This window comes from Nocardia sp. XZ_19_385 (genome assembly GCF_015355755.1).
Lineage (GTDB): Bacteria > Actinomycetota > Actinomycetes > Mycobacteriales > Mycobacteriaceae > Nocardia.
The window spans coordinates 1-43,724 of the sequence record NZ_JACVEE010000009.1; the positions used below are offsets into that span (position 1 = coordinate 1).

Annotated in this window: 42 protein-coding genes and 1 riboswitch; of the genes, 14 read left to right on the forward strand and 28 right to left on the reverse strand. The window is 67.0% G+C overall.

Features of this window, described 5'->3' with window-relative positions:
• From IBX22_RS37830 to IBX22_RS36625, 6 genes are all read right to left on the reverse strand, one after another.
• The coding region (locus IBX22_RS37830; protein WP_228540205.1) for a hypothetical protein at nucleotides 1-206 on the reverse strand (206 nt) is incomplete at its 3' end.
• 266 nt (nucleotides 207-472) lie between these two features.
• A complete protein-coding gene (hisH, locus tag IBX22_RS36605; protein WP_194820435.1) occupies nucleotides 473-1,108 on the reverse strand; it encodes an imidazole glycerol phosphate synthase subunit HisH in 636 nt (211 codons plus the stop codon).
• Complete coding sequence (hisB, locus tag IBX22_RS36610) at nucleotides 1,105-1,719, reverse strand: imidazoleglycerol-phosphate dehydratase HisB (RefSeq protein ID WP_228540206.1); 615 nt, start codon at nucleotides 1,717-1,719, stop codon at nucleotides 1,105-1,107. The genes hisH and hisB overlap by 4 nt, the downstream gene beginning before the upstream one ends.
• 29 nt (nucleotides 1,720-1,748) lie before the next feature.
• The gene (locus tag IBX22_RS36615; RefSeq protein WP_194820437.1) at nucleotides 1,749-2,882 is read right to left on the reverse strand and encodes a histidinol-phosphate transaminase; all 1,134 of its coding nucleotides are present in this window, start codon (nucleotides 2,880-2,882) and stop codon (nucleotides 1,749-1,751) included.
• The gene (gene hisD, locus IBX22_RS36620; protein WP_194820438.1) at nucleotides 2,879-4,216 is read right to left on the reverse strand and encodes a histidinol dehydrogenase; all 1,338 of its coding nucleotides are present in this window, start codon (nucleotides 4,214-4,216) and stop codon (nucleotides 2,879-2,881) included. Before hisD ends, IBX22_RS36615 begins: the two co-directional genes overlap by 4 nt.
• 132 nt (nucleotides 4,217-4,348) lie before the next feature.
• A complete protein-coding gene (locus tag IBX22_RS36625) occupies nucleotides 4,349-4,774 on the reverse strand; it encodes a hypothetical protein (protein WP_194820439.1) in 426 nt (141 codons plus the stop codon).
• A 103-nt stretch (nucleotides 4,775-4,877) separates the two neighbouring features.
• On the opposite strand from IBX22_RS36625, the gene IBX22_RS36630 reads away from it, so the two are divergent.
• Nucleotides 4,878-5,459, forward strand: a complete 582-nt coding sequence (locus tag IBX22_RS36630) for a TerD family protein (protein ID WP_194820440.1) — start codon at nucleotides 4,878-4,880, stop codon at nucleotides 5,457-5,459.
• On the opposite strand, the gene IBX22_RS36635 is transcribed toward IBX22_RS36630, so the two are convergent.
• From IBX22_RS36635 to IBX22_RS36655, 5 genes are all read right to left on the reverse strand, one after another.
• A complete protein-coding gene (locus IBX22_RS36635; protein WP_194820441.1) occupies nucleotides 5,460-6,062 on the reverse strand; it encodes a maleylpyruvate isomerase family mycothiol-dependent enzyme in 603 nt (200 codons plus the stop codon). It abuts the gene before it with no gap.
• Nucleotides 6,063-6,115: 53 nt separating this feature from the next.
• A complete protein-coding gene (locus IBX22_RS36640) occupies nucleotides 6,116-7,717 on the reverse strand; it encodes a serine/threonine-protein kinase (protein ID WP_194820471.1) in 1,602 nt (533 codons plus the stop codon).
• A 114-nt stretch (nucleotides 7,718-7,831) separates the two neighbouring features.
• Complete coding sequence (locus IBX22_RS36645; RefSeq protein ID WP_194820442.1) at nucleotides 7,832-9,580, reverse strand: penicillin-binding transpeptidase domain-containing protein; 1,749 nt, start codon at nucleotides 9,578-9,580, stop codon at nucleotides 7,832-7,834.
• Between the two features lie 55 nt (nucleotides 9,581-9,635).
• Nucleotides 9,636-10,496 (reverse strand): arylamine N-acetyltransferase, encoded by an 861-nt coding sequence (locus IBX22_RS36650; RefSeq protein ID WP_194820443.1) that lies wholly within the window; start codon nucleotides 10,494-10,496, stop codon nucleotides 9,636-9,638.
• Nucleotides 10,497-10,572: 76 nt separating this feature from the next.
• Nucleotides 10,573-11,559 carry a S9 family peptidase gene (locus IBX22_RS36655; protein WP_194820444.1) on the reverse strand — a complete coding sequence of 329 codons (987 nt, stop codon included), beginning with the start codon at nucleotides 11,557-11,559 and terminating at the stop codon, nucleotides 10,573-10,575.
• 184 nt (nucleotides 11,560-11,743) lie between these two features.
• On the opposite strand from IBX22_RS36655, the gene IBX22_RS36660 reads away from it, so the two are divergent.
• Nucleotides 11,744-12,187 carry a tellurite resistance TerB family protein gene (locus tag IBX22_RS36660; protein WP_194820472.1) on the forward strand — a complete coding sequence of 148 codons (444 nt, stop codon included), beginning with the start codon at nucleotides 11,744-11,746 and terminating at the stop codon, nucleotides 12,185-12,187.
• A gap of 17 nt (nucleotides 12,188-12,204) precedes the next feature.
• Nucleotides 12,205-13,383, forward strand: a complete 1,179-nt coding sequence (locus IBX22_RS36665) for a winged helix DNA-binding domain-containing protein (RefSeq protein WP_194820445.1) — start codon at nucleotides 12,205-12,207, stop codon at nucleotides 13,381-13,383.
• 1 nt (nucleotide 13,384) lies between these two features.
• On the opposite strand, the gene IBX22_RS36670 is transcribed toward IBX22_RS36665, so the two are convergent.
• The 6 genes from IBX22_RS36670 to nadA all read right to left on the reverse strand — a co-directional run bounded on the left by IBX22_RS36670 (nucleotide 13,385) and on the right by nadA (nucleotide 19,924).
• A complete protein-coding gene (locus IBX22_RS36670) occupies nucleotides 13,385-13,834 on the reverse strand; it encodes a hypothetical protein (RefSeq protein ID WP_194820446.1) in 450 nt (149 codons plus the stop codon).
• Between the two features lie 56 nt (nucleotides 13,835-13,890).
• Nucleotides 13,891-14,403 (reverse strand): hypothetical protein, encoded by a 513-nt coding sequence (locus IBX22_RS36675; RefSeq protein ID WP_194820447.1) that lies wholly within the window; start codon nucleotides 14,401-14,403, stop codon nucleotides 13,891-13,893.
• A gap of 388 nt (nucleotides 14,404-14,791) precedes the next feature.
• Nucleotides 14,792-15,919, reverse strand: a complete 1,128-nt coding sequence (locus IBX22_RS36680; RefSeq protein WP_194820448.1) for a hypothetical protein — start codon at nucleotides 15,917-15,919, stop codon at nucleotides 14,792-14,794.
• A gap of 273 nt (nucleotides 15,920-16,192) precedes the next feature.
• On the reverse strand, nucleotides 16,193-17,053 hold the full coding sequence (gene nadC / locus IBX22_RS36685) for a carboxylating nicotinate-nucleotide diphosphorylase (protein WP_194820449.1): 861 nt from the start codon (nucleotides 17,051-17,053) through the stop codon (nucleotides 16,193-16,195).
• A 58-nt stretch (nucleotides 17,054-17,111) separates the two neighbouring features.
• Nucleotides 17,112-18,752: an L-aspartate oxidase gene (locus tag IBX22_RS36690; RefSeq protein ID WP_194820450.1), complete on the reverse strand. Its 1,641-nt coding sequence runs from the start codon at nucleotides 18,750-18,752 to the stop codon at nucleotides 17,112-17,114.
• 128 nt (nucleotides 18,753-18,880) lie between these two features.
• Nucleotides 18,881-19,924 carry a quinolinate synthase NadA gene (gene nadA, locus IBX22_RS36695; RefSeq protein WP_194820451.1) on the reverse strand — a complete coding sequence of 348 codons (1,044 nt, stop codon included), beginning with the start codon at nucleotides 19,922-19,924 and terminating at the stop codon, nucleotides 18,881-18,883.
• Nucleotides 19,925-20,000: 76 nt separating this feature from the next.
• On the opposite strand from nadA, the gene IBX22_RS36700 reads away from it, so the two are divergent.
• The gene (locus IBX22_RS36700; protein ID WP_194820452.1) at nucleotides 20,001-20,747 is read left to right on the forward strand and encodes an NUDIX domain-containing protein; all 747 of its coding nucleotides are present in this window, start codon (nucleotides 20,001-20,003) and stop codon (nucleotides 20,745-20,747) included.
• Between the two features lie 83 nt (nucleotides 20,748-20,830).
• Here IBX22_RS36700 and IBX22_RS36705 read toward each other — a convergent pair whose 3' ends face one another.
• The 8 genes from IBX22_RS36705 to bioB all read right to left on the reverse strand — a co-directional run bounded on the left by IBX22_RS36705 (nucleotide 20,831) and on the right by bioB (nucleotide 32,161).
• Entirely contained in the window at nucleotides 20,831-24,769 is a 3,939-nt protein-coding gene (locus IBX22_RS36705) for an AAA family ATPase (RefSeq protein WP_194820453.1), read from the reverse strand.
• 45 nt (nucleotides 24,770-24,814) lie between these two features.
• Nucleotides 24,815-28,789, reverse strand: a complete 3,975-nt coding sequence (locus IBX22_RS38455; RefSeq protein WP_194820454.1) for a WD40 repeat domain-containing protein — start codon at nucleotides 28,787-28,789, stop codon at nucleotides 24,815-24,817.
• A 36-nt stretch (nucleotides 28,790-28,825) separates the two neighbouring features.
• A complete protein-coding gene (locus IBX22_RS36715; RefSeq protein ID WP_194820455.1) occupies nucleotides 28,826-29,041 on the reverse strand; it encodes a hypothetical protein in 216 nt (71 codons plus the stop codon).
• Nucleotides 29,042-29,207: 166 nt separating this feature from the next.
• Complete coding sequence (locus tag IBX22_RS36720; protein WP_194820456.1) at nucleotides 29,208-29,372, reverse strand: hypothetical protein; 165 nt, start codon at nucleotides 29,370-29,372, stop codon at nucleotides 29,208-29,210.
• 99 nt (nucleotides 29,373-29,471) lie between these two features.
• Nucleotides 29,472-30,005: a DUF1353 domain-containing protein gene (locus IBX22_RS36725; protein WP_194820457.1), complete on the reverse strand. Its 534-nt coding sequence runs from the start codon at nucleotides 30,003-30,005 to the stop codon at nucleotides 29,472-29,474.
• Between the two features lie 93 nt (nucleotides 30,006-30,098).
• Nucleotides 30,099-30,842 carry a DUF2567 domain-containing protein gene (locus IBX22_RS36730; protein WP_309234946.1) on the reverse strand — a complete coding sequence of 248 codons (744 nt, stop codon included), beginning with the start codon at nucleotides 30,840-30,842 and terminating at the stop codon, nucleotides 30,099-30,101.
• Nucleotides 30,842-31,051, reverse strand: a complete 210-nt coding sequence (locus tag IBX22_RS36735; protein WP_194820473.1) for a hypothetical protein — start codon at nucleotides 31,049-31,051, stop codon at nucleotides 30,842-30,844. The genes IBX22_RS36730 and IBX22_RS36735 overlap by 1 nt, the downstream gene beginning before the upstream one ends.
• Nucleotides 31,052-31,108: 57 nt before the next feature.
• A complete protein-coding gene (gene bioB / locus IBX22_RS36740; protein ID WP_228540208.1) occupies nucleotides 31,109-32,161 on the reverse strand; it encodes a biotin synthase BioB in 1,053 nt (350 codons plus the stop codon).
• Nucleotides 32,162-32,271: 110 nt separating this feature from the next.
• Between bioB and IBX22_RS36745 the strand changes: the two genes are divergently transcribed.
• Both IBX22_RS36745 and IBX22_RS36750 read left to right on the forward strand, forming a co-directional pair.
• Nucleotides 32,272-32,856, forward strand: coding sequence for a TetR/AcrR family transcriptional regulator C-terminal domain-containing protein (locus IBX22_RS36745; protein WP_194820459.1), 585 nt, complete (start codon nucleotides 32,272-32,274; stop codon nucleotides 32,854-32,856).
• 124 nt (nucleotides 32,857-32,980) lie between these two features.
• Nucleotides 32,981-33,625, forward strand: coding sequence for a hypothetical protein (locus IBX22_RS36750; RefSeq protein WP_194820460.1), 645 nt, complete (start codon nucleotides 32,981-32,983; stop codon nucleotides 33,623-33,625).
• Between the two features lie 6 nt (nucleotides 33,626-33,631).
• On the opposite strand, the gene IBX22_RS36755 is transcribed toward IBX22_RS36750, so the two are convergent.
• On the reverse strand, nucleotides 33,632-34,798 hold the full coding sequence (locus IBX22_RS36755; protein ID WP_194820461.1) for an alpha/beta fold hydrolase: 1,167 nt from the start codon (nucleotides 34,796-34,798) through the stop codon (nucleotides 33,632-33,634).
• Nucleotides 34,799-34,929: 131 nt separating this feature from the next.
• A riboswitch (cobalamin riboswitch) is annotated at nucleotides 34,930-35,063 on the forward strand.
• A gap of 255 nt (nucleotides 35,064-35,318) precedes the next feature.
• On the opposite strand from IBX22_RS36755, the gene IBX22_RS36760 reads away from it, so the two are divergent.
• The 8 genes from IBX22_RS36760 to IBX22_RS36795 all read left to right on the forward strand — a co-directional run bounded on the left by IBX22_RS36760 (nucleotide 35,319) and on the right by IBX22_RS36795 (nucleotide 42,210).
• Nucleotides 35,319-36,350, forward strand: coding sequence for an iron ABC transporter permease (locus IBX22_RS36760; RefSeq protein WP_194820462.1), 1,032 nt, complete (start codon nucleotides 35,319-35,321; stop codon nucleotides 36,348-36,350).
• Complete coding sequence (locus tag IBX22_RS36765; protein WP_194820463.1) at nucleotides 36,347-37,171, forward strand: ABC transporter ATP-binding protein; 825 nt, start codon at nucleotides 36,347-36,349, stop codon at nucleotides 37,169-37,171. The genes IBX22_RS36760 and IBX22_RS36765 overlap by 4 nt, the downstream gene beginning before the upstream one ends.
• Nucleotides 37,172-37,194: 23 nt before the next feature.
• The gene (locus IBX22_RS36770) at nucleotides 37,195-38,217 is read left to right on the forward strand and encodes an ABC transporter substrate-binding protein (protein ID WP_194820464.1); all 1,023 of its coding nucleotides are present in this window, start codon (nucleotides 37,195-37,197) and stop codon (nucleotides 38,215-38,217) included.
• Between the two features lie 23 nt (nucleotides 38,218-38,240).
• On the forward strand, nucleotides 38,241-38,624 hold the full coding sequence (locus IBX22_RS36775; protein ID WP_194820465.1) for a hypothetical protein: 384 nt from the start codon (nucleotides 38,241-38,243) through the stop codon (nucleotides 38,622-38,624).
• 81 nt (nucleotides 38,625-38,705) lie between these two features.
• The gene (locus IBX22_RS36780) at nucleotides 38,706-39,986 is read left to right on the forward strand and encodes a DUF2786 domain-containing protein (RefSeq protein ID WP_194820466.1); all 1,281 of its coding nucleotides are present in this window, start codon (nucleotides 38,706-38,708) and stop codon (nucleotides 39,984-39,986) included.
• 102 nt (nucleotides 39,987-40,088) lie between these two features.
• The gene (locus tag IBX22_RS36785) at nucleotides 40,089-40,808 is read left to right on the forward strand and encodes a DsbA family oxidoreductase (protein WP_194820467.1); all 720 of its coding nucleotides are present in this window, start codon (nucleotides 40,089-40,091) and stop codon (nucleotides 40,806-40,808) included.
• Nucleotides 40,809-40,917: 109 nt separating this feature from the next.
• Complete coding sequence (locus tag IBX22_RS36790) at nucleotides 40,918-41,664, forward strand: hypothetical protein (protein WP_194820468.1); 747 nt, start codon at nucleotides 40,918-40,920, stop codon at nucleotides 41,662-41,664.
• Between the two features lie 78 nt (nucleotides 41,665-41,742).
• On the forward strand, nucleotides 41,743-42,210 hold the full coding sequence (locus IBX22_RS36795) for a GNAT family N-acetyltransferase (RefSeq protein WP_309234947.1): 468 nt from the start codon (nucleotides 41,743-41,745) through the stop codon (nucleotides 42,208-42,210).
• Here IBX22_RS36795 and IBX22_RS36800 read toward each other — a convergent pair.
• Together IBX22_RS36800 and IBX22_RS36805 are read right to left on the reverse strand one after the other, a co-directional pair.
• Complete coding sequence (locus IBX22_RS36800; protein WP_194820470.1) at nucleotides 42,207-42,677, reverse strand: SRPBCC domain-containing protein; 471 nt, start codon at nucleotides 42,675-42,677, stop codon at nucleotides 42,207-42,209. The genes IBX22_RS36795 and IBX22_RS36800 overlap by 4 nt on opposite strands.
• Nucleotides 42,678-42,688: 11 nt before the next feature.
• Nucleotides 42,689-43,507 carry a DUF1206 domain-containing protein gene (locus IBX22_RS36805; protein ID WP_194820475.1) on the reverse strand — a complete coding sequence of 273 codons (819 nt, stop codon included), beginning with the start codon at nucleotides 43,505-43,507 and terminating at the stop codon, nucleotides 42,689-42,691.
• Nucleotides 43,508-43,724: the final 217 nt, after the last annotated feature.

A 43,724-nucleotide genomic window follows, 5' to 3' on the forward strand; every position in this document is an offset into this window, starting at 1 on the left:
AGCGTTCGTCCTGAGCCAGAATCAAACTCTCCGTTGAAGACTCTCAACCAACCCCCGAAAGGGCTAATCAGAAGAATAACTAGAGTCCGAAAACCTAGCAAAGCCAAACACCAGCAAAAGATTGCTGTTGTTTTCAATGTCCAACCATTCCAACCGGGGGGTATGAAATGGCTGGCACCAATAATAATATTGGCACTGACATTCATCGACACACTATTGAGTTCTCAAAGAACACACGCACACACATCCGACCGCGATTTACTCGAGGGCTTCCGTGAGGCAGGGTTCAAAGCTTAGCTGATCCAGCCGCGATCACAAAATCGGACTTTCCGAACCAACTGGATGGTCAGGCGCTCCTCGTACTACCTCGTTTCCCAGGCCGTTAGGCTCCGGGTCGGTGTCCGTGTCGCTCTGACTCGAATAAAGTTACGTAGCCGAGCGAATAATGTCAAATCGCCTGGCCAGGGCGATTTTACAGTGAATTGATCCAGTTACGCAGGAGCTGCGCGCCCGCATCGCCCGATTTCTCCGGATGGAACTGGGTCGCCGACAGCGCACCGTTCTCCACCGCGGCGAGAAACGGAACACCGTGTTCGGACCAGGTGAGTTTCGGTGCGGCGAAGTGCTCGCTCGGCGGGAGGTCCCAGGTCTGCACGGCATAGGAGTGCACGAAGTAGAAGCGGGTGCCGGCATCCATCCCCGCGAAAAGCACGCTGTCGGCCGGAGCGGACACCGTGTTCCAGCCCATGTGCGGGAGCACCGGAGCCGAGAGTCGCTCGACGACGCCGGGCCATTCGGCACAACCCTCGGTCTCGACGCCGAACTCCACGCCGCGCTCGAACAGGATCTGCATACCGACGCAGATGCCGAGCACCGGGCGACCGCCGGCCAGGCGCTGCCCGATGATGCGCTCACCCCGGACCCCGCGCAGACCAGCCATGCAGGCCTCGAACGCTCCGACGCCGGGCACTACCAAACCGTCTGCCGCCAAAGCGATTTCGGGATCAGCGGTGACTTCGACCTTGGCGCCGGCGCGAACCAGCGCACGCTCGGCCGAGTGCAGGTTGCCGGAACCGTAATCCAGCAGCGCCACGGACTTCAAAGTCACAACGACCCCTTCGTCGACGGAACGCCGCTCACCCGCGGGTCGTACTCGACGGCGGCACGCAGCGCCCGCGCCACGGCCTTGAACTCGGCTTCGGTGATGTGGTGCTGGTCGCGGCCGTAGAGCACGCGAACATGCAGCGCGATCCGCGCGTTCAGCGCGATCGACTCGAAGACGTGCCGGTTGATGACCGTCGAATACGACGCTCCCGCACCGACACTCGGAATGATCGCGTGCAGCATGTGCTCCGGCTCCCCGGTGTGCACGCAGTACGGGCGACCCGACACGTCCACCACCGCCTGGGCGAGGGTTTCGTCCATCGGAATGTAGGAGTCGCCGAAGCGGCGGATGCCCTTCTTGTCGCCGAGGGCCTGCGCGAGCGCCTGGCCGATGACGATGGCGGTGTCCTCCACCGTGTGGTGGGCTTCGATCTCGATATCGCCCTTGGCCTGCACGGTGAGGTCGAAGCTGCCGTGCTGACCGAACGCGGTGAGCATGTGGTCGTAGAACGGCACTCCGGTGGAGATGTCGGTCTTGCCGCTGCCGTCGAGGTTGAGTTCGACGACGATGCTGGATTCCCGGGTGGTGCGTTCCACCCGTGCGATTCGGTCCATTCTCGCTTCCTGAGTATTTGCGGCCTGGGTCATCGGGAGGTCAGCTCCTCATGCACCAGCTTCGCGCTGACCCGGAGGAACTCGTCGTTCTCGGCGGCCAGGCCGATGGTGGTGCGCAGGTATCCGGGGATGCCGACGTCGCGGATGAGCACGCCGTCGTCCAGGTAGCGCTGCCAGGCGCGGGCCGCGTCGGCGAAGCGGCCGAAGAGGATGAAGTTGGCGTCGCTGGGCAGCACCTCGAAGCCCAGCTCGCGCAATGCCGCCGCGACTCGATCGCGCTGGGCCGCGAGTTCGGCGACGCTGGCGAGGGTTTCGTCGGCGTGCCGCAGGGCCGCGCGCGCGGCGGCCTGGGTGACGACCGACAGGTGGTACGGCAGCCGGACCAGTAGCAGTGCGTCGATCACGGCGGGAGCGGCGGCCAGATAACCCAGCCGCCCGCCCGCGAACGCGAACGCCTTCGACATGGTGCGGGTGACCACGACCTTCGCCGGGTGGCGGTCGATCAACGTGATCGCGCTCGGCTCGGCGGAGAACTCACCGTAGGCCTCGTCCACCACCACGATGCCGGGCGCCGCCTCGAGGATGCGCTCCAGGTCGGCGAGCGGAATGCTGTGCCCCGTCGGGTTGTTCGGGCTGGTCACGAACACAACGTCGGGCCGGCGCTCGGTGATGCAGGCCAGCGCGTAGTCGATGTCGAGGGAGAAGTCGCCGCTGCGCTTGGCTTCGATCCACTCGGTGTCGATGCCCTCGGAGATGATCGGGTGCATCGAGTAGGACGGCACGAAACCCAGTGCGGTGCGGCCGGGCCCGCCGAAAGCCTGGAGCAACTGCTGCAGGATCTCGTTGGAACCGTTGGCCGCCCACAGGTTCGCGACGTCTAGGGCGACGCCCGTCTGCCGGGTCAGGTACGCCGCCAGGTCGGCGCGCAACGCGACGGCGTCGCGATCCGGATAGCGGTGCAGATCGACGGCGGCCGCGCGCACGGCGTCGGCGACGTCGTCGACCAGCGCCTTGCTCGGCGGGTGCGGGTTCTCGTTCGTATTGAGCTGCACCGGAACGGTCAATTGCGGTGCGCCGTAAGGCTTCTTGCCGCGTAGGTTGTCGCGCAGCGGCAGGTCGTCCAGGGTCGCGCGCGAGCCCGGGACCACGATCTCCGGCGTCATGACAGCGCCTCGAAACGCGCGGTGACGGCCTGGCCGTGGGCGGGCAGGTCTTCGGCGTTGGCCAGTGCGACCACGTGCCCGGCAACGTCTTTGAGCGCCGCTTCGGTGTACTCCACGACGTGGATGCCGCGCAGGAAGGTCTGCACGCTCAGCCCCGAGGAGTGCCGGGCGCAACCGGCGGTCGGGAGGACGTGGTTGGAACCCGCGCAGTAGTCGCCGAGGCTGACCGGCGCGTAGGCGCCGACGAAAATCGCGCCCGCACTACGGACTCGGGCCGCGACGGCCGCGGCGTCGACGGTCTGGATTTCCAGGTGTTCGGCCGCGTAGGCGTTGACCACGCGGAGGCCCTGGTCGATGTCGTCGACCAGAACGGTGCCGGACTGCTTGCCGGACAACGCTTCCCGGACCCGGTCGGCGTGCTTGACCACCGGCATCTGCGCGGTCAGCGCGGCATCGACCGCGTCGGCGAATTCAGCGCTGTCGGTGACCAGCACGCTGGCGGCGAGCACGTCGTGTTCGGCTTGACTGATCAGATCGGCCGCGACGTGCACCGGATCGGCGGTGGCGTCGGCGAGGATCGCGATCTCGGTGGGACCGGCTTCGGCATCGATGCCGACCAGCCCGCGGCACAGCCGTTTGGCGGCGGTGACATAGATATTGCCGGGGCCGGTGATCAGGTCGACCGGCTCCAGCTGCGCGCCATCGGTGTCGACACCGCCGTAGGACAGCAGCGCCACGGCCTGCGCACCGCCGACCGCCCACACCTCTTCGACGCCGAGCAACTGCGCGGCGGCCAGGATGGTGGGGTGCGGGAGCCCGCCGAACTGGGCCTGCGGCGGCGAGGCGACGACCAGGGACTCCACCCCGGCGGCCTGCGCGGGCACCACGTTCATCACGACGCTCGACGGATAGACGGCATTGCCACCTGGCACGTACAGGCCGACCCGCTCGACCGGCACCCAGCGCTCGGTGACGGTGCCACCGGGCACCACCTGCGTGGTCTTGTCGGTACGGCGCTGATCGTCATGCACTTTGCGGGTGCGTTCGATGGCGACTTCCAGCGCCGCGCGCACGGCGGAATCGAGTTCGGCCAGGGCCCGCTCCAGCTCAGCGGCCGGAACGCGCACGGTGGCCGGCTTGATGCCGTCGAACTTCTCGCTGTATTCCTGCGCCGCCTCGACGCCCCGGTCGCGGATCGCCTCCACCACCGGGCGCACATGATGCAGCACCGAGTCGACGTCGACTCCTCCGCGCGGCAGCGCGGTGCGCAGCTCGGCAGCGGAAGGAGTGCGACCGCGCAGATCAACGCGGGCGAGCTCGATGCGGGGTGTCATATCGGTGTGCGGTCCTGTCTGGAGCGGGATACTTTCCAGCCACCAGCCTAGTGGGCCGCACCACCGGATATCCGCACCGGTCAGCCGTGGCACCATTGGCGGTGCCACGGCTGTGACCTGGATCTCGAGCGGTCAGGTCAGGCGGGTATAGATCAGATCGAAGTCGTGCTCCCACTCCACGCCGTCCTCGGACTTCTCCCAGGTGCCCTGGATCAGCTTTCCGTCCGGCTGCACGACGGCGTGGTACCGCTGGTGGAATCCGGGGGCTTCGCGCCAGACCCGCCAGGATCCGGCGGCGTCGAACGTCATCTGATAGACGCGTGAGACTCCGCGCACATCGTGATGCAGGACCGTGAGGACGAGATCGTCATCGTCGACGCCGATGATCCAGGTGCCGCTCGGGCCCGGGTCCGGCACGGAGTCGCGCAGCATCAGGTAGCCGCCCTCCTCCAGCCACTCGATGCGGGCGTGGCCCTTCGGGCCGGGGAACTGCGGGCTGTCGACCTCCCACTCGCCGACCAGAATGTTCAGTGGTGCGAGTGCTGCATTTGGTGCCATGGGCCCCATTGTCGGCCGGAAAGCCTTGCGACACGCGCAGATCGGCCGCGCGGCATGTTCGAGCCGCCCTTTTCGGTTTCCGAATCCCCGCTAGTCTGGACGCATGATCACGCTCAAGAAAGAAGACGGCGCCGCCGACCTCGCCGGCATCACCAAGCTGAGTGTCGGGGTGAGCTGGGATCCGTCCGCAGGTGCCAGTGGCGGCATCCTCGGCCTCGCCAAGCGTAAGAAGGGCGTCGACCTCGATCTGATCGCCATCCTCATGCAGGGCACCGAGCCGGTGCGGTTCGCCGGACTGGACTCGCTGGACCCGCTGGGCAACGGCTCGGTCCTGCACTCCGGTGACGAGCAGACCGGCGCCGCCGCGGGCGACGACGAAACCGTGCACGTCACCTTCGCCGATGTTCCCGCCGCCATCGACGGCATCATCTTCGTGGCCGCCGCGTTCAAGAAGGGCACCTCGTTCGAGAAGGCGAACAACGTGTCGTTCAAGATCTACGACGCCTCCGGTGGCGGCACCCAGCAGGTCGCCGACATCTGGCCCTCGCTGCTCGGTTCGGACAACGCCAACGCCATCGCCCGCGCCTTCCGCAACGGCAATGTCTGGCAGCTCGAGGTTCTCGATCGCAAGGGCAAGATCAAGCAGGGCGACAAGCAGGCCCTGTTGCGCTTCGCCCTGCAGTAATCAGGCGCAGCGACGGCGGAGTTCGGCGACGCCGTCGCCCGCCAGTTCGTCGAGTACGACCGGGCGGCCGCCGACGGCGAGCACCAAGGCCTCGCCCGGTCCACGGACTTCCGGACCGCGGCCCTTGGCCCAGTCCAGGTCGGTAGCGACGAAGCGCAAGCCTTTCGTGCGCTTCCAGGGGAACGCGAACGGGTCCGGATGGTCGAGCACGAGCTTCAGGCGATCCGCCGAAATCGTCCGGGGGCGGCCCAGCGGGCGACGGATATCTTGCTGGTGCACAAGGGTATCGGCGAGCGCCAGCGTCGGGCTGTACTTCGACAGGGTGCCGTCGGCAGCTTCGAACTTGTCCACCAGCTGCGTGGTCGAGAGGGCGCGCGCCTTCCGGACCAGATACGCGTTGGCCTTGTCGATGGAGAATCCGTTGCGGGCGATGACGGCCCCGTAGGCCAGTGCCCCGACATCGTCGTACAGCAGGTGCCCGATTACATCGCGCACTTTCCAGCCCGCGCACAGCGACGGCGTTTCCCATTCCTCGTCGGTCAGAGTGCGTAGCAGCGTGACCAGCTCGAGGCGCTCGGACGCCAGCAGTTCTCGGATACCCATGCCGAAACCATAACCATCCCAAGGGTTTCAGGGATCAGACCGAGGTAGGAGACCTACGAGGCGTCGACGCGGGTCTCACCGTCGATGAGCAACCGGCCGCCGCTTTCCACGACGTGCACGACCACCGGCTGGGTCTGCCCCGCCACCGTGACCCTGGCGATCCGCATGTCCACCGAACCATCCGGGTAGCTGGTGCGGTTGTCGCCCTTGATGTCGGCGAAGGACTCGACGATGCGGGTGCTCCAGTACTGCCGGAAGGCCGGCTCACCCCCGTAGCCCTTCTGTGCCGCCGGCGTGAGCAACGACCAGGACCCGCCCGGATTGTCGTAGAAGTTCTCCAGCAGCTGCCCTGCTTCGCCGATGTCGACCGTGCCCGAGCTGGGCGTCTTGCCGAGCTCCGGCACCGCCGCCGAGGTGGTGCCGCTGCGGGTGCTGGTCGTCGGCGAATTCGCTTGGGCCGAAGGCGTATTCCCATCCGACGCGTTGAACGCGCCGATGGATAGGCCGATCACCGCGACGATCGCGCCGACGGTGGCGCCGATCACGATCGCGCGCCGCTTTCCGCCGGACTTGCGCGGTGCGGGGCGCTGATGGGCCGCGGTGCGCGGGTGCGCCGCGGTGTCGGGGTGGCTGTTGCGCGGCGGCGGGGGCAGCGGGCGCGAGTGCCGTTCGGTCCGGTGCTGGGCCGGAGGGGCGACCGGGCGCAGCGAACGGGTCGCGGAGTCGGGCGCGCCCATCTGACGACGTGCGTAGGCCTCAGTGGCGGGCACGAAACCGGCGGGCACCGCGTTCGATCCGTTGTCGGCCAGCGCGGAGAGTTCGTCGTAGGCCTCGCGCATGGTCGGCCGATCCCGCGGGTCCGGGCTGAGCAGATCGAGCAGCAGGTCGGTCGCGGGGCCCGCGTTGCGCGGTTCGCTGACCTGGCCGTTGGCCGCGGCGTACAGCACCGCGAGCGGGTTCGCGTTGGCGCCGTAGGGCGGTTCGGCTTCCAGTGCGTGGAAGAGCGTGGCGCCCAAGGCGAAAACATCGGAGGCGGGGGTCGGATCGGCGCCGCGCGCCATTTCGGGCGCGAGATAGGCGGCGGTACCGCAGATCAGGCCGGTCTCGGTGAGAGTCGCGTCGCCGGCGGCGCGGGAGATGCCGAAGTCGGTGATCTTGACCGTGCCGAGGTCGTCGAGCAGCACATTGCCCGGCTTCACGTCGCGGTGCACGATGCCGACCTGGTGCGCGACGATCAGCGCCGAGGAAACCTGCTCGCCGATCCGCGCCACCTGCTGCAACGGCAGCGGACCCTGCGCGGCGATGACCGCGGCCAGGCTGTTGGACTTCATGTACTCCATGACCAGGCACGGGTCGCCGTTGTGCTCGGTGATGTCGAACACCACGATCGCATTGGGGTGCTGGAATCGGGCGGCGTTGCGGGCCTCACGGAAGGCGCGCTGGCGCACCACATCACGTTCGGCCTCGGGCAGGCTCGGCTTGATGTGGATCTGCTTGACCGCCACCGAGCGCTGCAGGCGCTCGTCGATGGCACGCCAAACCACGCCTGTGCCGCCGCTACCAATCCGCTCGACCAGGCGGTAATGCTCCGCGATCAACTGACCGGTATCGATGGCGCCTACTCCGAACCTTCTCGAAATCGTGACATGCCGCATATTGACCACGCATGCGTTCCGCGGACGAGTGTAGCGGGAGCCGGATGATTGCTCCGCCTCAGGATGCAGATAAATTCCGCCCAGATCGGGCCGAATCCCGTCATCGCAGGTGGGCTAACGTCGCGCACGCAGCATCCGGCCCGCCGCGTCCACCGCGGGGCCCGAACTGCCCGCATCGCTGACGAAGACCGCGAAGGCGAGATCACCATCGATGCCGACGAACCAGCCGTGCGCGTGCGTGTTGTCGCCGTATTCGGCGGTTCCGGTCTTGCCGAGCAGGCCCGGGATATCGCGCAGCTGGGTCGCGGTGCCGCCGGTGACGGTCTCCCGCATCATGGTCTTGATCTGGTCCGGGATCGGCGCGGGCAGAGCGGGCGGCGTCTTGTCCGGCACGCCTGGCTTGCCCTGCACCAGAACGGGATTCGGGACGGACCCGCGGGCGATCGAAGCCGCGACCAGCGCCATACCGAACGGTGACGCGGTCACTTGACCTTGGCCGATGCTGGATTCCACGCGTTGGGCCGGGGTGGCCGCGGCCGGCACCTTGCCGGTGACGGTGGTCAGCCCGGGTGTGACGTAATCCACACCGATTCCGAGCTGCGCGGCCGCGTTCGTCAGGCCCTCCGGCGGCAGCTGCACCCCGAGCATGCCCATGGTGGTGTTGCAGGAGCGGGCGAACGCGGTGTGCAGCGGGACCTGGCCGAGGTCGAAGTTCTCGTCGTTGGGGATGCGGCGGCCCTCGATGTTTGCCGAGCCCGGGCAGGGCAGCACCGCGTCGGGTGTGGTCTTCCCGGCTTGCAGGGCGGCGGAGACGGTGACGGTCTTGAAGGTGGAGCCCGGCGGATAGAGGCCGGTCAGCGCGATCGGGCCCTGGGCGTCGGCAGCGGAATTCTGGGCCATGGCAAGCACATTGCCGGTGGACGGCTGCAGCGCGACGATGGCGGCCGGGGTGGTGAGCGAGGTCAGCGCGTCCTTGGCGGCGTTCTGCAGATCGATGTCGAGGGTGGTCGTGAGGTCCGGGACGAGCTTCGGATCAGGACCCGCGATGCGTTCGGTGCCGGTCGGGGTTTGGGTGCGCACTGCCCAGCCAGCGGCCGCGTCGGCGTTCTGCTGCCACAGTTCGGCCAGCCCGGACAGCATCGGAGAGGCCTGCGCCTTGTCGACGGTCAGCAGCCGGGTCTGTGGGGAGAGCGTGACGCCGGGGAGCGCGGACAACGCGTCGCGGATCGGGTCGGCGTCGGCGGCGCGCAAGGTGATCGCGGTGATCGATTTGCCCTGGGCAGCGGCCAGTTCCGCGTTCAGCGACTGCGCGGTGACGCCCGCGTCGGTCGGGGCGAGGGCGGCGGCGACCGCTTCGGTGTTCGCCTCCGGCGCGACGGTCACCACGGTGACGATGTGCTGGGTCATCAGCTCACCACCCGAGGAGTCCAGGATCCGGGCGGCTTTCGGGTAGGCGGGAGAATAGGTCAGCGGGCCGGCGGCGAGGCCGGGCGCGACCGTGGCCGGGTCCCACTTGATCTTCCAGCCGTCGGAGTCGGTGGCGGCACCGGTGGTGGTGTAGGTCCACTCGTTCTTGCCGTCCTTGCCGAACTTCCAGGTGGCGCTCAGGGCGAAGGCGTTCTCGTCGGCCGACTCGACGTCGAAGGTCACCTCTTTACCGAGTCCCTCGTACAGCTGAGTCAGCGCGGCGGCGGCCTTGGCCGGGTCGTCGGTGAGCGCGGCGGCCGCGGCGACATCGTCACGATTCAAGGCATCGGCGAATTGCCCGGCCACCGTGCCGGGTTGGTCCGGCCCGGAACTACACCCGGCCAGCGCGAGCGCAGCAGCGGCGAACAAGACACGAACCTTGTAGTGAGTGCGCACCCCCGCGACTGTATCGGCCGACGGCGGCAATCCTGGTCAACCGCGACGCGAGAGTTCAGTTACGCCAAGGCACCTCGGTGAGCTTCGCCGCGTCGGCCGCGTCGAGATCGATGTCGAAGACCTCGGACAGCAGCTGCGGCAACTCGGCGGGTTTCACCTCGCGCGTGTCGCCGCTGCCGTCCGGGCGTTCGGTGATGAAGGTGAGGTCGTCGAGGACGTAGTGCACGTCGGGATGGAAGCGCTGCACGAACGGCCGCGCGGTGAACGGCGAGCTCGGGGAGGTGGAGACGAAGTGGTTGCCCACCCGGAAGTCGATCCGGTACTGCGGGTTCAGGGTGAAGGTGTAACGGTCGACCCACCCGCCGCGGCCGAATTGGTGCAGCACCCACTGCTCGTTGCCGAGTTCGCCACTGGTGCGTTCGAGCCGGAAACGCCACTCCCCCGCGGTGAATTCCGCTGGACTGTGCGTCAATTCGATCGCCTGCAGCGGGCCCGCGCCGAAGCCGACATCGACCAGCCAGGCGCGCTCGTCATCGGAGGTGGTGATCCGGAGCAGGGCGTGCGTGCCCGGGCGCAAGCCCGGCGCGCCCAGCGTGACCCGGCCGCTGAGCCCGGTCACACCGAAGCCGAGCCGCTCCAGGGCCGCCGCGAACAACTGCACGTTCTCATAGCAGTAGCCGCCGCGCCGGCGCCGGACCAGCTTGTCCTGCAAGGTTTCCAGATCCAGGTCGATACCGCGGCCGAGGATGATCTCCAGGTTCTCGAACGGGATCGAGGTGGTGTGCAGGTAGACCAGCCGCTGCAGGGTTTCCACCGTGGGTTTGTGTTCGCCGTCGAAACCGATGCGCGTCAGGTAGGCGTCCAGGTCCAGCTCCGCGCCGCTCCAGTGGTAGGACGGGTCGGTCGGCTTGGTCATGATCTGCTGCCTCGCTTCGTCGGTTCGGTGTTCGTCGGTGACAACTACCGCGCTCCCGGAACTTGTTCCTGGAGTGTCATGCAGCACATTTAGCGGCCTCCGGCGCTGCCGGAGCAGTCACGATGCCCTGCGCGATATCGATGACGTAGTCGCGGTCCGGGCCGCTCACCGGTTCGGTGCCGGTCACCAGACGTTCCACCACGCATCCGCCTTCGAAGAACGCCGGGCCGATGTTGTGGTCGCCGGGTACGACCTTCCCGTCCAAATCGCGGCCGGAGACCACGGTGTACATCGAGAACGGCTTGCCCGATGCCGCCAGCGCGGCCCGCATCTCCGTGCTGGCGCTGAACGGGATCACCGCGTCGCTGGTGCCGTGCACCAGGAACGCCCGCTCGAAATCCATCTGCCCGGCCAGTAGCGCCGGTGAACGCTCGTAATAGGACTGCGGGCAGACGATCGGCGTGCAGCCGCCCGCGTCTCGCTCGATCTGCCTGCGCAGGCCCGGGGCGATCCTCGGCGCGTCCAGCCACATCGTGAAATCGTCGGCGGGGCCGTAATTGTCGACCCAGTAGTCGAACAGGTCGCGCGGGCCGTGCGCGAGCGCGAGGCCGCTGGTGATGCCGCCCTGACTCCAGCCCCACAGCACCGTGCGGTCGACCGGGTGCTCCTTCTTGTACCACTGCGTCGCGGCGACTACGTCGTGCCAGCCGACCCACAGATTCCATTCGCCGGTCTTCCATTTACTCGAGGCGTTACGCAGGTCCATGACCAGGAACGGGGTGGCGGTGCGGCGCACGATGGAGCTCAGATAGTCGGCGAAGTCGGCGGCGGATCCGCCGTGGCCATGCACGGCGACCACCAGGTTCTCCGGCGTCAGGTCGCCCGGCGTGCAGCGGTACGGCTCGTAGACCCGGCCGGTGGCCTCCTCGCCGTCGACGGGCAGCGACACCGGACGGATCGCCACCTGCACCGGGCACTGTGGTTCCGCTGCCGCCACGGGTATGGCAGCCGGGGTGACCAGGAGGGCGGCACACACCGCCAATACTCCGACTCCACGTCGCATCCCACGAATAATGCCAGTTCACCGGCCCGGATCGGGGCAACCAGATCCCGCCGGTCCCAATTCGATTGCGGCCGGGCGGGTCTCGCGAATGCTCTGCTAGCGTGCGGACCGTCGACTACCGGGGAGTTCGTCCATGGCCTTCTTGAACAAGATCATTTCCAACGCGCACACCTTCAGCCGGTTGATGGACGTGGTGGACAAGGCGCCGCAGTGGCGCAACCAACTCGTGGCCAAGAAGAACGACCTGCGCGGCGGCACCTTCCGGGACGCCGCGATGGGCATGTGCGCCCTGGTCGCCGCCGCGGACGGGAGCATCGATCCGGACGAGCGCATGCGCGTCGCCGGACTGCTCGGCACCGATCCCGTGCTGCAGAACTTCCCCGCCGACGAGCTGCGCGCCCTGTTCGACGACAACTGCCAAAGGCTCACCGCGGACCCGGCTTTCGGCCGCGCGCACGTGCTGCAGCAGATCGCCAAGGCCGCCGCCAAACCGGCCGAGGCGCAGGCCGTCGTGCAGATCGGCATCCTGATCGGCAACGCCGACGGGAACTTCGACCAGGCCGAGGTCGCCGCGGTCCGCGAGGCCTGCCGGACACTGCGACTGGACCCTGCGCAGTTCGGCCTGTAACCGCTACCCTTTCGCCTATGCGTTCGATAGATGCCGCGCAGCGGCGGGCCCGGCTCGGTGTGCGGCATCGGCTGGCCTACGAGCACCGGGTTGCCGACGCGGCCGAGATCGCCCGTTCGATGGTCGTGCTGCACGCCACCGATCCGGCGACGGTGTATCTGTCCGTCGGCGCGCGTGGCCTGGACCTCGTCCCCGCGGATGTAGAGAAAGCGCTCTACGACGACCGCACCCTGCTCCGCATGCTCGCCATGCGGCGCACCATGTTCATCGCCCCGACGGAACTGGTTCCGGCACTGCAGAGTTCGTGCGCCGACGCGCTCGCCGAGAAGCAGCGCCGCACCTACGGCAGATACCTCGAACAAGCCGGTGTCATCGACGGTGACGTCGCCACCTGGCTCGCCGACGTCGAAGCGGAAACCCATCAGACGCTGCTGACCCTCGGCGCCGCCACCGGCGCGCAACTCAGCAAAGCCGTGCCGCGCCTGCGCACGCAGGTGAATCCGACGCCGGAGAAGTCGTATTCGAAGCCCACCAACATCACCACGTGGGTGCTGGTCACGCTCGGCGCGGAAGGCCGGATCGTCCGCGGGCGGCCCAACGGCGGCTGGACCAGCAGCCAGTACACCTGGGCGCCGATCGAATCCTGGCTTCCCGCAGGGGTACTCGACGTTCCCGTCGATGTCGCTCGCGCCGACCTCGTCCGGAAGTGGCTGTACGCCTTCGGGCCCGCACCCGTTGCCGACATCAAGTGGTGGACCGGCTGGACGCTGGGCGATGTCCGGAAAACCTTGGCCCAGTTGGACATCGTCGAAGTCGACCTCGACGGCGCCACCGGCGTCCTGCTGGCCGACGATCTCGAACCTGTTCCCACCCCCGAACCCTGGGCCGCCTTCCTCCCCGCCCTGGACCCGACACCCATGGGCTGGCAGTCCCGCGAGTGGTATCTCGGCCCGCACGCGCCCGCGCTGTTCGATCGCAACGGCAATATCGGCCCCACGATCTGGCTCGACGGCCGCATCGTCGGCGGCTGGGCTCAGCGCAAGGACGGCGAAATCGCCTGGCGCCTATTGGAAGACGTCGGCGCCGACGCGCTCGCGCTGATCAAGGCCGAAGCCGCGCGCTCGGCTACCTGGTTCGGCGAGGTTCGCGCCATCCCCCGGTTCCGTACGCCGTTGGAGCGCGAACTCACCGCCTGAACTACGTGGTGAACAGCTGGATGTGGACGTAGCGGTTCTCCTGGTCGCGCTCGTCGACGATGACGATTCGGTAGACCGATTTGCCATCGGAGCCACGGTATTTGTCTTCGGCGCGCAGGATCGAAGGCGACGTATCCAGCGGCGGGCCCGCAATGGTGGTTTCGGCAACCCGGAACACCTTGGCCAAGGGTGACGAGAAGTTCGATGCCTGCAGCAGCCGGTCTACGCCCTCTTTGCCTGTCGACAGTGCGATTCGGTAGAGCGTGTCGGCACCGCTTTCGGTTCGAGCGTCGAGGACCGAGGCGCCGTCCGGGATCACTACTCCGCCGAATTCGGATGCTTTCCTGGTGATTTCGGCAGCGCTGCCCGGCTGGGCCGACCCGGCGCGCGGCTCGCGTTCGCTACTTGCGCCGCCGCACCCGGTCACCATCGCGACTACGGCTGCGGCCACGGAACCGATCGATAGGCAGACCAGTATGGCCCGCGCGATTCGAGGAGTTCTGTTTCTCATCTGGTCGGATCCGTCCTCTCGCCGTCGCGACTGTCGTCCGGTCCGGGTAGGTTCACCGACCCGCTCGCCGGTATCTTGCCCTCGTACCGGCGAACATCGCTGGTTCCCTCGATGTCGTACTCGCGTGCCAGCCCTGCCGTATGCAGTTCACCCATGTCCTTGTCGTGGACAGTGACGCCGGCGATTTCGACGCTCTTTCCTTCATCCCAGTTGTAGCGGTCGTAGAGATGCACCTTATATTCTACGACCACGGTGGGCTCGGCTCCCTCCGCGGGTTCCCGGGTGAGCACCGAACCACTCGACGCCAGCTGGATGCCGCCCATCGCGAAAAACCAATCACCGCTCAACTCTTTGGTGATATAGAAGCCACTCCAGCCGGTCTGGTAAGTAGTCGCACGATCGTAATCCTCGGCTGCCACCTGCGCTGCGGCAATTCTTCTGATCTCGTTTTCGGCTATCAGGTTGGCCGCGTCATTGGCCTTCGGTACGTCGTGCAATACCGAATCCACATTGACTCTCAGGGTGTCCCCGCTGTTACCGAGGTAGTGCTCCAGGTGCGCGGATGCGTGCGTATACCCGATGACGTCGGCGGCCGAGGCTACCGCCGCCGCTACTTCAGCGAATCCGACGTCATCGAGTTTGCTGTACCAGGGCTGTGAGTTCCACTTGCCCGCGCCCTCGTCGGGTTCCGGCGACGCGGGTGCTCCAGGCATCGGAGTCGGCTCGGGCGGCGGCTGCGGGGACGGTCCGGGTTGGGGATTCGGAGTCGGGATCGAACTCGAATCGCCCCCCCGTTCCGGGGGTGGTTGGGGTGCGGGATTCGGAGTCGGACTGGGCTCTGCCATGAATTTCTACTCGTTCGTGTTCGATGAATCTACAAACAGATAGCCGGCTATGTCAGACGGAGAGCGTGGGGGCCTCCGAAACTGCTTTGTGCTGCCACCAGACGTGGCCACCGAACCCGTATTGCATCAAATGTGAACCGGCGTCGACGCGCTCCGGAACTTCGAAATCCGCCATGGCGAACTTGGGCGCCGCCCGGTCGGGGGAATATTCCAATGCGGACGAGACCCGGCCGAGCATGGCGGTCATATTGTTGTGCCTGGTCTTGACGGAGTCCTTCAGCGCATCGACGGCCGCGACGATCTGGGACCGGTTCGACTCTTGCATGGGCTTGTCGATCAACAGCGCCCAAACTCCCAGTGGCAGGGTGAATCCGACAAAGGTCATCGGCTTGGTCAGCGCGCTGCTCAGCTCTATTGCCTGGTTGTACACCATGCGCTCGAGACACGCGCCGGCGTTCTGGACGATCTTCGACACCCCGTCCATGTCCCAGCTACGTCCGGCGATCGATTCCCCCAAGGGGGCCGCGTTATCGCCGAATGTCTGCGAGCCCAGCCTTTTCCAGCTCGTTTGCAGCCAGTTGGTGCCGCCGGCGATATTCTCCGACGCCGTATAGTCGTTGACGCCCAGCAGGCCGATCCGCTCACCGACGGTCTGCAGCGCCTCCCAGTCACCCACCAGCGGTTCGAGGTATTCCTTGGCGGGCCGCAGGCCGATCTTCTGACCCAGCGGCTCGTCGTAGGGCCCGATCAATTGGATACCGGCGGTGACCACGTTGCGGACGGTGGCCGGGGCGTCCTCCACTTCCTGCAAGTAGGGCAGATTCAACCCGCTGAATCGCGTGGGGCCCCCTTCGTCAGCCGGCTGCCCCGCTCCGATGCCGACCGCCGACACAATCCCATTGGTCGAGACGTTCTCGGCGCCCTTGTATTCACGTTTCGCGGTGACAAGGTGCGTACCCAGCCTGTCGACCGTGCCCAGATCGCTCTTGTACGCGGCCGCCATCGCGGTATGAAACGTCTTGAACGCCGGGGCCAGCGTCGACATGAGCTCGGCCGATTGGCTGGGCAGCGCCACACCTGGCAGCAGCCGCGCGGCGTTGGACGTAAAACTGGTCGAGAGGTCCTGCAGATCCAGATTGAACCCAGCGAGGTTGGGCTGGCCTACTTCGAGTTCATCCACGACGCCTCCCGAGGATGCGTCGAAACTTCGTATGACTTAGCAGCATCGGTCTGAAGCCTTCCCTGCCGTGCGGGGAGGCCCTGAACCTTCGAAATAGCGAAAGTTCAAGTTGCACAAACGATTTCTGCGATCCCCGCCCTGTACGGGTCAGATGATAGTGGATCCACACAGCACCGCCAAGCCCCCTGCACAAGGGGCTGGCGGAAACCTTAGCAATCCTCTAAGTCGTTCGGGCGCAGTCGTTGTCGGCTTCGCGGGCTGGGAGTTGCCGGTCTACATGTCCAGGCCGAGGTCCAGGACGCGCACGGAGTGGGTGAGGGCCCCGACGGCGAGGTAGTCGACGCCGGTGCGGGCGTAGTCGGTGGCGGCGTCGAGGGTGAGGCCGCCGGAGGATTCGAGTTTCGTCGACGGGGATTCGGCGTTGCGGCGTTGCACCGCGGCTTGGGTTTGCCAGAGCGGGAAGTTGTCCAAGAGGACGAGGTCGACGTTTTCCGCCAGAACGGCGTCGAGTTGTTCGAGGCTGTCCACTTCGACTTCGCAGGCGATATCCGGGGCCAGCTCGCGGACCGCGCGCAGGGCGGCGGTGACCGAACCGGCGGCGACGACGTGGTTGTCCTTGATGAGGGCTTCGTCGCCGAGGCCCATGCGGTGGTTGACGCCGCCGCCGGTACGGACCGCGTATTTCTGCAGAGCGCGCAGGCCGGGGAGGGTTTTGCGGCTGTCTCGGATCTTGCAGCCGGTGCCTTCGACCGCGTCGACCCAGGCCGAGGTGGCGGTGGCGATGCCGGACAGGTGGCAGACCAGGTTCAGCATGGTGCGTTCGGCGGTGAGCAGGCCGCGGGTGGGGGCGATCAGGCCGAGGACGGTCTGGCCGGGCTGGATGCGGGCGCCGTCGGGGACGCGATCGGTGATCTCGTAGTTGCCGGCGCCGATCACCTCGTCGAGGACCAGCAGACCGACGTCGAGTCCGGCGACGGTGCCCGGCTGACGGGTCACCACGGCGGCTTTGACGACGGCGTCGGCGGGGACGGTGGCCATGGTGGTCACGTCGGGGCCGTAGCGCAGGTCTTCGTCGAGGGCGGTGCGGATCAGGGCGAGGACTTCGTCGCGGTTCAGGGCGGGATCGAGAGCCATCAGCTCACTCCTTCTCGGCTGTGCGGCGGGTTCGGTTGCGCCGGTGCGGATCTCGTGGTCACGGGCGGGTCAGGGCCAGGCCGGCCGGGACGATCGGGGCCTCGAGGTCGGGGTGGCCGTCCGGGTCCAGGCTGATCGGGATGCTGTGGCGCAGCGCCTCGACCGCTTCGGGATAGTCGGATCTGGTGTGGCAGCCGCGGCTTTCGGTGCGGGCCGCGGCGGCGAGTAGCAGCACCCGGGCGGTGAGGGTGAGGGCGCCGTCTTCGAGTTCGCTGATGCGCTGGGCCGCAACGTCTTTCGGATCAGCGTCGGCGGACCGCTTGTCCCCGTTGGTCAATCGGCTCGACATATTGCGCAGCACCGCACGTTCCAGGCGCTTGGTCGCTTCGGCCAATCCATCCCGATCGCGGACAACGGCAGCGTTGGCGGTCATCACCTGCTGTAGTGCGGCGCGATCGACGCGCGGCATGGTGTACGAATGGATCTCCGCGACACCGCGTTTCACCTCGAGCCGCTCGGTGGCGGCGAATCCGACGCGCTCGCCGACGACCAGACCTTCCAGAAGACTGTTCGACGCCAACCGGTTCGCACCGTGCAGGCCGGTGCGCGCCACCTCACCCGCGGCGTAGAGCCCGGGAACCCCGGTGCGGCCGTGGGTGTCGGTGACGATGCCGCCGCACTGGTAATGCGCAGCCGGCGCCACCGGGATCAGCTGGGCCCGCGGATCGATGCCCGCGGCCAGGCAGGACGCGGTGATCGTCGGAAAGCGTTGCGCGAAACCGTCGATGGCGCGACCGTCGAGGAAGACGTGGTCGGTGCCCAGGGCGCGCATCCGTGCGGAAATGGCGCGCGACACCACATCTCGTGGCGCCAGGTCGCCGCGCGGATGCACTCCGGCGGTGACCGAATGACCTTCGGAATCAACCAGAGTCGCGCCCTCGCCGCGCACCGCCTCGCTGATCAGCGGTCGGCGGCCCAGCCCGCCCGGGGTGTACAGCACGGTCGGATGGAACTGCACGAACTCCAGATCGGCGACCGCGGCACCGGCCCGCAGCGCGAGCGCGATGCCGTCGGCAGTGGCTCCGGGCGGGTTGGTACTGAGCGCGTACAACTGGCCGAGACCGCCGGTGGCGAGCAGCACCGCCGGGGCGTGCACGACGCCGAATCCCTGCTCCGACACCGCGAGTACCCCGCGCACGCCGGTCGGGCCGGTCACAATTTCACACGCCGCGGCACCGAAGATGACCGGCAGCCCGGCCGCGTTCAACGCCCGCTGCACCTCCGCGCCGGTGGCGTCACCGCCCGCGTGGATGATGCGGCGGGTGCTGTGGCCGCCCTCGCGGGTGCGCGAAATCTGGCCGTCCCGGCCGAGATCGAAGACCGCGCCGAGATCGGTCAGGGCGGCGACCGCCTCCTGTCCACCTTCGACGATGGACAATGTGGCGTCCACGTCGACCAGGCCGGCGCCGGCCTCCACCGTGTCCCGCACATGCGATTCGACCGAATCCTCTTGCGGTGCAACCACGGCGATGCCGCCCTGCGCGTACTGGGTGGCAGTGTCGGTGGGCCCGCCCTTGCTGAGAATGAGCACCTTCAGGCCGCGCAGCGAGGCCGTGCGCGCCGCGGTCAGGCCGGCGACGCCGCCGCCGATCACCACCAGGTCGGCTTCGGCTTCCCAGCCGATGGATACCGAAGTCATATTTCCGCACCTTCTCGTGCTCGCGCCGACGAAACGGGGGTCAGCGAATCCCCTTGGCGCACCGGAACGCAGTGCGCCCTACGCGTCACGATCGGTGACGCGCCGGTGCCGACGCACCGGCGCGATCATCACTCGCCGCCGCCGGGGTTACCGATCTCGATCATGCGCTGCACCGAATTGCGGCCCAGTGCGGCCATTTCCGGATCGACGTGCACCTCGTCGGCGCCCTCGACCAGGCAGCGCAGCAGCGCCGCCGGGGTGATCATCTTCATGTAGGGGCAGGAGGCGCGGTCGTTGACGGCCTGGAAGTCGATGCCCGGTGCGGCTTTCCGCAGCTGGTGCAGCATGCCGATCTCGGTCGCGACCAGCACCTGGCTCGACTTGGACTGCTTGGCCGCGTCGATCATGCCGCCGGTGGACAGGATGTGCACCCGATCGGCCGGGAACGAACCCTCCCCCGCCAGGTAGAGCGCCGAAGTGGCGCAACCACATTCGGGGTGTACGAACAGCTCGGCGTCGGGGTGGGTGCGCGCCTGCTCGGTGAGCTCCGCACCGTTGATGCCCGCGTGCACGTGGCACTCACCGGCCCAGATCTGCATGTTCTCGCGGCCGGTGACGCGTTTGACGTGCGCGCCCAGGAACTGGTCCGGCAGGAACAGCACCTCCCGATCGGGATCGATCGAGGCGACCACGTCGACCGCGTTGGACGAGGTGCAGCAGATATCGGTGAGGGCCTTCACCTCGGCCGTGGTGTTCACGTAGGACACCACCACCGCGTTCGGGAACTCGGCCTTCCAGGCGCGCAGATCCTCGGCGGTGATGGAGTCGGCCAGCGAACAGCCCGCGCGCTGATCCGGAATCAGCACGGTCTTGGCGGGGCTGAGGATCTTCGCTGTCTCGGCCATGAAGTGCACGCCACAGAACACGATGGTGTCCTCCGGCGCTTCGGCCGCGATGCGGGACAGCGCCAGCGAGTCACCCACGTGATCGGCAACGTCCTGGATCTCGGGCAGCTGGTAGTTGTGCGCCAGGATCGTGGCGTTGCGCTCGCGTGCGAGGCGCTTCACCTCCCGCGCCCACTCCGGCGTCCCTTCGACGCCGGTGTATCCCGACGGCCCGTCGAACACCTGCCCCATCAGCGGAGGCGCCGTAAACGCACCCATGCTCGCCATGATGGCTCCCTTCGTCGCGCGCTCGGCCTCCTCGCCGATTCGCACCAAACCAGGTTTTCGACTTATAATCGAAAACGTGGCCCATAGTAGCACCATCCACGAAACGCTGACCGCGGTGTTCCAGGTTCGCCCGGTCGCCGCGAGCATTCCCGCAGGTCCAGGCGTTGACGCCAGCGCGCGACGGTGTGCACCCGACCAAAAGCACGAGCTTTCGGTCCTACTTTGGGAGCGCGCGCTCGATCCCCAGAAGGGCACCTGGTCGCTCCCCGGCGGCCGCCTGCGCGACGACGAGGACCTCGACGCCTCCGCCGCCCGGCAATTGGCCGAAAAGGTCGATGTGCGCGAACTGGCCCACTTGGAGCAGGTGTGGGTGTTCAGCGACCCGCACCGGGTGCCCGGGGCCCGCCGCATCGCCTCGGCCTACCTCGGACTGGTTCCCTTGACCGCCGACCCACAGCTCCCTTCGGACACCGCCTGGCACCCGGTGTCCGCCCTGCCCGCGATGTCCTTCGACCACGGCACCGTCGTCGAGCACGCGCGCACCAGGTTGGCCAGGAAACTGTCCTACACGAATATCGCCTTCGCCCTGGCCCCGGACCGATTCACCATGTCGACCTTGCGCGAAATCTATTGCGCCGCCCTGGGTTACGACGTCGACACCACCAACCTGCAACGAGTCCTGTCCCGCCGCAAGGTAATCACCCCCACCGGCGCCACCGCCCCGCCAGGCCGCGCAGGCGGCCGCCCCGCCGCCCTATACCGCTACACCGACTCCGAAATCCGCGTCACCGACGAATTCGCCGCCCTCCGCCCACCCAGCTGACTTCAAGATCATCAGGACCTCACGGCGGACGCCACTCGTCCGATGCCGCCGACAGGTCCTGGTGATCTTGAAAAGTGTTCGGGTTAGCGGCATGGCGGGCTGTAGGGCAACTCCGGCACACGTTCGCGCCACTGCTGGTCGGTGATGGGAGTGGTGGCGGCACAGATGCGGTCCGATACCTGTTGGGTGTTCAGGTTCCACCAGCGGATGCCCTGCAGGCCGGTCAGGAGGAAGTTGCCGCTCGGGTGAAATGCCAGCTTCCACTCGGCCTTCGGGACCGAGGTGGCCAAGGGGTAGTTGATGGGTTGGGGGTTGTGGGGGTCGGTGAAGGTCCAGAGGCGCAGCTCGGAGTCCAGGCCGGTGGAGGCGAGGAGTTTTCCGTCGGGGCTGAACGCAAGCGATGTCACCAGTGCCGCATGGCCGGCCAGGGGTGATCCGATTTCGACGGGAGAACGCTCCTCGGTGATGTCCCAGACTCTGATCGTCTGCTCGTCGGCGGTGCTGACGAGCACAGTTCCCGTTGAATTCACGGCGAGACGGATGCGCGAACCGGAGTGGCCGACATGGATCCTGGCAACCTGTTGCGGCCGAGACGGATCCGCAATCGTCCATAGAGCTACATACCCGCCGGCTTCGGGTATCGCGACGAGATTTCGGCCGGGAACCTGCTCGATGTAGCTGACCGGAAATGACGTCAGATCGCTTTCCTGGGGAATCTCCACCGGCTCGCCGGTCGCTCGGGGATGCGCTCGATCGGAGAGGTCCCACACCCGCAGCCTCGGGATCATGTATCGGTCTCGGCGGATGGTCTCGAGGATCGTCAACTGCTGTGAATCGGAGCTGAATACCGCGCTCTGGAAATCGAAGTATTCGCCAGGCAGGTTTGCCAGCAGTTGCGGGACCGCAGGATCGGATATGTCGAAGAGCCTTGCGCCGGTATCACTTTCGAGGAGCAGCACGGTCCGGCCATCGGGACTGATATTCGGCCTACCGAAGCTGTTCTCGACGCGCAGTCGGCCCAGCAAGCTGGCGTTACTCGGGTCTGCGACGCTCCATACCTCGGTCACACCGTAGGTATCCAGCACCATCCGGTTCCCGGCCGCATCGAATCCGAAGCCGCCCGACCACTGCTGGTCGTCCATTCCGTCCGGCAGTTGCCACACCCTGACCAAACCGTCGTTTCCACCGGTGAACAAGCGGCCACCCGCACCGAAGCCAATCGAATTCGCGAATTCGGCGGCCGTCCAGGACGAAATCAGCACCTGCTGCTTCGGTTCCGAGATCGAGAGCAATGACAGCTTGGCGGAGCGCCCGGACCCGGACCCGATAGCGAGCAAATCGCTGTCCGGACTGAAGGCAACGGTTACGTAGGCCTGGGTCACCACCTCGAATGAACCTGTAGGTATCGGGTTCCCGATCCGGCGCGGCATCGCCGTATCCGACACGTCCCAGAGCTGGATCGAGAGACCGTTCGTACCCGCGACGGCAAGGATCCGGCCGTTCGGGCTGAGAACGGCTCCACCGGAATCCTCCTGGACCCTGCCCAAGTTTCGCGCCGCGCCCGGTTTGGAAATATCCCAGAGTTCTGTCTCCCGATCGCGATTGATGGTGGCTGCGAGTGACCTGCTCAGGGATAGCGACAATGAACCATTCGCATCATTGTCGCCCGAAAGCACCACCTCCTGCGGCTTCGGGTGGGCGGGGTCGTCCAAGGCCCACATCGTCAAGGAAGCCCGGAACTTCGAAGTTACCAATGTCCGGCTGTCAGAACTGAATTCGACTGTGCCCCCGGGAAGCAACGGCTCGCCGAACAGAGTAGGGCGGGCGGGGTCGCTGACATCCCACAGCCGCACGCCACCGAACCAACGGGCCGCCGCGAGAAACCTGCCATCCGCGCTGAGGGCAAGGGAGTCGATATCATCGGTTTCCCCACTAGCCATCTGCCCGAGGACCTTCGGATGGGCCGGGTCGGCGGTGTCCCAGAGCCGGATCATCTTGTCGTGTCCCGAGGTAGCGAATACGCGCCTATCGGATCGGAACGCGGTCGCGGTCACCGACCCGGAGTGCCCAGAGAATGACTTCGCCAATGGCCGCGACTGCGTGTCCAATATTCGAGCACGCACTTCCTGGTCGTCGGGCCGCAAACGGTGCGCGGCCAGCACCAATTGTGCCGACAGCGCCGGATCCCGCTCTCGCAATTGGTCGGCTTGCGCCACTATGGCGGCGAATATGGCATTGTCGCGCTGAACCTTCGCCGTACCGCTCTGCACGAATGCCACACCCGCCAGCACCAGTGCGACAACGGCGAGCGCGGCGAGGGTGACCTTTGTCGCGGCGGTCCGCCGCACGGCCTTCTTCCGCTCGGCCTGCGCAGCGGTGAGGAATTCTGTGGCAATGGCACCGACCGCGTCCTTGCCGACGTGCTCTTCGACCGCGCTCAACCGTGTGCCCCGGTACAGCAACGCCGGATCCCGATCCGCCGCAACCCAATCCGCCGCATCGTTGTGTAGTCGCTGCCGTTCGAGATAGCCGACGCGATCTTCGTCGATCCATGCCCGCAACCGCGGCCAGGCATCCAGCACGATTTCGTGGGTCAGGTATGCGGCGTCGGAATCCAGCGTGACCAGCCGTGTGCTGGCCAGCGCATCGAGCGCGGCATCGGCGGCTTCGACTGTGCGGCTCAGCAATTCGGCACGGGTCACCTTACGGCGGGTGTCGCGGGCGTCTTCCCCGACCGTGACCAACCCGAGCAGCACCTGCTTCCCGACCGCCTGCTGGAATTCGGTGAGCTCATTCCAAGCCTTCTCGGCGGTAGCTGCCACCGATCCCACCACCCCACCGGCGGCGCGATATCCGTCGATCGTCAGCCGGGCACCTTCGCGGCGCTGCCACACCGCCTCCATAACGTGCGAGACGAGCGGCAGCGCACCAGGGTCGTAGCCTTGGCGATCCTCGCCGCCACCGAGCCCGCACAGCTCGGTGATGATGAGCTCCTCGAGGCCCGATTCCAGTTTGTAGCCGGCTGTTTCGGCAGGTCTGGTGATGGCCTCGGCCAGCTCGTCCAAGCGCATCGGACCGAGCAGATAGCTGCGGTGCTTGAGGGCGTCCTCCAGAACCGGGACATCCAGGCAACGTGCGTAGAAGTCGGCTCGGACAGCGAGAACCACGGCAGTCGGCTCGTTTTCGCCGCGGATGGCGAGGTGTTCCAGCGCCGCGAGGAATTCCTTGCGGCGGCGCTCGTCCTTGCACAACGTGAACAGTTCCTCGAACTGGTCGACGAGCAGCAAGCGGCGTCCGCCCGCACCCCACGCAGCCAGTGCGTCGGCCAGTGAAGTCTCCGGATCCACTTCCGAATCAGACTGCGCCGCAACAGCGACCAAGAGCGAGCTGACCGGATCCGGGCCCGGCGTCATGGCCACGACAGACCACTGGTCCGCCGGAACCGCGAGGACCGGGATCAATCCCGCCGCCAGCAGCGACGACTTCCCGGCTCCCGAGGCTCCGACCAGCATTATCATGCCGCCTTCGCCGCCGGAACCAATTGTGGCCCTGACCCTTTCGGCTAGTTCAGCGGTGACCCTGCCACGCCCGAAGAACACCTCGGCATCGGCGGGCCGATACGAGGCCAATCCGAGATACGGGCACACCGCACTCGCGGCGTCGGCATCGGGATCCCACTCGTTCGACGCGGTCCACAGCCGCTGCCACTCCTGCACCGACAACAGCGCGGGCGACACCTGCCCGCTCGACTTGCGCGCCTCGTCGATCAACGTAAGCACCACCGGCAGAAAGGTTTCGAACTTCGCAGGCGTATTCCGCCCCGCCTTCCAGTCGCTGATCCGCTGGATCGACACTCCGCCCTTCTGCCCGGCCGCGCGGGTTGCTCGCATCCGTGCCTCGGCAGCAGCCGCAACCCGGCGCAGGGTCGGATTGCCTGCCGCATCGAACAAGGCGGCGAATTGTTGCGCGAACACCGCGCGTGGTGACGGCTGGAGCCGACCACCGGTGGAACTCGAATCCATCTGCACTCCCCTACTTTCGAATTCCAGGCAAGGTTGTCGGTTGCTCTATGCGCACGGCGGGTTGTACGGCAACTCCGGAACATGTTTGCGCCATTGCTCTTCGGTGATCGGCGTGGTGGCGGCACAGATCCGGTCGACTGCGGCACGCGCATCGAGGTTCCACCAGCGAAGCCCGCCGGCTGTGCCGGCTGTGATCAGGAATCGTCCCGCGGGGTGGAAGTCGAGGAAGCGTTCGCCGTCCGGTACGACACTGGCGAGCGGGTACTCGACCGGAACCGGGTGTTGCTCGTCGGAGAGGTCCACCCAGCGGACCTGTGATTCCAGGTCCGCCGATGCCAACAGGTCACCACGAGGGTTGAAGGCCATCGCCTGAACTCGTGCGTCGCGCTCACTCATCGGCTCGCCGATCGCGACAGGATTGTGCGGCTCCGCGATATTCCAGATCCGAACCAATTTGTCTTCGGCAGCGCTGGCGAGGTACTTCCCACTGGCGCTCAGAGCGATCCGCACCGAGGAGTCCGGAGGCCCGACGCGCACGCGGCCGAGCTCCTTCAGTCGACCAGGTTCGGCGACATCCCAGAGCGTCACGAACTCACTGGTTCCCGCGACGGCCAGCACGCGGCCGTCAGCGCTGAGTTTCATGTCGAAGTTTCCTGGCACATGGAGTGGGTCGCCGACTTGTCGCGGTTGCCGCGGATCGGCGAGGTCCCAGACCTGAATCCGGCCGACCAGATCGCCGGACCCGGGTGGGTTGTCGATCGTGATGAGAAAACGTGAATCCGACAGGAATACGGCACTGTCCGAGCTGTAGGGCGTGCGGGGCAGATCGGCCAAAGCCTGGGGCGCTGAGGGGCTCGCAATGTCGAACAGGGTGCCAAGCCTTTCCGTACCCTCGACGTAGGCGAAGCGGCCATCCGGGCTTATCACCACCGAGGGGTGCCTGACAGCCGCCTGCAGAGCCCCAATCCTCGAGAGTTTCGTCGGGTCAGCTGCATTCAAAATTTCGACCCGGCCCGAGGGCGTGGCGACCAGCATCCGGTCTCCCTTGGAATCCAGCGAAATTCCGCTGACTCCCTCGGTGAGATACGGCGGCAAGGCGAGCGACCACGTTCGGATCCTGCCGCTCTGCCCGCCCGAGAGCAGAATTCCTTCGGGGCCGAACGCTATCGCTTTGATGCCACCGAGGTCCGCGACGACCCTTTCGACCAGCATCGCCGGCTGGTCGGGCCGGACCAGCGACACCACACTGATCCTTCCGTCGACTGAGCCGATGGCCAGGAGGTTGCCATCCCAGCTGAACGAATGCGAGGCACCAGTCAGCGTTTCACCTGTGGGCACTGGCATTCCGAGCGGCCTCACCCCTGCCACATCGGATATTTCCCACAGCTGCACTGCTCGGCTTGATCCGCCGAAAGTCACCAGCTGGTGGGTCCCAGGCCTGAAGAAGGCGCCCGAAGAGTCTTTGCTCTCGGTTCGACCGACCAGTCGCACCGCTTTGGGGTTGGCTACATTCCATACCGCCACCGCTCCGTCGGCTTCCAATGTCGTCGCATACCGCAGGTCGGCGCTGAGCGAGGTGACGAAGGATATGGCCGAGGGGAAATACAGCGCTGTCGGCTGGGGTGCCTCCGGATTCGATAGATTCCAGAAGGTAATCGCCGCAAATTTCGTGCCGTCGGCACCCAGGGTTGCCAAGGTTTGCCCATCTGGACTGAAGCCGAGGACTTGGCCCGACGCAGCGGCAAATGGGGTACCGATCGGCGTCGGCTCAGTAACATCGCTGACATTCCAGCGACGAATCATGCCGTCGGAAAGGGCGCCGGACACCAGCGTCTGCCCGTCGGGGCTGAAAGCCAGCGAAACCGTGCTCCCTTCGGCACCGGGTAGCGGGTCGCCCAAGGGCACCGGGTGATTCACGTCGGAGGTGTCCCACAGACGGATCGCCCGGTCCGCCCCAATGGAAGCCAAGACCCGGCCACCCGGGCGAAAGGCCAATTCCCACACCCATCCGATATGACCCGGCACTGAGTTAGCCATCGGCAATGTCTGTGAGTCCAGAAGTCGCGTCCGTACTTCACGGTCTCCCGGGCGCAGCCGATTTGCCACGGCGATCAGCTGGGCCGATAGCGTCGGGTCGACGCCCCGTACCCGATCGGCCTCAGCCAGCACCGCAGCGAAAATCGCATTGTCACGCTGTTCTTTGACAGTGCCGTTCTGCACGAACGCGACTCCTGCCAGCGCCAGTGCCGCGACCACCAAGAACGTCAGCGCGGACCGCAAGGCCAGCGAACGGTGCTCCGACCTGCGCCGGGCTGCCCGCGAAGCCGCGAGGAACTCCTCGGCCACCACACCCACCGAGCCCTTATCGGAGTGTTCCCGCATCGTCGTGAGTCGAGCCCCGCGATAAAGCAGCGAGGGATCCCGCCCGTTCGCGATCCACTCCGACGCATCCGCTTGCAGCCGTTGCCTTTCCAGATATCCGACGCGATCCTCATCAATCCACGAGCGCAGCCGAGGCCAGGCGTCCAGCACGATCTCGTGGGTCAGATAGGCGAATTCGGCATCGAGGGTGATCAGCCGGGTACGCGCAAGAACTTCGAGAGCGGCTCCGGCAGCTTCGACGGTTTGGCGAACCAATTCCGCCCGGGCCACCCTGCGACGCGTGTCGCGGGAGTCGTCGCCGACCGCGACGAGGCCGAGGAGGACCTGTTTGCCCACTGCCTGTTGGAATTCGGAGAGTTCACTCCAGGCCTTTTCAGCGGTGGCGGCAACGGATCCGAGGACACCACCGGACTGCTCATAACCGTTGATGGTCAGGCGCATTCCATCGCGGCGCTGCCAGACGGCTTCCATCACGTGGGAGACCAACGGCAACGCGCCGGGGTCGTAGGCGCGGCGGTCGCCGCGGCCGCCCAGCCCGCAGAGTTCGCTGATAACGAGTTCTTCGAGACCGGATTCGAGCTTGTAGCCTGCCAATTCGGCTGGGCGGGTGATGGCTTCGGCCAGTTCGTCCAGGCGCATCGGGCCGAGGAGGTAGCTGCGGTGTTTGAGGGCGTCCTCGAGGACCGGGATGTCTACGCAGCGAGCGTAGAAGTCGGCGCGCACGGCGACTACTACCGCGGTGGGCTCGCGTTCGCCGCGGATAGCGAGATGTTCGAGGGCCGAGAGGAATACCTCGCGCTGGTCGTCGTCGTGGCAGAGGGTGAACAGTTCTTCGAATTGGTCGATGATCAGCAGGCGCTGGCGACCGGAGCCCCATTCCGCCAGCGGCCCGGTGATGGATCCAGCAGTTGGAGTCGGCTCTTCAGCGGACGCCTGGGCCGCGTGGAGTTCACCCGCTCCAGCGGATCTGACCGTGTCGTCGTCTTCGGCAGAGACCGCCGCCAGCAGGGACCGCACCGGATCCACTCCCGGCGTCAGCGCCGCGATGGCCCAATCCTGCTCGGGTTGCGCCAATTCCGGGATTACCCCGGCTTCGAGCAGAGACGACTTCCCCGCACCCGATGCTCCCACCAGCACCACGACCCCGCCCTGCCCGTCGGGACCGACTGTGCTGCGCACCAATTCGACGAACTCGGTGGTCGGTCTGGTGCGCCCGAAGAAGAGTTCGGCGTCCTGGCGGCGGTAGGCGGTCAGGCCGAGATAGGGGCATTCGGTTGCCGCCGAGGCCGGGTCCCATTCGATGGCGGCGGTCCACAGCCGTTGCCACTCCTGGACCGACAGCAGGGCGGGTGGCACCTGCTCGCTGGACTTGCGGGCCTCGTCGATCAGCGTAAGAACCACCGGCAGAAAGGTTTCGAACTTCGCGGGCACATTGCGACCGGCTTTCCAGTCGCTGATCCGCTGGATCGAGACCCCGCCCTTCTGCCCTGCCGCGCGGGCCGATCGCATCCGCGCGTCCGCCGCGGCGGCAATCCGGCGCAAGGTCGGATTGCCTGCCGCGTCGAACAATTCGGCGAACCGCTGCGCGAAAACGGTGCGCGGCGATGGACGTAGCCGCCCGGTTGAGCTCGAATCCACTTGCCCTCCCCTACTTCTCGGATTCCCCAGTCAGCATTATGGATGGCACGGCACGCCGGCCGGGCGCAGCGGCTCGGTCAGCGCCGGTTCCTCGATTTCGACGGGCTTCGGGAGACACGGCGGTAGGACGAACTCGGTGGTCGTGGATACCTGGTGCACCACAACCGGTCCCGGTTCTTCGGCTAGGAGTGGGGTGGCGAGCAAGCCGCCGACGGCGAACGTGACGGCGGCGAGAGACAGCTTTACGAACATGAGGAAATTCCCTGTGAGTCGCTGGAGTTCGAGACGATCGAACGACTTCGACGCTACGAAGAGCACGAGGTTCCACGCGCGCCCAGAGGTCGGATTCGATCTGGTATGCGCAGGTCAGCGGCTTGGACAGGAGTTCCGGACCGGACGTCCGGACGACAAGGACGAGTCAGTCGTCGTTGCGATCGCGGTGCTTGCGATTACGGCGATACTGCCGATTACTCGGAATCGGCTGGGCCGCATTGGAACGCCGCACCTCGTGCCGCATCTTCCACGCGGTCAGGTCCGGGCGCTCGGCCTGCTGTGCCGTGCCTGTGCCAGTTGCGCTGTTCATTCGCTTCATGACCGGACCTCCCCTCACGCGTGTCGGCTGCTACAGCCACGGTAGCCGGGGAGGTATTCCGCGCTCCACCGAATTTCCGGCGGACAGACTTCAAGCCGTCTTCATCTGCGGCTTCGGTGGAGGGGCCGCAGTGCGACGGCTCAGCCGCGCGACGGCCCAGAACACCAACTCCACCAGCCAGAAGATCCATAGAAACACCGTCACCACGATGACGGGTACGGCCAGGAACACCACGGCGGGTGTCGCGACCACGAAGAACCGGCCGAGGTCGCCGGGTGTCGCGCCCTCCAACCGGTTCGCCAAACGCACTGCGGCCCACATCATCCAGCGGCGCGGCACGGAGACACCGAGCTCGCGCATGGCCCGCCGGAAGATCCCGTCGGCGTCGGCCGTACTCACCACGTTGGAGTGCAGCAGATAGTCGTGCAGGATGGCGGCGCGGGTGTAGGCCCCGTAGCGCGGAATCAGCCACACCAATGCGCGTGGTACGGAAGCGAAGTCGGTGCGGAAGCCGGCGGGCACCGTGAATTCCTGGCTCTCGCCCTGGTAGACCACCGGTTCGGTGAGCTTCCAGAATTTGGCGTCGAGTTCCTCGACGACCGGACCGCTACCGATGAACGCCACGACTCGTTCCTCCTTGAACGCACAGCGTGTAACCCAATTTTAGGGTGTTCTGGTACGCCTGTGCCGCCGTCGGAGCAACGGTTCGGCCAACAGTCAGCGTGCGGGCCGTGACTCTGGCACCGAATCGGTGCCGCCGCGGTAGGTGGTGGTGCCGTTGGGGTATTCGACGGTCCCGTCGGCGTAGGTCACCGAGCCGTCGGGGCCGTGGGAAACCGGCTCGTCCGGGTAGTGCGTCGGGGGCCAATCGCCGCCGGGCGGGAAGTCCAGCACCGGACGCTGGGTGCCGAACGGGCCGGAGAAACCGGTGCCCAGATCCTCCGAGGCGCTGAACGCGGCCAGGAACATCAGCAGCAGCGAGGCGACCAGCGGCTGCACTACCAGCGCGAGCGAACTACCGACCTCGGGCGCCAGCGCGATGATCTTGCCGACCGCCGGATCCTCGGGCCGCGGAAACCGCACCTCCGCGATGGTCTCGCCGAACCACTTCATCGCGTATGCGCCGATCAGCGATCCGATCAGCAGCCCGCCCTGCATGATCGGGCCGCGCACCGCACGCCACCGCCAAGCGGCCGCGGCGGACAGCACACCCGCCACGAAACCGAAGCAGGCGAAAATCGCGAGCGCGTCGAATTGGTGCGTACTTTCGCCGGTCAGCGGCGCGCCGCGGCCGGGCTGGGTGACCAGCAGATGCTCGGCGGGCGCGAGGAAACCCCATGCGACACCGCCGAGGATGCTCAGCACCACCACCGCGGCGCCGATCAGCAGCCCCGCGCGCACCTCACGCCGGACGCCGAAAGCGACCGGCCCGTACACCACACCGCTGCCCGCGGCCGGCACTAGCGGCGTTCCAGACTCGTCGAGTCGAGCACACCGTGCCGGGAGCATTTGGCCCACCAGCCATCCGGGCTCACCTGCACGATCATGCGACGCCCGCAGTGCTCGCAGAAACGCGGCGGCTCCAGCCCGAGTGCGGCGGCGGCCGGAACCGCGTCGTCGAGCCCGGGCACGATCCGCTTCCCGGTGAACGGGTTGTAGCGCTCGTCCATGTTTTGAGGGACCACAGCCATGACATTACCCATCATGTTCGGCAAGGAGCCCCTGGCTCACAGAGTTTCGTTGAGCGCCTTGATCGGCATCTTCAGCTCGCCGAGCAGATCCAGGTCCGCTTCGGCGGGGCGGCCGAGGGTGGTCAGATAGTTGCCGACGATGACGGCGTTGATGCCGCCGAGGATGCCCTGCTTGGCGCCGAGATCACCGAGGGTGATCTCGCGGCCGCCGGCGAAGCGCAGCATGGTGCGCGGCAGCGCCAGCCGGAACGCGGCGACGGCACGCAGCGCGTCGGAGGCGGGCAGCACCTCGAGGTCGCCGAAGGGGGTGCCCGGGCGCGGGTTGAGGAAGTTCAGCGGCACCTCGTCAGGCTCGAGTTCGGCCAGCTGCACGGCGAATTCAGCGCGCTGCTCCAGGCTTTCGCCCATGCCGAGGATGCCGCCCGAGCACACCTCCATGCCGGCTTCGCGCACCATCCGCAGGGTGTCCCAGCGCTCCTCGTAGGAGTGCGTGGTGACGACCTTCGGGAAGTGCGACTTGGCGGTTTCGAGGTTGTGGTTGTAGCGGTGCACGCCCATGGCGGCGAGCTGGTCGACCTGTTCCTGGGTGAGCATGCCCAGCGAGCAGGCGACCTGGATGTCGACCTCGTTGCGAATGGCTTCGACACCGGCGGCGACCTGGGCCATCAGCCGCTCGTCGGGTCCGCGCACGGCGGCGACGATGCAGAACTCGGTGGCGCCGGACTTGGCGGTCTGCTTGGCGGCTTCGACCAGGCTCGGGATGTCGAGCCAGGCGGCGCGCACCGGCGACTGGAACAGGCCCGACTGCGAGCAGAAGTGGCAGTCCTCGGGGCAGCCGCCGGTCTTGAGCGAGATGATGCCCTCGACCTCGACCTCGGGGCCGCACCACTTCATCCGCACCTCGTGCGCCAGGGCGAGCAAGTCTTCGAGCTGGTCGTCGCCGAGGCGGAGCACCTCGAGGGTCTGCTCCTGGGTCAGGGCGACGCCACGCTCGAGCACCTGCTCGCGGGCGATCGACAGAATCCCCGGGGTGGCAGCCGACGGAGTCGGCGGGGTGGGTGAATCAGTTTGTACGGGTGCCTGAGTCATTGCACGAAGTCCCTTCGTCCGGCTCTGCACGAGGTCTCCGTGCAACTTGAACGGTGTTCAGGCTAGGGTAGGTTCGAGAGTGAGTCAAAACACGTGCGGAGGGAATTGGCGTGCAACTGCATCGGGCGGACGTGGTCGACGGGGCGATCGCCATCCTGGACCAATACGGCCTGGCCGACCTCACCATGCGACGGCTGGCGGGCTCGCTGCAGGTGCAGCCGGGCGCGCTGTACTGGCACTTTCCCAACAAGCAGGCGCTTTTGGGCGCGGTCGCCGACAAGATCCTCGCGCCCATGGACGATCCGATCACCGCGACCGAATGGTCGGACCAGATCAGCGAATTGGCGCACCGCCTGCGCGACTGCCTGCTCGCCTACCGCGACGGCGCGGAACTGGTCTCGGCCACCTACGCCTCCCGCCTGACCACCAGCAAGGGCCGGGAACGCTTCGTCAGCGCCACGATTCGCGCGGGCATGCCCCGCGACGAAGCCGAACTCACGGCCTTCACGCTGCTGTACTACGTGCTCGGCCACACCGTCGACGAGCAATCGCGCATGCAGATGGATTCAGTGGGCGCGCTGCCCGACGGCGCCTCCCCCATCGACGAGAACGCCGATCCGACAGCACGTTTCGACTTCGGCCTGCAACTGTTCGTGGCCGGCGTGCGGCATCTGCTGGGCACCCGCGTCCGCTGACCCATATCAAACGACTGTAAAACCTGTTGCGGCCCAGTAACTCCAGTGTGCTAGGCATGGTTGAATCGCGGTGGCTCCAGGGCCGTCGTCTGTTGTCAGCATGGATAGGACTTGCAGGACTCGCATGAGCGCACCACAACCACCTAATCCCTACAACCAGCCCGGCGGATGGCAGCCTCAGCAGCCCTATGGCGCACCGCAGCAACCTTACGGCGGTCAGCAGCCCTACGGCGCCCCGCAACCATACGGACCTGCGGGGCAACAGTATCCGCAGTACGGTCAGCCGCCGCCGGGCCAGCCGCCCTACGGTCAGCAGTTCCCGCAGCCACCTCGCAATGGCGGAAACAAGACGCTGCCACTACTTCTCGGCGGCGGCGCGCTCATCCTCATCCTCATCGTCGTGGGCGCGTTCGTCCTGTTCTCGGGCGAAGACGGCGGCATCGGCGGCTCGTCCAAGAGCCCGCGTGAGGTGGCCGAGGCCTGGGTGAACGGCACCGGCGACAAGAAGAACCTGGTCTGCAAGTCGGATCTGGCGAAGCTCGACAGCGTGAAGACCACCGGCACCGTCCCCACCAATGTGCCCAAGGTCGACGCGAAGAGCACCTTGAAGAGCGTCGATGTCGCCAGCGGCGCCAGCAGCGGCACCTTCACCACCGAGATCAGCGTGAAGGTCGCCGGCAAGACCACCGCCCAGACCTTCACCTACAAGCTGGTGCAGGAAAGCGGTGACTGGAAGGTGTGCGGCCTGACCGAGGCGCTGCTCAAATAGCCCGGGTCAGCGAGGCGCGGCCGAACTCTGCGCCTCGCGCACCTGCTGCTGATAGCGCTGCACGAACGGCAGCACCTGGTCGGTGATCACCTGGTTGTATTCGCGCGGCCGTTGAATCGGATTGGCGTGCCCGGTGTTTCGCGGGTACGCCACCAGCAGGCTGCCGTCGACGCCGCCGGCCAGTTCGATCAATACCTGGTGCGAATATTCGACGTCGACGACCCGATCGCGCTGGGCGTCGCGGGGACGCAGGAAGACGATGGCCGGGCGGGATCTGCCTTCGACCGGACGGGCCAGGGCGTGCAGGTCGCTGGTGGTGCCCCCCGCGACGATCGCCAGGAACTGGGATTCGATCAGGCCGTTGCTGGCAGCGTCGTCGGAGAAGATCTTCTCGTGCAGGACCCGTTCGATCACGTCACGGAGTTCGGGCATCCGGATCCCAGGGGCTCCGTGCAAGCCGCGATCGACGAATTCTCCTCGACGCGAGTACATTTCGACGATCAATCGCAGCGTCCGGCTCTCCCGCGCGCCGGGCAGCCAGCCCATCCAGCGCACCATGTCCTCGCCGCGACCGCGGCTCTCCTCCCGGACCGCGTTCAAATCCATCGGTGTGCAATCCAGCAGCACGCCGACCAGGCGGCGGTCGCTGCCGGTGTGGATGTGCCGGGCCACCTCCAGCGCGATCACCCCGCCCATGCTGTGGCCCACCAGCACCACGTTCTTCAGTCCCGACATGAGGGCCGCGCGGACGATCAGATCCGCGATCACCTTGGTGTCGATACCGCGGTTGTCGTATTTGATCGCCCACACCACGCCGAGCCGGCTCAGCGACGGCAGCGCGGCGGCGGTGTTGCTCGCGTTCAGATTGCCGAGCCCGACCAGGTCGACTACGACGGTGTCCCAGTTCTGTTGTTCGCCAGGGGTGGCGACGGGCAGGATCGCCGGTTCGGTCCGGGCGAGCCGGGCCCGCTCCGGTGCGATGTCGTAGGTCCAGTACTGGGCGAACGCGACCAGCACCGCGACGAGCACAGCCGCGACCCGGACCAGCGTCACCCGGGTGCGGCGCAACGTCGTCCAGTCGTGGCCGAGGCGGGTTTCCCGCCAGCGGGCCCGGCGTCGCGCGTCGTCGTAGGCGGTGACGGTGGACGGGTGCCGATCGTCCAACAGCGACATCACTCCACTGTGTCGGGGAAATGGATGGTCTGCCAACGGACTTACCGATGTCAACGGGGATAAACCTGAGCATTGCGAACGACTTCGGCGCAAGCCCGGTCAGAGAGCTGAAGACACCGGTGCGGGCCGCGTATCGGACGGCCCGGTATGGTTCACCCGTCATTCCCGGCGGGTGCGGGAATCCGGTGAGAATCCGGAACGGTCGCGCCACTGTGATTCGCCCTAGCAGGCGAGAGTCAGACCTCCCTCGCCGGGGCGAACTCTGGAAAGGCCGCGACTTGCCTATGGAGCTGCCGATCCTCCGCGTGCGGAGATCGATCGCCCGAGCCCGACTCGAGGCGCCGCCAACCGGCGCCACAACCGACCCGGCCCCGGGGCGAATTAGCTGTGACCACATTGGATCTGCGCCCGCGAACCGTTCGCGGATCGTCCGCGCAGGGGGAACCGCCTGTCTGGCAGCTCGTCGTCGAGGGCACCACACCGTCGTCGGGACCCGGTTCCATCCGGGGAAGCACGGCTGATGGTTCGCATTCGAACCGCGGTGGCCTTGCCGGTCCTCGCGGCACTCCTGTTGTGCGCGATGGTCGTCGCCACGGGCTTCGGCGCCGAGACGCTTCCGGTCTCCGCAGTGGTAGACGTGCTGAAGCACCGCATCTTCGGCGGCACGGTTGACGACCTCAGCCTCGACACCATCGTCTGGCAGCTCCGAGTGCCACGCACGGTGCTCGCCGCGGTTGTCGGCGCGGGCTTGGCGTTGGCCGGGGCGGCAATGCAGACGCTGGTCCGCAACCCACTGGCCGATCCGTACCTGCTCGGAGTGTCCTCCGGCGCGGGTGTCGGCGCGGCCGCCGTCATCACCTCCGGGCTATTCGCCGGCGCCGGAATCTGGGCGCTGTCCGCCGGCGCACTGGTCGGCGCATTCGCCGCGGCAGCAATGGTATTCGTCATCGCGATCGCGCAGGGCGGGCTGACTCCGCTGCGCCTGGTGCTCACCGGCACCGTCCTCGCCTCGGCGTTCGCGGCGTTCAGCAGCTACCTGGTCTTCCGCAGCAAGGATCCCGCGGCCGCCCAGTCGGTCCTGTTCTGGCTGCTCGGCAGCCTCGCCGGCGCGGACTGGACCAAACTCGGCCTGCCCATCGCCGTCGTCGCGCTCAGCGGATTGGCGCTCTACGTGGCCAGCGGCTGGCTCGACGCGCTGACCTTCGGCGCCGACACCGCCGCCTCTATCGGGGTCCCGGTCAAGCAACTGCGGATCGCCCTGTTCGTTCTGCTCGCGATCCTGGTGGGTGTGCTCGTGGCGGTCTCGGGTGGCATCGGATTCGTCGGCCTGGTCATCCCGCACGCCGCACGCCTCATCGTGGGCCCCCGGCACCGCAACCTGCTGCCCGCGAGCGCGCTGTGCGGGGCGCTGTTTCTGGTCGTTGCCGACGCCGCGACCCGCGCGCTGGGCCGCCCCACCGAGATCCCGGTCGGTGTCCTGACCGGTCTCATCGGCGCTCCGGCGTTCCTGCTCCTGCTGGGGCGTCGCCGCTACAGCTTCGGGGAATCATGAATCGCGCCACCGGTTTCCGCGCGTTGCCGAAGCCAAAGACGGCCGGAGTCGGCGTGGCCGCGAAGGCATTGGCGTGCGCCGCGGGGAAGCGGCGCGTTGTCGCCGACGCCACGTTCGACATCGAGCCCGGAGAAGTGGTCGGCATCGTCGGCCCGAACGGCAGCGGTAAGTCGACTCTGCTGCGGGTACTCGCGGGAGTGAAGCGGCCTGTGCACGGGCAGGTCCTCGTGGACGGTGCCGCGCTGCATGACCTTTCACCACGCCGCCGCGCGAAGACAGTGGCCATGGTCGCTCAGGACGAGCGTCCGCCCGCGGATCTGCGAGCCGGGGAAGTCGTCGCCCTGGGACGTACTCCCTACCTGCCGCCGTGGGGTGCCGGGTCACCGCGCGAGCAACAGGCCATCGAGGAAGCTTTGGCCGCAGTCGATTTGGCGGGATTCGCCGACCGGCCGGTGCACCATCTGTCCGGTGGCGAACGGCAGCGGGTGCTGCTGGCCCGCGCACTGGTGCAGGACACCCCGATACTCCTGCTCGACGAGCCGACCAACCATCTCGATATCACCCACCAGCTCGAATTGCTCGCGCTGACAAGGACTCTGAACCGCACCGTGGTCATGGCCCTGCACGAGTTGTCACTGGCCGACCGCTACTGCGACCGAATCCTGGTGCTGCACAACGGCACCGCACACCCGCTCGAAAAGCCGGAGACCGCGCTGCGACCCGAAGTCCTCGAGACCGTATTCGGCGTGCACGCCGTCCGCGTGCGGCACCCGGGCACCGGCGAATCACATCTGCTGATCACTCCCACCGCGTCCGTATGACGCGCTCGCGAAAGGCAATATCGATGAGGAACTCCATCCGGGTGCTGGCCGCGGCCGCGCTGACCGCCACCCTGGCCGCCTGCGGCAACCAGGCGCCCGCCGCGGGCACCCTGACCGTCCGCAACTGCGACGCCGACGTGCCGTTCCCCGCGCAGGCGCAGCGAATGTTCGTCAACGACGGCAACCTGATCTCCATGGCGCTGGCGCTCGGCGCGCAGGACCAGGTGGTCGCGGTGTCGAGCGTGCAACGGGACGCCGACACCCTGCGCCGGCACTACGGCACGGTCGTCGACGACCTGAAGTCCGTTGCTCCGCAATACCCGACGCGTGAAACCGTGCTCGCGCAGCGACCTGACGTCATGGTCGCGGGCTGGAACTACGGCTACGACGAAGCCAAGAACCTCACCCCCGCCTCGCTGCGCCAGGACGGCGTCGCCGCCTACGTCCTCACCGAAAGTTGCCGCCAGCCCGGCGAAGGCGCCCGTGGCATCGTCGAACCGTGGACCGCGCTGCGCACCGACCTCACCAACCTCGGCGCCATCACCGGCCGCACCGACCGCGCCGCCGAGCTCACTGCCGACCTGGACAAGCGGCTCGCCGCACTGAAATCCGCGCCGCAGCCGCAGCGCAGGCCCGATATCTTCCTCTTCGACAGCGCCAGCGACACCATCTTCTCCAGCGGCAAATTCGGTGCGCCGCAAGCGATCCTGGAAGCCGCGGGCGGCCGGAACATCCTCGACGACGTCGACGACACCTGGACCAAGGTCTCCTGGGAGCGGCTCGCGGCCTCCGATCCCGACGCCATCATGTTCGTCGACTATCCCGAACAGACCTTCGCACAGAAGGTGGAACTGCTGCGCGGCAAGCCCGGCATCAACCAACTGCGTGCCGTCACCGAGGGCCGTTTCCTGAACCTCCCCTACGCCCTGTGGACCAGCGGCCCGCTCAACATCGATGCCGCCGAGCAGATCCGCAAGCAGCTGGAGCGCTGGAACCTGGTCCCCGCCTCCACGGTCACCCCGAAGACCGACGACGCCACCGGCTGATCATCACTCGTACAGTCGGGTGCATGGAATTGCAGCTCGACGTACAGCCCGCCCCGCCCCTGCAGTTGACGCCGAGCTGCACGATCTACACCGGCACACTCCGGCTGGCGATAAAAGGCCGGTTCTTCGATTCCCTGAAGGCACCGGCCGACGAGTTCGGCGTCTTTGTTCCCGACGTCCCGCCGCTGCTCGACGGCGCGCCCGAACCCCGCGTGTGGGCCGAGGCGTACGTCGCGAGCAATGTGTCCGCCCCGGCCGCCGGCTTTCCGTCCGGCGTCGACAACGTGCGGGGTACGTACCTGGCTGACCCACGCGGCGGCGACTCCCGATGGCTGCATCTCGGCGGCGCCGCGTACATCCGCAAGGGCATCGCGTTGAACTACCGGCTCACCGTGCAGACCGCATAGCGCCGACCGCTTTCCGGAGCTGTCGGTGGCAGGCCGTACCGTGCAGGTACCGCACCAACCGATGATGAGGGGGCTCCGACCATGGGTAAGAAGCCGAATCGCGCGCATCGGGCGGCCAAGCAGCGGGCGCGTCAGGGCGGGTCCGATTTCTGGATCACGCACGGCGGTGTGGGCGCACGGTCCCCGGAGCAGGCCGCCCAGGCGCTCGCCGCGGCCGCCCTGGAAACGGCCAAGGGAGAAACCGCCGAGCGTTTCGCCACCGAACTCGCCGGGCCCGACTCTCTCACCGCGGAGCTGGAGCACGGCGCGCATCTGGCGGGCCAGCACGTCATCACACGGGTCTTCGAGAATGGCTGGCTGCCCGCCGACATTCACGAGGCCGCCCGCCGCCGGGTCGACGAATTCGCGGTCAGCTATGTCACCGATGTGCTGGCCGCCTACCTCGAGCCCTACCCCGCCGCCACGATCGACGACACCTGGCACGACCAGCTCGAGGCAGCCGGAGTGCGCGTCTGGTGGTCCACGGCGCAACCACACCTGAGCCAGTGGGCCGGTAAGCAGCTGCTCACGCCGGTCGAGGCGCTGACCGCGGTCATCCAGGCGCTGGCCCTGCTGCTACGGCTACCGAAGCTGGAACTGATCCGGCCGCTCCCGGGCACGGTGCGCCGTTCCGCCGCGGACACTCCGCACCGCGTCGACGACAAGGCGCTCACCCGAGTCCGCGGTCTGCTGGCCAAAGCCGAATCCACCTCGTTCCCCGAGGAGGCGGAGGCGCTGTCGGCCAAAGCTCAGGAGCTGATGACCAAGTACGCCATCGATCGCGTACTGGTCGAAGCGCGCGCCGTCGCCGCCGACCTGCCCGGCGCCCGCCGCATCTGGCTCGACACTCCCTATGTCGACGCCAAAGCTCTCCTGGTCGAGGTGGTCACCCACGCGAACCGCTGTCGCGCCATCTTCTCGGACTGGGGCTTCACCACAGTCGTCGGCGACGAACCCGACCTCGACGCGGTCGAGCTCCTAGTCACCTCGCTGCTCGTCCAAGCCACCCGCGCCATGATCGCCGGTGCCGACCCGGATCCGCGCGACGCCCACTCCCGCACCCGATCGTTCCGGAAATCGTTCCTGCTCGCCTATGCCACCCGCATCGGCGAGCGACTTGCCGAAGCGAACGAGGCCACGATCGCCGAATCCGCCGAACCGGAACACCTGCTCCCGGTGCTGGCTTCACATCAGGCCAAGGTCGACAAGGCCTTCGACAGCCTGTTCCCCGCGGTCGCGCCCAAACGCACCACCATCGGCAGCGCCGCCGGGTGGGACGCGGGCCGTGCCGCCGCCGACCGCGCCCAACTCCAGCCACGCTGACCAGCTCAGGGAACATTCGCACAGGTCACGCTGTTTTCAGTCAGTGGTGCCGAGGCACTCGCGGCGGAAAGACCGCCCGCGCCGTTGTGGGAACGAGGTGTCATGGCCGTACAGGTCGAGATCTGGACCGATATCAACTGTCCGTTCTGCTATCTGGGCAAGCGGCGGTTCGAGGAGGCCCTGGCGGATTTCCCGCACCGCGACGCCGTCGAGGTGCTGCACCGGTCCTTCGAATTGGATCCCACCCTGGATCCGGGACACAGCGACGCGGTGATCCCGCATATCGCCGAGAAGTACGGCATCAGCGAGGCGCAGGCCGCCGCCAACGAGCGCGGTATCGGCGCGCAGGCCGAGGCGATGGGTTTGGACTACCGGATCGAGGGACGCGACTTCGGCAGCAGCTTCGATATGCATCGCCTGCTGCACTTCGCCCTCGCGCAGGGCCGCCAGGAAGCATTGCTGGATGCGCTGTACGAAGCCAACTTCGCCGATGCGCGACCGCTGTTCGGCGACAACGAACGCCTGGTGCAGGTGGCGACCGGCGCCGGATTCGACGCTGCCGAGGTTCGGGCCGTACTGGCCGACCCCGAGACCTACGCCGACGCGGTGCGGGCCGATGAAGCCGAGGCTGCCCGGCTGGGTGCCCGCGGTGTGCCGTTCTTCGTCATCGACCGGAAGTACGGGGTTTCCGGGGCCCAGCCGCCGGAGGTGTTCGCGCAGGCGCTGGAGCGGGCATGGAGCGACCACACACCGGAGCTCGAAGTGCTCGGCGGCAGCGAGGACGCCTGCGGACCCGAGGGCTGCGCAGTCCCGCACCAGTGATCACGCGCCGGCGACCGATGAGATAGGTGCTCCTGAAGATGGCGGGGCCGACGCGGGCCGTCTGTGAGTAGTCTGCGAAGGCAAAGCTTTTCGTCGGAAGGGTATTCATATGTCGGTCGCGGCCGCGGTAAGTGATCAGATTCAGCGGGCCGGCGGGAGCTTCATGTTCTCGCGCGAGGCAAAGGATTTCGCGGCGAGCACCGGCGTGGAGGGGTTCCTGGGCGGCTATGTGCGGGGCCGGGGTGGTGTGCTCGGCGATGTGGACGCCGATGTAGTGAGCTCGGCGTTCGGATTCTTGCCGCTGTCGACGATCCGCTCGGGGTGGGAGGCGACCGCAGCCATTCCCGCCGCGAAAGCGGCCGAGGGGTACTTGCAGGCCTGTCAGGATTTCGGGCGGCGCAAACTTGCGTCGTTCGAGGCGGCGCCGCGACTGGCGGAGCTGTTGGAAGCTGTTGTGCTGGGGGCGGATTCGGCCGGGGCCGCGTTGTTCGCCGGGTGGCGGGCGATGCCGTTGGCGGCGGACGCACCGGCTCGGGTGCTGCATCTGGCGCATACGCTGCGGGAGTTGCGCGGCGGGTTGCACCTGATGGCAATTCGCGCGAGTGGATTGACGCCGCTCGAGGCGGTGGTGATCAAGGGTTCGCCGTTCAACGACGGACCGGGCCAAGCGGCTTGGTTCGGGTGGCAGGCGCCGTTCCCCGAGATCACGCCGGAGGTGCGAGAGCGGTGGGAGCGGGCCGAGGCCCTCACCGGCGAGATGATCACCCCGGCATTCGACGTACTCGACGCGGAGGCAGGCGCGGAACTCGTCGCGCTCGTATCCGCCTGCCACGACACGATTTTCGCCAGCCGCTAGCGGGTGGGGTCCCACGACGTCGGGTCCGAGCTAGGACCCGACGCCTGGCCGCCCGCCCCGATCAGGACCGAGCGGCTCGTGCTTCGCGAGTCCGCGGCCCGCGACCGTGCGGCCTTCATCGAGCTGTTCGCCTCGCCCGAGGTCGGCACCTACATCGGTGGACCCCGGCCACGGGACGAGCTCGAGCGCGCAATGCCTGATGTGTCCGGACGACGGCCCGGCCTGTTCGTCATCGAACTCGACGGAGCGATGATCGGCATGATCACGCTCGATCGGCGCGCCATCGCGCGTCCAGGTCACGTCCGTCCGGACGCCGAACTCGGTTACATGTTCCTGCCGGAGGCGTGGGGACATGGGTACGCCGCCGAGGCGTGCGCAGCCGTACTCGACTGGTTCGCCGACGTGCTGCCCGGTGAGCCGTTGACGCTCTGCACCCAGACCGCCAACGACCGCGCGATGCGCCTCGCCGCGAAGCTTGGGTTCACCGAGGTGGACCGATTCGAGGAGTACGGCGCCGAGCAGTGGCTCGGCCTGTGGTCGGGCTAGGGGACGCGACCGGTTTCGGCGAGGGCGGCGAGCTTGGCCAGCGACAGGCGCCAGCCGAGCTCGTTCTGTTCGGGATCCAGTCCGCTGGGCAGGTTCTCGTGGATGGCGGTGAGGTCGGTGCCGCCGTCCTCGGCGTCGGCCAGGGAAATGGCGATGGTCATCTGCCCGCCCATCGCGGGATCGTCGGTTTCGAATTCGACGATCTGCACGACCTGTTCGCCGGGGATCAGGGTGACGAAGCGGCCGTGGTGGGTGTCGGTTTGCGCAGTTGTCTTACCGGTCCTGGTGGGGTCGTCGTAGGTGAGGGAGATGCGGAAGCGGCCGCCCTCGCGGGCGTCGAATTCGTGGACCTCACTGGACATCCCGGTCGGGACCTGCCAGGTCTGGACCGCTTCCGCATCGACCAGCAGACGGTAGACAGCCGACCTGGGCGCGTTGACGTGCTTGCCGATCAGGGTGGTCGCCATACCGGCACACGCTACATCTTCGCGAAGCGCGCCATGACGAAGCTGTACAGACCGTAGACGATGATGCCGAGCGCGGCCACGACCAGCAGGATCACGCCGTACGGCTGGGCGCCAAGCGTTTTCAGCGCACCGTCGAGCCCGGAAACCTCATCGGGCTTGGAGTGGAAGGTCGCGATGATCAGCAGCACGCCGATAGCGGCGATAGCGAGACCCTTCACGATGTAGGCGGTCATGCCCATCCGCCGCACCAGCTGACTGACGCCGCCCTGCAGGTCCTTCAGGAACTTCTTGCTGGCGCCCTTGTACATGTGGTAGCCGCCGACACCGATGATGGCCAGGGCGATCAGCACCAAGAGGATCTTGCCGCCGGTGTTCTCCATCAGACGTGCGCTCCAGCTGCGGCTCTCGTGCGTGCCGGATTTGCCGGCGCCGCGGGCGAAGCTCAATGCGGTGAACGCGAAGGCCAGATAGACGACTGTCAACGCGAAGGCTTTGCCCCGCCGGAACGCTTCGTGCTTCTTGTCGGCGTGGTCGGGTTTGGAGGCGCTGCCGAAGAACGTCTCAGCGAGGCGCCACAGCGCAAGGAGCACAAAAGCGACTACGGCGAACCACAATACGAACACGCCGCCCGGTTTGCTTGCCACCTCCGCCATGGCGCCGGATTGATCGGCGGTTTTGCTGCCGCCGCCGAACGCCAAGCGCAGCGCGAGGTAGCCGATGATCAGATGGACGATGCCGGTCATTACGTAACCGGCCCGCGCAAAGCGCTCGAACGTAGGGTTTTGGGCGATCCGCTCCGCCTGGGAGGTGTTGCCGGCTGTAGTGCTCATCGAGATCCTCACTCCTGTCGAACTGATTCCGGCGATACCCGGACAGGAGGTCTCGAAACGAGTTGCGCCGCAAGCGCTGTGCGCATTTCGAACGCAAAAAGGCCCCCAACCAATGGTTGGGGGCCTTTCGCAATGATGTTCCGGCGGTGTCCTACTCTCCCACACCCTGTCGAGTGCAGTACCATCGGCGCAGGTGGCCTTAGCTTCCGGGTTCGGA

Coding starts and splice junctions, on each gene's coding strand:
- IBX22_RS36750 (WP_194820460.1), top strand. CDS start 32,981: ATGAGCGCACCACAACCACCTAATCCCTACAACCAGCCCGGCGGATGG.
- IBX22_RS36760 (WP_194820462.1), top strand. CDS start 35,319: ATGGTTCGCATTCGAACCGCGGTGGCCTTGCCGGTCCTCGCGGCACTC.
- IBX22_RS36690 (WP_194820450.1), bottom strand. CDS start 18,752: ATGACTTCGGTATCCATCGGCTGGGAAGCCGAAGCCGACCTGGTGGTG.
- IBX22_RS36805 (WP_194820475.1), bottom strand. CDS start 43,507: ATGAGCACTACAGCCGGCAACACCTCCCAGGCGGAGCGGATCGCCCAA.
- IBX22_RS36635 (WP_194820441.1), bottom strand. CDS start 6,062: ATGGGTATCCGAGAACTGCTGGCGTCCGAGCGCCTCGAGCTGGTCACG.
- IBX22_RS36800 (WP_194820470.1), bottom strand. CDS start 42,677: ATGGCGACCACCCTGATCGGCAAGCACGTCAACGCGCCCAGGTCGGCT.
- IBX22_RS36715 (WP_194820455.1), bottom strand. CDS start 29,041: ATGTTCGTAAAGCTGTCTCTCGCCGCCGTCACGTTCGCCGTCGGCGGC.
- IBX22_RS36650 (WP_194820443.1), bottom strand. CDS start 10,496: ATGACCAAGCCGACCGACCCGTCCTACCACTGGAGCGGCGCGGAGCTG.
- IBX22_RS36720 (WP_194820456.1), bottom strand. CDS start 29,372: ATGAACAGCGCAACTGGCACAGGCACGGCACAGCAGGCCGAGCGCCCG.
- hisB (WP_228540206.1), bottom strand. CDS start 1,719: ATGGACCGAATCGCACGGGTGGAACGCACCACCCGGGAATCCAGCATC.
- bioB (WP_228540208.1), bottom strand. CDS start 32,161: ATGACTCAGGCACCCGTACAAACTGATTCACCCACCCCGCCGACTCCG.
- IBX22_RS36790 (WP_194820468.1), top strand. CDS start 40,918: ATGTCGGTCGCGGCCGCGGTAAGTGATCAGATTCAGCGGGCCGGCGGG.
- IBX22_RS36640 (WP_194820471.1), bottom strand. CDS start 7,717: ATGCGGCATGTCACGATTTCGAGAAGGTTCGGAGTAGGCGCCATCGAT.
- IBX22_RS36630 (WP_194820440.1), top strand. CDS start 4,878: ATGATCACGCTCAAGAAAGAAGACGGCGCCGCCGACCTCGCCGGCATC.
- IBX22_RS36625 (WP_194820439.1), bottom strand. CDS start 4,774: ATGGCACCAAATGCAGCACTCGCACCACTGAACATTCTGGTCGGCGAG.
- IBX22_RS36775 (WP_194820465.1), top strand. CDS start 38,241: ATGGAATTGCAGCTCGACGTACAGCCCGCCCCGCCCCTGCAGTTGACG.
- IBX22_RS36655 (WP_194820444.1), bottom strand. CDS start 11,559: ATGCGACGTGGAGTCGGAGTATTGGCGGTGTGTGCCGCCCTCCTGGTC.
- hisD (WP_194820438.1), bottom strand. CDS start 4,216: ATGACACCCCGCATCGAGCTCGCCCGCGTTGATCTGCGCGGTCGCACT.
- IBX22_RS36770 (WP_194820464.1), top strand. CDS start 37,195: ATGAGGAACTCCATCCGGGTGCTGGCCGCGGCCGCGCTGACCGCCACC.
- IBX22_RS36755 (WP_194820461.1), bottom strand. CDS start 34,798: ATGTCGCTGTTGGACGATCGGCACCCGTCCACCGTCACCGCCTACGAC.
- IBX22_RS36665 (WP_194820445.1), top strand. CDS start 12,205: ATGCGTTCGATAGATGCCGCGCAGCGGCGGGCCCGGCTCGGTGTGCGG.
- IBX22_RS36615 (WP_194820437.1), bottom strand. CDS start 2,882: ATGACGCCGGAGATCGTGGTCCCGGGCTCGCGCGCGACCCTGGACGAC.
- nadA (WP_194820451.1), bottom strand. CDS start 19,924: ATGGCGAGCATGGGTGCGTTTACGGCGCCTCCGCTGATGGGGCAGGTG.
- IBX22_RS36735 (WP_194820473.1), bottom strand. CDS start 31,051: ATGGACGAGCGCTACAACCCGTTCACCGGGAAGCGGATCGTGCCCGGG.
- IBX22_RS36705 (WP_194820453.1), bottom strand. CDS start 24,769: ATGGATTCGAGTTCCACCGGTGGTCGGCTCCAGCCGTCACCACGCGCG.
- nadC (WP_194820449.1), bottom strand. CDS start 17,053: ATGGCTCTCGATCCCGCCCTGAACCGCGACGAAGTCCTCGCCCTGATC.
- IBX22_RS36660 (WP_194820472.1), top strand. CDS start 11,744: ATGGACGTGGTGGACAAGGCGCCGCAGTGGCGCAACCAACTCGTGGCC.
- IBX22_RS36785 (WP_194820467.1), top strand. CDS start 40,089: ATGGCCGTACAGGTCGAGATCTGGACCGATATCAACTGTCCGTTCTGC.
- IBX22_RS36765 (WP_194820463.1), top strand. CDS start 36,347: ATGAATCGCGCCACCGGTTTCCGCGCGTTGCCGAAGCCAAAGACGGCC.
- IBX22_RS36780 (WP_194820466.1), top strand. CDS start 38,706: ATGGGTAAGAAGCCGAATCGCGCGCATCGGGCGGCCAAGCAGCGGGCG.